Genomic DNA, 56,672 nt, shown 5'->3' with positions numbered 1-56,672 from the left:
GGGGAAGGACGAGAGCACTGTCACATACCGCGCATAACGCACGCACGCGAACATATGGAGGCGTATCTGGGCACCCTTCCGGTCATCGCCGCCATGGACGGATCCGCGGACAGCGAGCGGGCGTTGCGCTGGGCGGTGCGGGCGGCCTGGCTGTCTTACGCGTCCGGGCTCCGGTGGGGTGCGGTGCCCGCAGCGCCGGATATGGCCGGACGAGCCGCATGCGCCGGACGATCCGTACGCGACGGATGGTCCGGTGGTCCGTACGCGTCGGTTGGCCGCCCGTGGGCCGTACGTGCCGGGTCGCCGCCCGTGGGGCAGCGGGCGGTGGCCCGGTAGGTCAGTGGGCGGTGGCCCGCCGCTCCGGCCGCCGCATGAGGAACGCGGCCACCGATCCGGCGACGAAGAGGGCGAAGACGGAGAGCGCGGCGCTGACCCAGGAGGTGCCGAGCCAGTGCCCGCCGAAGTAGCCGAGGCTCACGCTGTACGCGGCCCAGACGAGCCCGGCCAGCGCCGACCAGGGGAGGAACTCGCGGACCGTGCGGTGCGCGACGCCGGCGCCCAGGCTGACCACCGAGCGCCCGGCGGGTGCGAAGCGGGCCAGTACGACGATGCCGCCGCCGCCCCGCGTGAGCGCCGCACCGAGTCGCTCCTGGGCTGCGGCCAGTCGGCGGGAGCGGCCGATGGCCCGGTCGAAGCGGTCGCCGCCGCGCCAGGCCAGCCGGTAGGCGACCATGTCGCCGAGCACCGAGGCGGTGGCCGCGCAGAGCACCAACGAGAGCATCTCGGCGAGGTGGTTCTCGCCGTGGACGGACGTGGCGACATCGGTCGCGGTGCCGGTGCCGGCGGCCGTGGTGGCCGCGGTGATCACCAGGACCCCGCTGGGCAGGATCGGGACGAAGACATCGAGGACGACCGAGAGACCGACGATCACATACACCCAGGGGGTGCCGCTGAGGGACCCCAGGCTTTCCACCAACGCATCGCTCCCGGTCCGGACCCCGCCGCGACGTCGCTTGGGGCGGCAGGGGCGGCACTACAGCCATACAGCGTACGCCCGGCCCCGGCGGCCGGGCGGCCCGGGGCGGACTGTGTCCCTCCCAGGGCCACCGGGGTGTCGGGGCCGGGCGCAGGTCGCGGACGCGGGTGCGTCAGGCGGCGCTCGGCTCGCGCTCGGCGGCGAGCGCCGGCGCCCCGTCCGGCGCGCCGAAGAAGACGCGGTCGAGCGCCCAGGCGCCGGGGCCGGTGAAGAAGATCAGCAGGAAGGCCCAGCAGAACATCGCGGCCGCTTCGCCGCCGTTCTGTATCGGCCACAGCGCGTGGCCCGCGTGCATCGTGAAGTAGGCGTAGGCCATCGAGCCGGAGCTGATGAACGCCGCCGGGCGGGTGCCCAGGCCGGCCATCACGAGGACGCCGCCGGCCAGTTGGATGACCGCGGCGTACCAGCCGGGCCAGCTGCCCGCCGGGACGGTCGAGCCGTTGCCCATCGCGCCGCCCATGATGCCGAAGAGCGAGGACGCGCCGTGGGAGGCGAAGAGCAGGCCGACGACGACGCGGAAGAGCGCGAGGGCGTGCGGGGCCGCCTTGTCGGTGAAGGAGGTGAGGGGAGCGGACATGGGGGTGACTCCTACGGTTTTGTGGGGACGAAGTAACCGCTGGAGTGGAAGGTTAGGCCCGCCTTACCGTTACTTGCAAGTTCAACATCTTCTCTTTTGGGGAACTATTGGTCTGAACCAAAGCGGCCCATGGGGGTGGCGGAGACGATCGACGAGGCGGACACGACGGGAGCGGTGGCCGGGACGGAAGGGGCCTGAGGGGGCGGAGGGGCGGGCGGCCGCGGGCGCGGCGGCCGGGCGGCCGAGGCGCGCAACGCCGCCCGGGCCACCGCATCCGTGTCCGCCAGCGTGACCGATCCCACCCCGGGGCGCGCTCCGGCGGCCGTCACCCAGTGCACGCCCTCCGTCGGCACCCCGACCGCGAACCGCCGCGGATGGCGCCGTCCGTCCGCCTCGACGAGGTGGTACGGGCTCGGCGTCACGTCCAGTCCGCCGGTCTCGTAGCCGTCCGCGGTGTGCGGCCGGCAGCCGCCGTCGGCCAGCAGCCGGGTCAGCAGCGCGTCCCCGGTGCGCCGCAGGTCCGGCTCCGGGAGCCGGGCCTCTATCAGGGTCGTCGCCGTGATCCGTGAACCCGGGACGTCGGGGGACGAGGCCGTGAACCCGGGCGCCTCCGCCCCGGTGCCGATGCGGACCTCCATACGGGGGCCGACGACCTCCAGCACCCTCGCCTCGATGAGCGCCGCCATCTCCTCTATGCGGCGGCGCGGCGGCCCGATGGACAGGAAGGCGTTCAGCGGGGTGTACCAGCGGTCCAGGTGGTCGCGGCGGGACGTGCCCGCCAGCCCGCCGTGGTCGACGATCTGCCGCAGCTCGTTGCGCAGATCCCGCAGCACGTCCAGGGCAGCCTTCACCGGGCCCGACACGTTGTCCTGCCGGGCGTGTGCCACATCCGCCCGCAGATGGTCCAGCAGCCAGCCGCGGAAGTCGGCCCGGCCGGCGAACGGGCGGTCGGCGTGCGGCCGGGACACGCGGTCCCAGTCCCAGCGTTCGGCGGGCGCGACACCGAAGTCGTCCAGGGCGGCGGCCTCTTGGGGGCTGCCGTGCGCGCTGCCCAGGAAGCGCTCCCGGAAGGCGTCCGGGGAGCTGTCCCGGGAGCCGTCCGGGGAGCGGCGCGCCAGCAGCGCCTTGTAGTAGACCGCCTCCACCTCCTTGGCCACCAGCGGCCAGACCTCGGTGAGGAAGTCCGGCAGATCCCCGGAGACGGCCCGCTTGCGGAAGGCCGCGATGACGTCCGGGGTGAGCAGCAGCGGCAGATGGCGGCCGTGCGCGCCCTTCGCGTTGTCGCCGCGCGCGTGGTACGGGATGCCCCGCCGGGAACCCGCGTACAGCAGCGGCTCGCGGCCGGACGGCAGATACCGCACGGTGCCGTCCGCGCCGTGCACGAACCGGCCGCCGCGCCCCGTCGTCAGCAGCGCCATGTGATCGAAGAAGTTCAGGCCGAGCCCGCGCAGCAGCACCGGACGGCCCGGGGGCAGCGCCGCCAACTCCTCGGTGAGGTCGGCGGGGTTGGCGGGCGGCAGATACGGCAGCCCCTGCCCGGCGGCGTAGTCGGCGAAGCGCCGCTGCTCCGCCTCCGGGACGGTTTCCAGATGGCCCTGCGCCAGCACGACCGCGCCCAGGCCCGGCAGCGTCCGGCCGTCGTCGAGGGCCAGCGACTGCGCGCCGTCGGGGGCCTCGGTCAGCCGCACCGCGCGGGCCCGGTGCACGACCACGGTCACGTTCCGGGGCGCGGTCCGCACCGTGTGCCGGAACACCCACTCCAGATAGCGACCGTAGAGTGCCCGCCCCGGATAGTCGTCCGGCCCGACGTCGCACCCCTCCCAGGCGTACAGGCTCGGACCGTTGCGGATCGGCCCCGCGCACTCGACGCTGTCGTCGGTGAACAGCGTGACCTGCGACGCGACGGTGTTCATCAGCAGCTCGGACGGCTGCCCGGTACGCCACACCTGGCCCGCACCGGGCGGTGCGGGGTCGATGACATGGACGGTCAGCCGGACGCCCGGGGCCAGTTCGGGGGCCGAGGCGCAGATCCGCTCCAGGACACTCGTCCCGCGCGGCCCCGCCCCGACGATGGCGATGGACGGGCGGGCGGGGCGGTCGGCGGGGTGGTCGGCAGCCAAGAGCGGCTCTCCCAGGGGCGGCGGACGGCGTACGCGAGGGAGCGCGCGGCCATCGGGGGGTGGACGGCAAGCGTAGGTGCGCCCCATCATCACCGCCCGAGGCGCCCGCACGGCACCCCGATAGGCAAAAGATTCCGCCGATTTCGCAGGTGGGCGGCGGTTTGGCCGACGGCCGACGGGCGGCGAACCACACGCATCAACGCGTACGCCGGCAACCCGCACACGAGCGGAGAACCGGACGATGCCGGTATCAAGAGGTCCATTGCGGCGCCCGTCGACCGGCGCCCGTCGACCGGCGTCCGTCGACCGGTGCTCCCGGCCGGTGGGCGTCCAGCGTCGACTCAGCAGCCGTTGAGGAACTTCTGCAACTCTGCTTCCTTTTCGCCGGGTCCTTGTCGGCCTTGGACCGGTACCAGGACCGCGGCCGGACCCGCGGCGGTTGTGGCGTGAGGTGACGTGACGCGACGTGAGGCGACGCGACGTGACGTGACGTGCGAAATGCTTCGACATCGGAATCCCCGCGGCTCGGAGGGGAGTTGACGTGCGCTTGGGTCCGTTGTGGTGGGGTGGGGTTGCCGTGTGGCGGGCACCGGATATCAGGGTGGAGACATGGGCGCGTCAGATCAACGAGGTTCGCCGCGCGTCAGATCACGGAGGTCCGCTGCGCGTCAGATCACGGAGGTCCGCTGCACGTCAGGTCACGGGGGTTCGCTGCACGTCGGATCAACGAGGCCCTAATGAGGCCCTAAATGGGCCCTGATGAGGTCCTGGCGAGGTTCGCGGGGAACTCCCGGGAAAACCGCCGGGCTGGCGGGACGCCATACCGGCGCCGGAACTCTGGTGCGAGTGCCCGGCCCGCCCGTCCGCCTACAGTGAGCGCGTGCTCCTGCCGGTCAACGCCACCCTCGGGGTCGTTCTCGCTGTCCTGCTGGTCGCCGCCGTGGCCGTCGCCGCGGTGGCCCGTCTCGGCCACGCCCGGGCCATCGCCCTCGCCGGCCTGCGCGCGGCGGCCCAACTCGCCGCCGTCTCCTACCTCATCGGCTGGGTCGTCGGCGCCCTCCCCTGGCTGCTGTGCTTCCTCGTCCTGATGTTCGCGGTGGCGGTCCGTACGGCCGGCCGCCGCATCACCCGGAACCACACCTGGTGGTGGGCCGCCGTACCGATCGCCGCCGGGGTCCTGCCGGTCGTCGCCCTGCTGCTGCTCACCGGCCTGGTACCGCCGCGCGGCCTCAGCCTGATCCCGGTCACCGGCATCCTTATCGGCGGGGCGCTGACCGCGACCGTCCTGGGAGGGCGCCGGGCGCTGGACGAGCTGGAACTACGGCGCGGGGAGTTCGAGGCGGGGCTGGCGCTGGGGCTGCTGGACCGGGACGCGCGCATGGAGGTGGCCCGCCCGGCCGCGTCGGACGCACTGCTTCCGGGGCTCGACCAGACCAGGACGGTGGGACTGGTCACACTTCCCGGCGCCTTCGTGGGCATGCTGCTGGGCGGCGCCTCGCCCGTACAGGCAGGCGCGGTGCAGCTGTTCGTCCTGGTCGCGCTGCTGGCTGTGCAGGCGTCGTCGTGCGCGGTGGTGCTGGAGCTGGTGGCACGCGGGCGGATCCACCGCGTACCCTTGCCGGCAGCAGAAGGGGAGTAGCTCTTCGCCGGGATTGTCGACATACTGCTCAGCTCGTCTGAGCCGGCGCCCGGAGGCGCGGTAGGTATCGCAGTGCGACGCGGTACGTATCCCTACGCGCCAGCGAGACCTTCGGCCGCAGTGTTCGACGCTGCCGTGCCGAAGCGAACCCACTTCCCGGGCCCTTTGGTGCGGCCCGACCGATCGAGGTATCCCACCCCGTGTTCAGCCTTACCGTCGCCGCCATCGTCTTCGGCGTCATCTTCCTCGCCGAACTGCCCGACAAGACCGCCCTGGCGAGCCTGATGCTCGGTACCCGCTACCGCGCCTCGTACGTCTTCGCGGGCGTCGCCGCCGCCTTCCTGGTGCATGTCGTCCTCGCCATCGCGGCGGGCAGTGTGCTGACTCTCCTCCCGCACCGCCTCGTCCAGGCCGTGGTCGGGGTGCTGTTCCTGGCGGGCGCGGCCGTGCTGCTGTTCCGCAAGGGCGACGACGAGGAGGACGTGGTCAAGCCCGCCGACCAGGGCTTCTGGAAGGTGTCGGGGGCGGGATTCATGATGATCCTGGTCGCCGAGTTCGGCGACCTGACCCAGATCATGACCGCCAACCTCGCCGCCCGCTACAACGACCCGGTCTCCGTGGGCATCGGCGCCGTCCTCGGCCTGTGGGCCGTGGCGGGGCTGGGCATCCTGGGCGGACGGACGCTGATGAAGCGGGTGCCGCTGCGGCTGATCACCAAGATCGCCGCCGCGCTGATGGCCGTGCTCGCCGGCTTCAGCCTGTACGAGGCGGCCGCGGGCTGACGGGCGGCGGTATGCGACCCGGTACCGCGACTAGTTCGTGACGTGGACGGCGATCGCGCCGTCCGGCAGGGCCTCGATACGGATCTGGGTGAGGTCGCGGACCTGGGCGGTGGGGGCGTGGACGGCGGCGCGGTCGCCGACGCCGACGACTCGCATTCCCGCGGCCCGGCCCGCTGCGATGCCCGCCTCGGAGTCCTCGAAGACCAGGCAGTCCGCGGGCGCGAAGCCCAGCTCGGCAGCGCCCTTGAGGAACCCCTCCGGGTCGGGCTTGCTGGCGCTCACGCTCTCCGCGGTGATCCGTACGGTCGGCATGGGCAGCCCCGCGGCCTGCATCCGGGCGTCGGACAGGGCGATATCGGCGGAGGTCACCAGGGCGTGCGGCAGTCCGGCGAGGGCGGCCATGAAAGCGGGCGCACCCGGCACCGGCACCACGCCTTCGGTGTCGGAGGTCTCCTGGGCCAGCATCCGGCGGTTGTCCGCCATGTTGAGCTCCATCGGGCGGTCCGGCAGCAGCGCGGCCATGGTCGCCCAGCCCTGGCGCCCGTGAACGACCTGGAGGACGTCGTCCGCCGGGAGCCCCTGTTCGGTTGCCCAGCGCCGCCAGCAGCGCTCCACGACGGCCTCGGAGTTCACGATCGTGCTGTCCATGTCCAGCAGCAGGGCGCGGGCTATGAGCGTGGTGGTGGCCGTCATCGGCGGGCTCCTGGGCGCTGTCGCTGGCGGGACGGTGAACGGTGGAGAGAACACAAGCGGTCCCGCCCGCCGGTCAGGGAATGCGGGCGGAACCACTTTGTTCCTACACGATACAAAACTACATGGGGGACCGACAAGCCACCCCGGTCCAGGACGGCCATGAAGTCCGTCACGGCACCCGGGCGAGGTGCGTCACGGCACCCGGGGCGCGGCACGGTCGCGAGGTGCATGGAGGCGTCCCGCGACCGGCCGGGAGACGTCGCGGAGCGGCGGGCGGCGCGCGCCCCGATCCGTCACGGCACCCGGGTGTGCGATTCGAGGGACGCCCGGGTCGGCGCCCCGTAGACCCCGTCCGGGTCGCCGCGTACCCCGTAGGTCTGCTGGTAGCGCGCTACGGCGTTCCGTACCGCCGTGCCGTACTGGCCGTCGGTCGGACCCGCGTAGAGCGCCAGTTGCCGCAGTCGCCCCTGGAGGTCGGCGACTTGCGGGCCGGTGGAGCCCTCGCGGAGCACGATCGGACCGGTGGGCGGGGCGCTGGGGGAGCTGTCGCCGGGACTGTCCGTCACGCTGCCGGATGCCCGGACGGGGGCTTGGGAGCTTGGTGCCGGCGCGGTCTCGTGGGGTGTCACGGTGGTCGCCGGGGCTGTGCTGCGTGGGGTGGCCGAGGCGGGGGCGGAGTGGTGGGCGTTCGGTGTGGGGGAGGCGTCGCCGTCGTCGGTCGGGAGGGACGCGGTGGGGGTGACGGCGCCGCCGTCGGGCGGGGCCGCCCGGTCCCGCCCGACGCCCGGCAGCGCGTCGGTACCGACCAGGATCGCGGTGGCGGCCACCGCGGCTCCCGTAACGGCCAGAACGGCGGGGAGCGCCCGCCGACGGCGTCCGGAGGGGGCGGCCGGGTGCGGCGCGGGCGGTTCGGGGGGCGGGGACGAGGTGAAGGTGCGGGAGGTCGGGCCGGCGCCGCGGTGCGCCAGGGAGGGCGGTGCCCCGGAATCCGGGGGGCCGGGAGGTGGCGGAAGGGGAGCGGGGGCGTCCGGTGCCACCCCGAGTAAGCCGTCCAGGTCGTCCAGGTCCAGGCCCAGGTCTTCCAGGCTGTCGCGCCCGCCGCCTCCGCAACTCTCGCCGTCCTCGTAGGCGGCGTCCGTGGCCCCGTCCTCTTCCGGGTCGCCGCCCTCGCCGTCCGGTAAGGACACATAGGGCCGGATCCGCAGCGGGTCGAAGTCCGCCGCCTCGGCTGCCGCGCACAGGCAGGTGGGACGGCCGTCGCTGCGTGCGGGGGCTAAGCAGTGCGGGCAGGCCGATGCCGTCACGGGTGGTCCCCTCTCTCTGGAGGCTCGCGCCGGCAGCCGATTATTCAGAGCCCGCAGGCGTCCGCGCAGGCGCTCCACGACATCCGCAGGGTGTACCCCAGATGTCTTCCAGGTGAACGTCGATATCCAGGGCCTCTCGGCGGGCCATATCCGTGGTAACCGCCCAGGATGGGAGAAAGGCCGGCGGGTGTTCCCGTACGGGCAAGGACGTCCGTGGACGTCGGACGCCCATGGACGTCCCGGAATCGCTCCGACGGCCGGAAGGCAGCCGAGCCCCACGGCCGTAAGAGAGCCGGAGAAGTACAGAGCCGGAGAAGTACAGAGCAGAGGAAGTACAGAGCACAGGAGGCACAGAGCAGAGGCAGAGGAAGCACGGGGCACAAGAGGCACAGGGCAGACGAGTCACACAGCAGAGGGCCCCACACCAGCCACCAGACACAGGCCACCAGACACAGGCCACCAGACACAGGCCACCAGACACAGGCCACCAACCACCAGGCACCAACCACCCGCCAAGGACCACCGGACAACGCCGAAGGCCACCAGCCGAAGACCCCAAGTCGAAGACCCCAAGTCGAAGACCCCAAGCCAGAGGCCATAGCCCACAGGCAGAAGGTCAAACGCCAGAGGTCACAGCCCAAGGGACGAAGCCCAGCGGTCAAAGCCCAGAGCCCAGAGCCCAGAGCCCAAAGGTCAAGGGACAAGAGGGAGACGCTCATGGCGCAGGACACCAGCGCTCCTGCCGTTGCCGGCGAGGGACGGTCCCGGCGTGCGGTCCTCGTCGCGATCGGCGCGCTGTTGCTCGGCTTGCTCATCGCGGCGCTCGACCAGACCATCGTCGCCACCGCGCTGCCCACGATCGTCAGCGATCTCGGTGGGCTCAACCACCTCTCCTGGGTGGTGACCGCCTATCTGCTGGCGTCGACGGCCGCGACGCCCCTGTGGGGCAAGCTCGGTGACCAGTACGGGCGCAAGAAGCTGTTCCAGACCGCCATCGTGATCTTCCTGGTCGGCTCGGTGCTGTGCGGGATCGCCCAGAACATGGGGCAGCTCATCGGCTTCCGCGCGCTCCAGGGCCTGGGCGGTGGCGGTCTGATCGTGCTGTCGATGGCGATCGTCGGGGACATCGTCCCGCCCCGCGAACGCGGCAAGTACCAGGGCCTGTTCGGCGCCGTGTTCGGCGGCAGCAGCGTCCTGGGGCCGCTGCTCGGCGGGCTGTTCGTGGACCATCTCAGCTGGCGCTGGGTGTTCTACATCAACGTTCCCATCGGGGTGATCGCGCTCGCCGTCATCGCCGCCGTGCTGCAGATACCGGTACGCCGCACACCGCACCGCATCGACTACCTCGGCACCGCCCTGATCGCCGCGGTCGCCGCCTGCCTGGTCCTGATGACCTCGCTCGGCGGCGTCACCTACCCCTGGGGCTCGTGGCGGATCGTGGGGCTCGGCGTGCTCGGTGTCGTCCTGCTGGGGGTGTTCGTCCTCGTGGAGCGGCGGGCCGCGGAACCCGTCCTGCCGCTGCGGCTGTTCCGGATGCGGACGTTCACGCTGACCGCGATCATCGGCTTCGTCATCGGCTTCGCGATGTTCGGATCGATGACGTACCTGCCGACGTTCCTCCAGGTCGTGCACCGGGTCTCCCCGACCATGTCCGGTGTGCACATGCTGCCGATGGTGCTCGGCATGCTGATCTCCTCGACCGCCTCCGGGCAGATCGTGTCCCGTACGGGTCACTACAAGGTCTTCCCGATCGCGGGCACCGCCGTGGTCACCCTCGGACTGCTCCTGCTGCACCAGCTCGACCCGTCCAGCGGCGTCGCCCTGACGAGTACCTACTTCTTCGTCTTCGGCTTCGGGCTCGGCCTGGTCATGCAGGTGCTGGTCCTCATCGTGCAGAACGCGGTCCCCTACCAGGACCTGGGGGTCGCCACTTCAGGAGCGACGTTCTTCCGCTCCATCGGCGCCTCGTTCGGCGTCTCCATCTTCGGCACGATCTTCACCAACCAGCTCGGCCCACGGATCGCCGACGCCCTCGCCGGAGCGCAACTCCCGCCCGGCATCACGGCGTCGAAGATCGCCCAGGACCCGCGGGCCGTCGCGCAGTTGCCGCCCGCCCAGGCCGCCGGCGTCCTCAACGCCTACTCCCTCTCCATCACCGACGTCTTCGTCTACGCCGTCCCGGTCGTCCTCGTCGCGTTCGCCCTGGCCTGGTCCCTCCGGGAGGAGCCGCTCCGCAGCAGCGTCACCGCACCCGACACCACCGAAGTGCTCTGCTCCAACCCCGTCGAGCGGTCGTCCCACGAGGAGGTCGCCCGCGCGCTGTCCAAACTCGGCAGCATGGAGGGCCGCAAGGACATCTACGAGAAGATCACCGCACGGGCCGGCCTGGACCTCAAACCGGCCGCCAGCTGGATGCTGTTGCGCATCTACCGCTACGGCTCGGTCGAACCGGCGCTGCTCGCGGACCGCACCAGCGTGCCGCTCGGGGTGGTGGCCGAGGGAGCACGACAGGTCGAGGAACGCGGCCTGGCGCAGCGCGAGGGGCTGACGCTGCTCCTCACCGACCGCGGCCGGGAGGTCGCGGACCGGCTCTCCGAGGCCCGTCAGCAGTCGCTGGCGGAGATGCTGGGCGACTGGTGGACCAGGGACCGGCCCACCGACCTCACCGAACTCGTCCGGGAACTGTCGGCCGAGCTGTGCGGTTCGGACGCCGAGGAACCGAGCAACGGGGACGCCCGTCAGCCGGTGTCGCGCACGGCACAGCGCACGCCCCGACCGCCGGACATGGCGAAGTGACCGGCAGATCGGGCGGCGCGCCCGAAGACACGCCGCCGAGGCAGGAACCCTCTTCCCCACCCGTCCCCCTTCTCCCCGTCACCCGGTCCCCCAACTACCCTTCCGCCAGCCTCTTCTCGAAGAAGATCTCCGCGTAGACGTCGTCGTGATACGGGTCGATCTCGACGAAACCGTGCCGCCTGTAGAGCGCGACGGCCTCCGTCAGGTCGAGCCGGGTGTCCAGCCGGAGCCGCTCGGCACCCATCCGCAGCGCGGCGGACCCGGCGGCGCGCAGCAGCCCTCCCGCGGCGCCCCGACCGCGCTGGGCGGGCCGTACGAACATCTGCTTGAGCTCGGCGGTACGCGCGTCCAGCAGCCGGGTGCCCACGCATCCGGCCACCTCATCGCCGTGCCGGGCCACCAGCAGCACGCCGTTGGGCGGCATCAGGTCGGCGCTGGGGTACTCCGCCAACCCTTTGTCGATCTCCTCGGGCGTCGAGTGGCGCCCCTCGTGGAGCGCGAAGTAGCGGTCGGCGACCTCGGTGTAGTACTCGCGCAGCAGCGCCCGCGCCACCGGCGAACCGACCGGCTCGGCGGAGACCGCCCAGGGGCGGGGGAGAGGGGCGGCGACGGCGTCGGTCATGCCGACATTGTGACGAGAGCGGCGACGCCGGACGCAAGGGATTTTGTACGGGAACGGCCGTACCCCGCGGCGGAGTGAACGCCGAGAGACGAGGCGATCGGTCGGGCTGGCAAGCAAGCCATTCCAGTGGGCTGTTGAGGAAGATTCCGGTGCGGCGCACCTGCCGTTGACTGAATGGCCGAATGGCCGAATGGCTGAAGTGGCGGCCAACCACGCACTCGAAGCTTTGACGCGACCGCCGTTCGTCAACACAACAACCGGCCGCCTGTGTTGCCAGGCGGCCGGTTGTTGTTTACGGAATGAGCGCGGCAGAGTGCGCCCCCGCTGTCAGGAGTTCTTGGGGGCGGCGTGCTGAACGACCTCGAAGGACCACAGCGTCGAATCGGTGGCGGCGGGCTTGGGCCGCTCGGCACCCTGCCCCTGGCCGCCCTGGTGAGCCGCCTTCATGGGCCCCTCCATCCACGCCTGGAAGGACTCCTCGTCACGCCACCGCGTGTACACCAGATAGTTGTCGGTGCCTTCGACCGGGCGGAGGAGTTCGAACCACTCGAAGCCGTCCGAGCTCTCCACCGCGTGTGCGCGGGAGGCGAAGCGCTTCTCAAGGGTTTCCCGCTGTTCAGCGGGGACGGTCAGCACGTTGATCTTTACCACGCTGGGCACATGACACCTCTCGCAAACCGGACGCCTGACTGGCGCCGTAATCTGGACCAAGTGCGTGCAGTCTCCTACATCAGACAGTCAAAGCGTCGTGAGGACGATTCCCAGGCCAGTCCCGAAGCCCAGCGTGAGAAGTGCGAGGCGCTGATCACGGCGAAGGGTTGGGACCTGGCGGGAAGCTTCGCGGACGTGGGCCGCTCCGGCTGGGACCCCAACGTGGAGCGCCCCGAGTTCGAGGAGATGATGACGGCTGTCCGGGCGGGGCACGTGGACGCCGTCGTGGTGTTCGCCCTCTCCCGACTCACGAGCGGAAGTCGAGCACGGAGGGCGCGGCGGCTCGGCGGAGGCGGGCGTCCAGGCGGAGGCCAGAGGGACGGCATCCGGGGGAGTTGGGGTAGGGCGATGCGGGGGCTGCACTGCTCCTGAGCAACCGCCCCCGATCGGGGCGCCGAGTGGGGTTGCAAGCGCGTGTGGTCCCCGCCGTGCCCGAACTGTCAGCGCGTTACTCCGGCCGCACCTGCTCGGCTTGCATGCCCTTCTGTCCCCGCGCGGCGACGAAGCTCACCTTTTGCCCCTCCTTCAGGGACTTGAATCCGTCCGATTCGATCGCCTTGAAGTGCACGAAGAGATCGTCACCTCCGCCGTCCGGGGCGATGAACCCGTATCCCTTGTCGTCATTGAAGAACTTCACAGTGCCGCTCTGTCGGTCAGTCATGAGCACTCCCTGAGTCACGCGCGAGCGGTGGTGTCCCGCGGCCGTCGCGCAGACGATCATGCCGCAACCAAAACGGCATGTAAATGGGACCTCACAGTGCGTAGTGATAGCTCAGGCCCTGTTCGGTCGCCGTCCGTCCGGCGCCGGTATTTCCCCGCCTCCATCGGCTCGGGGTCCGCGGAGGCGGGGAGACGCACCGGAGAAGGTTGCGCACTCAACAGTCTTACCTGGGGTGAAGCACCTGGCATCTTCGCGCACTGTTTTCGTGGACCGATTGGGTGCGGATGCGGGCGCGGCGGCTCGGCGGAGGCGGGTGTCGAGGCGGAGGCCGGTGGAGCGGTATCCGGGGGAGCTGAACTGAAGGCGGCCGAGTGTGGCGACGGACGCAGCTTGCTGCCATGGGTAGGCCCGGCGTTGTACAGGCCGCGTCCGGTGCGGCTGGGACTGCCCGCGGGCCCTCAGCCGCCGAGGCCGCCGCCGACGCTGCCCAATGCCTTCGTGATCTGGCCCAGGTCGATGTTTTTCATGAGGGCGCCGATGTCGATGCCGCCGCCCGGACTTGCGGCTTGGGCTGGTGCGGCGAGGCCGATGGTGAGCAGGGTGAGCAGGGCGGTGGCAGTGAGGGTGCGGAAGGTGCGCCGCATGGCAGGCCCTTTCAGTTCGTTCGCGGGTAGCGGCGACATGCGCACGTGACCGCGTGGTCCGTTGATCAGGGCGCCCTGGGGTATTTCAGATCTGTCTAAAGGCTTTCCCGTCCGTCATTCGGGCGAACGTCATGCCACCCGAACGTGTCACGGCCCCCAGTTGATGGGGGGGCGGCGCAGGAGCTGATGAGCCCCCTGGGCTGGGCCCCCTGTCGCCCCGGACGGAAGACCGAAGCGTGATAGCGGCTCTGCTTCTGTACGGGTTCCAAGGTCGCCTGGGCCCCGTCGGTCACAGTCAGAAACGCTGTGACCTGGGGAGATGAGGTCAAGGAGGCCGTCGGTAGACGCACGTAAGGGCCCTTTCGGGGCCTTGTTCGGCGCCGGCGAGATCCCGATGCTTGGGCTCTTGCGTATCCGTCTAACCGAGATAAGGCGCGGATCGCTGCTCCAGATGATGCTGAATCCGGAGGCGCTGAGTGTGGTGCATGGGGAGGGCGCCCAGCTCTCCCGGGGCGACGAATCGGAGTTCTGTGCTCTCGTCGGAGATTGTCAGTGTTCCGCCCACGATGCGAGTGGTGAAGCAGACGTTGAACTGGCGGCGTACCTCCCCGTCGCTGTAGGCGATGACGTGTTTGGGGTCCGTGTAGGTGCCGACGAGACCTGTGATCTCGACGTCCAGCCCGGTCTCTTCCTTGACCTCCCGTACGGCGCAGCCGGGCAGGCTGTCGCCCATGTCCATGCCTCCGCCCGGCAGGGCCCACAGGTCGTTGTCTCGTCGCCGCTGGAGCGGGACGTGTCCCGACTCGTCGGTGACGACGGCAGAGGCGGCGACGACGAGACTGTTGGGCTCGGGCGCGTGGGGTTCCGTGGGTCCGCGCGTCGATGCCGGGTACCGCGAGCAAGGGTCGGTAGTGCATCAGCGCCAGGCGACGACGGGATTCGATGCCGTGCCCGAATTTCTCTTCTTTTCCCCGCTGTTGGACGTTGTCGCTGTCGGCGTCCCCGACGGCGATGCGGACGCTGCACCCCTCCGCCGCCCGTTCCCGCAGAAGGTCGTTGAGCCTGGGGTACGCCTCGTGCAGGAACACGGTGGCGTACACAAGGATGTCGATGTGTTCCCGCGCTGCCGCGAGGAGATCCACGAAGACCGAGACGGGCAGGTCTGCGCGCTTGTCGTACAGCGCGACCAACTCAGGGCTCACCGCTCGTGCTGCCCGTGCCTGGCGCAGAGATGGCCACAGTGCATGCACGTCTTCCCCCAGGCTCTCAGCGGCTTGCAGCGCCGTGACTCGCCGTGGGGTGCGTCCGAGGTTGACCCAGCGCTCAACTGACTTGGTATCGACCCCGGTTGCTTCGGCGAGCGCGGTGTGTGTCCACCCGCCCGCAACCATGGCGGCCCGTTGCGGGTCCTGCCGGTCCTGTGGGGTCAGCGGAGGGGTGGTGGGATTCGTACCGGGGCCGGTGGGGTGGCGCGGTGGCGGGTGCGGTGGGCGAGGGGCAGGGCGGTCGCCGCGGTCAGGAGGAGCAGCACTCCGCCGACCGTGGGGATCCAGAGGGGGATGCCGCCGACCTTCAGGAGGGAGTAGGCGTAGGTCACCCGCTGGTACGGCGTGTCCGCGGTGGTGCGGCGGAACTCGTGGTCGCCGCTGATGCGTTGGGGCTGCGGGAAGCTCTGGTCGAGGGCGGTCAGGAAGGCCGGGCCGGTGCCGCTGAAGTCGCGTACGGCGCCGCGTGGCTGGATCCGTCCTGCGTACAAGACCTGGGGTGCGGCTCCTCCGATGGTGCTGAGTGGCTGCATCCGGTGTGGCGCGAGTAGGTAGAGGCTCAGGGACTGGGGTGTCCGGGCGAGGCGGGAGAGCCGCATGGGGTAGACGAGGCGCTCGCTGGGGAAGGAGAGCCGCAGTGGATCGAGGGTGCCGGTGAGGTAGGCGTGCCGTTCGGCGGGGGCCAGCCGGATCGCCACGTACTCCCAGCGTTGGGTCACGTACGGACGGAGTTCCGTGGCGAGCGGCGGGGGAAGCCGAAAGCCGTTGGTTTTGAGCCAGTTGCGCAGGGCGTCGGGGTCGCTGGCGGTCAGCCGGGCGACGTCGAAGGGGCCCAGGCGCTCACGGCCGACGACACCGACGCCCGGGGCCCTGGCGCCGGGGGCCGGGGCCGTGGCGCCGCCGAAGCCCGACGCGAAGGGCCAGTCGCCGCTGCGCGGCCAGAAGTAGCTGCGGTGTTCGGTGACCGGTTCGGTGAGCCGGCCGAGTTCGGTGAGGAGTGCGGGATCGCCGAGCCGCACGGTGGCGCGGTGCGGTACGGGCATGATCCAGGCGGCGTCCGGGGCGGTGCCGTCGACGGTCAGACTCATCGTGATCTGCTCGGTCGTGCCGTCCCAGCGGACCGCGGACGTCTCGTGGTGCACGGCCATGGTGGCGTTCGGGCCGTGCACCATCGCCCCGCAACCGCAGGCGTACGCGGGCCGGGCGAGCCAGCCGAGTTGCACGGCCAGCAGGATCAGCACGATGCAGAGCGCGCGCCGCCGGCCGCCGGAGGCGCGCTCCGTGCCCCCGGCGCGCATTCCGGCACCTGCCCCCGCGCCGGTTGTGGCGCCTGCCGCCACGCCCATGGTGGCCCCCCGTTCCCCGTGTGCCGATCCTCGCGATCGGCAGGGTCACAGACGGGCGGTGCGGTGTCCTCGGTTCCCCCCAGGGGCAGGGGCAGGGGCAGGGGCCATGGCTGGGGTGTCGTCGGCGGGGGTCGACAGCCCGGCGGGGGCCGCCGGGCTGTCGGGTGGCTCAGTGGCCCGTCGTGGCCCCTGCGAGTTCGCGTGCTTCCTGTTCCGTCTCCACGGCCGGTGGGGAGCCCGGGAGGGGCTTGCCGGCGCTCTCGGACATCAGGAGGACGGCGATGCCGCCGATGACGGCCGCGGCCATCATGTAGTAGGCGGGCATCATCTTGTTGCCGGTTGCGCCGATCAGGGCGGTGACCACCAGCGGCGTCGTGCCGCCGAAGAGCGACACCGAGATGTTGAAGCCGATCGACAGGGAGCCGTAGCGCACCTTGGTCGGGAAGAGCGCGGGCAGCGCGGACGGCATCGACGAGGTGAAGCACACGAGGAGCAGGCCCAGCGCGGCCATGCCCAGTGCGATGGCGACCAGCGAACCCTGGCGGATCAGCAGCAGTGCCGGAATGGACAGCACCAGGAAGCCCAGGCAGCCGGCCGCGATGACCGGGCGGCGGCCGAAGCGGTCGGACAGCTTGCCCGCGAACGGCTGGACGACCATCATCACGACCATCACGCCGAGCACGACCAGCAGCCCGTGCGTCTCGTCGTACTTCAGCTCCGAGGTCAGGTAGCTCGGCATGTACGACAGCAGCATGTAGTCGGTGACGTTGAAGACCAGGACCAGGCCGACGCACAGCAGCATCGCCCGCCACTGGCCGAAGACCATCTCGCGGATGCCGATCCGCTTCTCGGCCGCGCGGCGCTCCTTCTCCTTGGCGTGCGCCTCCTTCTCCAACTGGGCGAAGGCCGGGGTCTCTTCGAGCCGCATCCGCAGGTACAGGCCGATGATGCCCATCGGGCCCGCGATCAGGAACGGGATGCGCCAGCCCCAGGAGTTGAGGTCCTCGGTGGACAGCAGCGCGGTCATCAGCGTGACCAGGCCGGCGCCACCCACGTAACCGGCGAGGGTGCCGAACTCCAGCCAGCTGCCGAGGAAGCCGCGCTTCTTGTCGGGTGCGTACTCGGCGATGAAGGTGGAGGCGCCGCCGTACTCACCGCCGGTGGAGAAGCCCTGCACCAGGCGGGCGACGAGCAGCAGGATGGGCGCGCCGACGCCGATCGTGGCGTACGACGGGATCAGGCCGATGGCGAAGGTGCCGACGGCCATCATGATCATGGTGATCGCGAGGACCTTCTGGCGGCCGATGCGGTCGCCGAGCGGCCCGAAGACCATGCCGCCGATGGGGCGCACCAGGAATGCCGCCGCGAACGCCCCGAACGTCGACAGCAACTGTGCGGTCGGGTTCCCGGACGGGAAGAAGACGTGCCCGAGGGTGACCGCGATGTAGCTGTAGACGCCGAAGTCGAACCACTCCATCGCGTTACCGAGCGCTGCCGCGGACACCGCGCGCTTGACCATCGCGGGGTCGACGACGGTGACCTCGCCCGGTGCCGGCCGCTGTGTGGACGCCGAGCGCGGCTCGGCGGCGTTCAGTGGGCCGCCGGCCTTCGTATCGGACCCGGGTGCGATGGGGTACTGCGTCGGCACGTGTTCGCTCGCCTGCGCTCTCTTGGACGACTACATGGCACTGCCCGCCATGGCGTGACGGGCAAAGGTCGACCATAGGGGCAGAACGGGTTATCACGGACAGTAGGCGGATGACCGCACAGTCGCTCGTCTACCCGCTCCTTGCAGGGCAAACGTGGTTCCGACGATCTTTTTCGGGGACTTTCGGCTGTGATCCATCTCGCGGGGATCAACCGCAACCGATGGCGGATTGTGGCTTGCGTCATAGGCCGGAGGGGCGGTTCGGCGGGCGGTCCCTCCGTCCGGCGGGCGGCCCTCACTGCTTCCGGCCCCTGCGATGCGGGCGCACGGAAACGGCGCGGCGGTGCCGGGCACCACCGCGCCGAAGGATCGTCGCGTCCCTCAAGGATCCGCCATGCGGCGGCGCCCCGCCACTCGGCCGGCCCCGCCGCGGGTCCCGGGCGGTTCGGCGGGGCCGGCCGGTGTCACTGCGTCCACGCCGCGCACCGCCTCGGCGTCCACGCCGCGCACGGTCACGGCATCCACGCCTCGTACGACATCACCTCACCTGCCGTGATCCGGAAGTTCGGCAGGTCCTTGGTGAAGGTGATCTCCGTGCCCAGGAGTTGGCCGGTGCGTGGGTCGAGGATCACCATCTGGCGGGTGGCGTTCATGCCGCCGTCCGGGCCGTCGTGGACATACGCCTGGCCGCGCCGGCCCAGCCGGTCGGTCACCGCGCCGGCCGGCCGCAGACCCCCGGCGTCGGCCAGCATTCGGTCGATCGCCGCCGTCTCGCGCGGTCCCGGTGTCCACTCCTGGCGGAACGAGGAGAGGGCGAGGAGGAGTTGGGGGGTGGTGTCGGGGGTGCCCTCGGGGGTGCCCTCGGAGTCGCCGCCTCCTCCGTAGAGGGACGCCAGCTGTGTGCGCAGTGCCGCGGGGTCGGTGGGCGGCCTCGTCCGGGCGGCGAGGCCGCGCGGCCGGTCGCCGGAGCCGGGCGGATACGTCGTGCGGTGCAGGACCCTGCCGTCGCCGACGGTCGTCCAGCGGCCGTTGTCGTCGTGGATCACCGGGCGTCCGGGGTACCGCGGGTCGGTGGCCACGACCAGCTCCGAACCGCTGCCGTCGGCGTTCCAGCGGGTGATGCGCTCCTCGGGCACCGTGACCGGGGGCGCGGCGTCCGGGCCGGTCCGCATGCTCAGGTACCAGCTCTGGAGATGGCTGCCGCGCCGCGGCCCGTCCGCGGGGCCGGCCGTCCGGGCCCTGGCCTCCGCTCTGCGGGCCAGTTCGGCCAGCGGGACGGGTGCGGCACCGGCGTGCGGGACGAGGGCGGCGGGGGCCGCGGCGGCCGGGCTGCTACCGGCGTCGGAGAGGGTGAAGGCGAGGACGCCGACCAGGGCGAGCACGGCGGCCTCGGCGCGCAGGACGAGGCGGCGCCGGGCGCGCCGGGTGCGGGTGCTGTGCAGCAGGCGGTTGAGGCCGCGCTCGGCGGTGGCGTCCAACGGGCGGTCCCGCCAGCGGCCTTCGCCGACCGGCACCGGATTGGCCGCGCGCAGCAGCTCCAGTTCGTCACTCATGAGCGTCGTCTCCTGCTCGTACGGACACGGTCGTCCGCGTACGGTCGATCTCCGTGCGAAGGCGGCGCCGGGCCCGGTGCAGCCGCATGGCGGCGGCGCTCCGGCCGCAGCCGAGGGCGACCGCCAGCTCCTCGACGGTCAGCTCCTCCCAGGTGGTCAGCCGGAGCACCTCCTGGTCCGCGGTGGAGAGGCGGGCCAGCGCCTCATGGACCCAGGAGCCGGGCCGCTCGGTGTCCGGGCTGTCCACGGTCTGCCGGCCGTGCGCCGCCTCGTGGTTGCCCAGCCGGTGCAGCAGCCGCCGGTAGCGGCCGAGCCCGCGCACCGTGTTGGCCAGGCAGTTGCGGGCCACCCCGTACAGCCAGGGCAGCGGTGCGTCGGGGAGTTCGGTGCGTCTTCGCCACGCTATGGAGAAGACCTCCGCCACCACCTCCTCGACCTCGTGTGCCGGGGCGTCCAGCCGCCGCGCCACGAAGCGGCTGACCGCCCAGTAGTGCGCGCGGTATGCCTCGGCGAAGGCGTCGTCCGTGCTCATGAACCCTTGGTGTCCGGCATACCGCCGATCGTCACACCCTCCCCGGGTGAGACTTCACACCCCGCGGAACGGCGGCGCGCGGTGACGGTTCCGGGGGCCGCGGACACGTACGGGGCATGACGTCTCCAGTGAAGCCGCCGCCCGTGGAGCCCCGCGCCGCGCGGCCGCGCCCGGCCGGGCCGCTCCCCGTGAAGTGGCTGACCACCACCGACCACAAGACCATCGGCACGCTCTACCTGGTCACCGCCTTCGCCTTCTTCTGCGTCGGCGGGCTGCTGGCGCTGGTGATGCGCGCCGAACTGGCCCGGCCCGGGCACCAGATCCTGTCGAACGAGCAGTTCGACCAGGCGTTCACGATGCACGGCACGATCATGCTGTTGATGTTCGCGACGCCGCTGTTCGCCGGGTTCGCGAACTGGATCATGCCGCTGCAGATCGGCGCGCCCGACGTGGCGTTCCCGCGGCTCAACATGCTCGCCTACTGGCTCTACCTCTTCGGCTCGCTCATCGCGGTGGGGGGATTCCTCACCCCGCAAGGGGCGGCGGATTTCGGCTGGTTCGCCTATGCGCCGCTCTCCGACGCGGTCCATTCCCCCGGTGTGGGCGGCGATCTGTGGATCATGGGTCTGGCCTTGTCCGGCTTGGGCACGATCCTGGGTTCGGTCAACTTCATCACCACCGTGATCTGCCTACGCGCCCCGGGCATGACGATGTTCCGGATGCCGATCTTCACCTGGAACGTGCTGCTGACCGGTGTGCTGGTCCTGCTGGCCTTCCCGGTGCTGGCCGCCGCGCTGTTCGCCCTGGAGGCGGACCGTGAATTCGGTGCCCATGTATTCGACGCGGCGAACGGTGGAGCACTGCTCTGGCAGCATCTGTTCTGGTTCTTCGGTCATCCGGAGGTCTACATCATCGCGCTGCCGTTCTTCGGCATCATTTCCGAGGTCATTCCGGTCTTCTCCCGGAAGCCGATGTTCGGTTACGTCGGTCTGGTCGCCGCGACGATTTCCATCGCCGGTCTCTCGGTCACGGTGTGGGCGCACCACATGTATGTGACGGGCGGCGTACTGCTGCCGTTCTTCTCCTTCATGACGTTCCTCATCGCGGTCCCGACCGGTGTGAAGTTCTTCAACTGGCTCGGCACGATGTGGCAGGGCTCGCTGTCCTTCGAGACGCCGATGCTCTGGGCGGTCGGCTTTCTCGTCACCTTTGTCTTCGGTGGTCTGACCGGGGTCATCCTGGCCTCGCCGCCGATGGACTTCCACATCTCCGACACGTACTTCGTCGTGGCGCACTTCCACTACGTCGTCTTCGGCACGGTCGTCTTCGCGATGTTCGCCGGATTCCACTTCTGGTGGCCGAAGTTCACCGGCAAGATGCTCGACGAGCGGCTCGGCAAGATCACGTTCTGGACGCTGTTCGTCGGCTTCCACGGCACGTTCCTCGTCCAGCACTGGCTGGGCGCGAACGGCATGCTGCGCCGTATCCCGGACTATCTGGCGGCCGACGGCTTCACCACCCTCAACACCGTCTCCACCATTTTCTCCTTCGTTCTCGGGCTCTCTCTGCTGCCGTTCCTCTACAACGTCTGGAAGACCGCGAAATACGGGGCGCGGGTGGTCGGTGACGATCCCTGGGGCTACGGCCGTTCGCTGGAATGGGCGACGTCCTGTCCGCCGCCACGGCACAACTTCCTTGCCCTTCCGCGTATTCGATCCGAATCCCCGGCGTTCGATGTGCATCATCCCGAGGTAGCGGGTGCGATCGATGGGTGACGGGACCGGGAAGGACGGGGTGATACGGATGGACGAGGCGATCAACGAGATCGAGGGGTATCTGCTCTGGGCGGCGGAGAAGGACCGGGCGCGTACCCGGGCGGACGCCTTCTGCGCGGGGCTGCCCTGGCTCACCGAATCCCAGCGGCAGGAGGTGGTACGGCACTACTGCCGGGACCAGCGCGAGATCTCCCGGGTCTATCTGGAACGTATCGCGGTCCGCAGCGCCGGGCTGCGGACCGAATACGAGAGCGTCTACCTGGCGTTGCGGAAGCGGCTGGTCGCCGCGTTCCTGGGCGCGTCGGCGGCGGCCGTGGTGCTGCTGACCGTGGCGATCGGCCTCCCGCGGCCGTGAGGTCCGCGCCCTGCCTCGGGATTCGGGACGCCGGATTCGGGATGTCGGATCCGGGATGTCGTAGGCGTGCGGATGCGTGCTTCCGGCGAGGTGGGCCGGGGCGTCAGCCGTAGCGGACCTGGAGTTCCTTGACGCCGTTGAGCCAGGCGGAGCGGAGCCGGCGCGGATCGCCGGCCAGGGAGATATCGGGCATGGCATCGGCGATGGCGTGGAAGATCAGGTTGATTTCCAGTACGGCGAGGGACTTGCCGAGGCAGAAGTGCGGGCCGCCACCGCCGAATCCCAGATGGGGATTGGGGTCGCGGGTGATGTCGAAGACCTCGGGGTGCGCGAAGACCTCGGGGTCGTGGTTGGCGGAGGAGTAGAAGATCCCGACGCGCTGGCCCTTCCCGATCCGCACACCGCCCAGTTCGGTGTCCTGGGTGGCGGTGCGCTGGAAGGAGACCACCGGCGTCGCCCAGCGCACGATCTCCTCCGCGGCGGTCGCCGGGCGCTCGCGTTTGTAGAGCTCCCACTGGTCGGGGTGGGTGAGGAAGGCGTGCATGCCGTGGGTGATGGCGTTGCGCGTCGTCTCGTTGCCGGCCACCGCCAGCAGCAGCACGAAGAACCCGAACTCGTCGGAGCCGAGGTTCCCCTCGTGCTCCGCCGCCACCAGTCGGCTGACGATGTCCTCGGCCGGGCACTTCTTGCGGGCCGCGGCGAGGTTCATCGCGTACGAGATCAGCTCCATGGCCGCGTTGGCGCCGACCTCTTCGGTGATGGCCAGCTCCGGGTCGTCGTAGCCGATCATCCTGTTCGACCAGTCGAAGATGCGGGCCCGGTCGTCCTGGGGGATGCCGATGAGTTCGGCGATGGCCTGGAGGGGGAGTTCGCAGGCGATCTCGGTGACGAAGTCGCCGGCGCCCCGCCGCCGCGCCTCGGCGACGATCCGCTCCGCGCGGTGGCGCAGCGCCTCCTCCAGGGCGCGGATGGAGCGCGGGGTGAAGCCGCGCTGCACGATCTGGCGGACCCGGGTGTGCTCGGGCGGGTCCATGTTGAGCATGATCAGTTTCTGGACGTCGATCTGGTCGCGGGAGATGCCCGGGTTGAAGCGGATGATCGAGGTGTTGAGGTGGGCGGAGAAGACCTCGGGGTTGGTGGAGACCTCCTTGACGTCCTGGTGGCGGGTGACGACCCAGTAGCCGTCGTCGTCGAAGCCGGCGATGCCGTGCGGCTGGGCGTTCCACCACACGGGCGCGGTCTGCCGCAGCCGCGCGAACTCCGGGAGCGGGACGCGGGACTGGTAGACGTCGGGGTCGGTGAAGTCGAACCCTTCGGGGAACGCGGGGCAGTGCATCGGCGACTCCTGGGCCGGCTGACGTCGGACGCGGCGAGGGCGTCTCCTGACGGGTCATCAGGTCTGGTCGCGGTGAAGGTAGTGACGCGTCCCGCAAGTGGCAAGGGTCGTGGCGATACCCGTTGCGCACAAGGGGGTTGCAGCCCTCTTGCGCCACGGGGTGCGGCTCACGAGACTGTTCGCAGAACTAGAACGCGTACTAGTTCTTCCCTCTGTGGGCGCCGGGACGCCCGCGGACGCGAGGAGAGGACGAGTCAGTCATGGCCGCGGAACCCGTCATCGTCGAAGCCGTACGCACCCCGATCGGCAAGCGCGGAGGTGCGCTTGCCAACCTCCACCCCGCCTACCTCCTGGGCGAGACGTACCGCGAACTCCTCGCCCGCACGGGCATCCAGCCCGACTGCGTCGAACAGATCGTCGGCGGCACCGTCACCCACGCCGGCGAGCAGTCCATGAACCCGGCCCGCAACGCCTGGCTCGCCATGGGCCTCCCGTACGAGACGGCGGCCACCACCGTCGACTGCCAGTGCGGCTCCTCCCAGCAGGCCAACCACATGGTGGCGAACATGATCGCGGCCGGCGTCATCGACATCGGGATCGGCTGCGGCGTCGAGGCGATGTCCCGGGTCCCCCTCGGCAGCGGCTCCAAGCACGGCCCGGGGAAGCCCTGGCCCGACGAGTGGAACGTCGACCTGCCCAACCAGTTCGAGGCCGCCGAGCGCATCGCCCGCCACCGCGGCCTGACCCGCGAGAACGTCGACTCCCTCGGCCTCATCTCCCAGGAGCGCGCGTCCACCGCCTGGGCCGAGGAGCGCTTCAAACGGGAGACCTTCGCCGTCCAGGTCCCCACCACGGAGGACGAACAGGCCGCGGGACAGGGGATGTGGCGGCTGGTCGACCGCGACGAGGGGCTGCGGGACACCAGCATGGCGGCGCTGGGCGGCCTCAAGCCGGTCATGCCCACCGCCGTCCACACCGCGGGCAACTCCTCGCAGATCTCCGACGGCGCCTGCGCGGTGATGTGGGCCTCCAAGAGGATGGCGCGCGCCCTCAAACTCAGGCCGCGGGCCCGCATCGTGGCCCAGGCCCTGGTCGGCTCCGACCCGCACTTCCACCTGGACGGGCCGATCGACGCGACCCGGGCGGTACTGGGCAAGGCCGGGATGTCGCTGAAGGACATCGACCTCGTCGAGATCAACGAGGCGTTCGCCTCCGTCGTCCTGTCCTGGGCGCAGGTCTTCGAGCAGGATCTGACGAAGGTCAACGTGAACGGCGGCGCCATCGCCCTCGGCCACCCGGTCGGTGCCACCGGCGCCCGGCTGATCACCACCGCCCTGCACGAACTGGAGCGCCGGGACAAGGAGTTCGCGCTGATCACGATGTGCGCCGGCGGCGGGCTGGCGACCGGGACGATCATTCAGCGGCTGTAGCGGCCCGCCCGGCCGGCTCGGTCGCCCCGGCCGCCGGCGGCGTACCCGGGGCGAAGGAGACCGGCGCCTCGAAGGCGGCCCGGCGGGTGGCGCGGCGCAGCGCCTTGAGGACCGGGCCGCCGAGCGTGGCGGTCAGCACGACGGTGACCAGGGCGCGCGGCAGGTCCCAGCCGAGCGAGGTGGCCAGGCAGTACGCGAGGTAGCGGGCCAGGTTGTCGTGCAGCGGGTCGCCGGGGACGAAGGAGACGCCGGAGGCCAGACCGGCGATGTACGGCCAGCCCTGGAGGTTCATCACCAGCCCGTAGAGGACCGCGGCGAGCGCCCCGTACGCGGCGAGCAGCGCCAGTTCGCGGCGCCCGCGCAGCAGGTCCGGCCCCGGCAGCAGTCCCGCGCCCATCGACACCCACCCCATCGAGAGCATCTGGAACGGCAGCCACGGGCCGACCCCGCCGGTCAGCAGTGCCGACGCGAACATGGCCACCGACCCCAGGACGAAGCCGAACCCCGGACCGAGCACCCGCCCCGCCAGCACCATCAGGAAGAACATCGGCTCGATCCCGGCGGTGCCCGCCCCCAGCGGGCGCAGCGCCGCCCCGGCGGCAGCCAGCACGCCGAGCATCGCGATGGCCTTGGCGTCCAGGCTGGGGGTCCCCCCAGCGTCAGCTGGGGGCTTGTCCGCGACCGTCGCCACCGCGACGGCGAGCAGCAGCGGCAGCAGCGCCGCGAACAGCCAGGGCGCGTCCTGGGAATGGGCGAGCCCGGACGCGGAGTCGGCGAGCAGCGGCCAGCCGAACGCCATCACGCCGACGGCCGAGACCAGGACCAGGGCGGCGACGGAGCGGGGGCCGAGGCGTACCGCACGGGCTGGGCGGGGCGGCGCGGTCATGCCGTCGCCTCCAGGGTGCGCGCGACCTGGGAGACGGTCAGCCAGGGCAGCGGGGAGAGGATCTTGGCGACCTGCGGGGCGAACGACGGCGAGGAGACCACCACGTCGCCGGTGGGGCCGTCGGCGACCACCTCGCCGTCCGCCAGGATGACGACGCGGTGCGCCAGTTCGGCGGCCAGCTCCACGTCGTGGGTGGCCAGCACGATGGCATGGCCCTCGTCGGCCAGGGCGCGCAGCAGCTCGACCAGCCGGGCCTTGGCCGCGTAGTCCAGGCCGCGGGTGGGCTCGTCGAGCAGCAGCAGCGGAGGCCGGGCGGCCAGCACCACGGCCAGCGCGAGGGCCAGGCGCTGGCCCTCGGACAGATCGCGCGGATGCGCGGAGTCCGCGACGCCGGGCAGCAGTTGGGCGACCAGCTCCCGGCAGCGGCCGGCCGGCGCGCCGGCGTCCTGGTCGGCGGCGGCGCACTCGGCGGCCACGGTGTCCGCGCAGAGCAGGTCCCGGGGATCCTGGGGCACCAGCCCGACCCGGCGCAGCAGAGCGCGGGGCCGGGTGCGGTGCGGTACGGCGCCGCCCACGCGGACCGTGCCGGAGGCCGGCTCGTGCATCCCGACCAGGGTCGTCAACAGGGTGGACTTGCCCGCGCCGTTGCGGCCCATCAGGGCGACCGTCTCACCGGGGCGGACGGTGAGGTCGACGCCGTGCAGGGCCTCGCTCCGGCCGCGGCGGACGCTGAGGCCGTGGACCGCGGCGACCGGGTCCCCGCCGGGCACAGGGGCCGCGCCCGCGCCGGCCGCCGGCGCGGTGGCCGCCGGCGCGGTGGCCGCCGGCGCGGTGGCCCCGGCCAGCCGGTCGCGGAGCGGGGCGGCCCTGCGGCGCGCGTCGCGCACGGAGAGCGGGAGGGGCGACCAGCCGGCGAGCCGCCCCAGGGAGACGACCGGCGGATGGACCGGCGAGACGGCCATCACCTCGGCCGGGTCGCCCATCACGGGCGCGGCGCCGGGACCCGGCAGCAGGATCACCTGGTCCGCGTACTGGACCACCCGCTCCAGCCGGTGCTCGGCCAGCAGCACCGTCGTCCCCAGGTCGTGGACCAGCCGCTGGAGCACCGCCAGCACCTCCTCGGCGGCGGCCGGGTCCAGTGCCGAGGTCGGCTCGTCCAGGACCAGCACCTTGGGATGGGTGGTGAGCACCGACCCGATCGCCACCCGCTGCATCTGACCGCCCGACAGCGTGCCGATGGCCCGGTCGCGCAGCTCCGCCAGACCCAGCAGGTCCAGGGTCTCCTCGACGCGGCGGCGCATCACGTCCGGGGCCAGGCCCAGCGACTCCATCCCGTAGGCGAGTTCGTCCTCGACGGTGTCGGTGACGAAGTGCGCCAGCGGGTCCTGGCCCACGGTGCCCACGACATCGGCCAGTTCGCGCGGCGGGTGGTGGCGGGTGTCCCGGCCGTCGACGGTCACCCGGCCGTGCAGGGTGCCGCCGGTGAAGTGCGGGACGAGCCCGCACACGGCGTTCAGGAGGGTGGACTTGCCCACGCCGGACGGACCGACGAGGAGGCACAACTCGCCCTCGGGCACGGTCAGGTCGACGCCCCGTACGGCGGGCGCGGCGGCGTCCCCGTAGGTGACCGAGACCTGCTCGAAGCGGATCACTGGGCGGGCTCCTTCGTGGACGGATCGGAAGTGGCCGTACGGGCGGGGGCGTTGGCGCGGTCCGGCCGGCGCGCCCCGCCGTCCCCGCCCGCGGGCACCGGCACGGGTACCGGCGCAACCACCGCGGGCGCCAGCCCCACCAGCAGCGACAGTGCCGGCCACAGCGGCAGCACCGGTGCGGTCAGCGGCACCGCGGGCGGGTGCAGGGCCGCCGGGGCGTAGCCGTTGGCGGCGATCATGAGGGCGGCGACGGCGATGCCCGAACCGGCCACCAGCCAGGCGCGCACGCCCCACCGCTCGGGCCGGTAGCGGGTGCGCATCGACCGCCGGCCGCCCAGCCACAGCCCGGCCAGCGCGGCGGCGAGCCCGGCCAGCAGCAGCGGCAGCCCGTAGCCGCCGCCGGTGTCGCCCAGCAGTCCGTACGTGCCCGCGCAGACGCCCAGCAGCCCGCCGAGGGTCAGCGCGGAGGTCGTGTGCCGCACGGCGCGCGGCACTTGGGCGGTACGGCCGTAGCCGCGCGCGTCCATCGCCGCGGCCAGCGCCACCGAGCGCTCCAGCGCGCCCTCCAGCACCGGCAGCCCGACCTGGAGGAGCGCCCGGGCGCCCCGGTCCGGGCGGCCCCGCAGCCGCCGGGCGGCCCGCAGCCGCTGGACGTCCGCGATCAGGTTCGGCGCGAACGTCATCGCGACGACGACTGCCACCCCCGCCTCGTAGAGCGCGCTCGGCAGCGACTTCAGCAGCCGGGCCGGGTTGGCGAGCGCGTTGGCGGCGCCCACGCAGATCAGCAGCGTGGCCAGCTTCAGGCCGTCGTACGCCGCGAAGGCCATGCCCTCCGCGGTGACCCGGCCGCCGACCCGGACGCCCTTCGCCCAATCGGGGAGCGGCAATTCGGGGAGCGCGACCAGGACGTGCGTACCGGGAACCGGCGAACCGAGCACGAACGCGAACACCAGCCGGATGCCGATCACCAGCAGCCCGAGCTTGACGAACGCCCCGTACGAGCGGGCCCACGGCGCGGTCGTCCGGCGGGCCGCCACGACATAGCCGGCCACGCCGATCAGCAGTCCCAGCAGCAGCGGATTGGTGGTCCGCGACGCCGCGGTCGCCAGGCCGAGCGCCCACAGCCACCAGGCGCCCGCGTGCAGCGCGGTGGTACGGGTCGCCTGCGGGGCGCTCATCCGCGCCGGCGGCGGGCCTGCCACACGCCGGCCGCGCCCAGTACGACGACGGCCGCGATGCCGCCCAGCAGACCGGCGGAGGGGCCGCCGGAGGCGCCCGATGCGCCGGGGCTTTCCTTCGCTCCGTCCTTCGACCCGTCCTTCGATCCGCCGGCGACCTGTTCCGCGCAGCCGGACCGCGGGTAGCCCGCGATGGCGCACAGCAGCGCGTTGGCGTCATAGCGCAGCGGTTTCGCGACCGCCGCCAGCGCATCGCCCGCCGAGGCGTCCTCGGGCACCTGGGCACACGCCGTCCGGGCGGGCGGCGGCTGCTCGCCGGCGGGGGCGTCCGCCGCGGTGCCGAAGTCCAGGGCGACACCGATGCGCTTGCTGCCCGGCTTCACCGGGGTGGTACGGCAGATCGCCGCGAAGTCGGGGGCGGTGCGCGGCGTACCGGCCTTGGCGGAGTCGGTGCTGACGGTGAAGCGGAAACCCGCGACGGCGCCGTCGGCCGGCCGCAGCGTGGCCGGCCCTGCGGTGGCGTACGTCCACGAGCCGCCGCTGCCGCCCTTCGCCTCCCAGAACGACCAGTAGCGGTACTCCTGCGCCTGCGCGGGCGCGGCGGACAGCCCGGCGACCGCCCCGGCTAGGAGCAGGGCCGCGGCGCCCCGCCCGCATCGGCTGCCCCGCATCACAGGGCGTTCTTGTTCTTGCGGCCGCTGAGCAGGAAGCCGATGCCGGCGCCGAAGGCCAGCCCGACGCCGACCACCCACCACACGTTGATGCCGCCGCCGGTGTCGTGGGTGTTCTTGGCGTTCTTGTCCTGGGTGGTGGGTGCGCTGCCCTCCGGAGCCGGGCCGGTCGCGTTGAGCGCGGCCACCAGGTCGGTGCCGCCGAAGGAGCGCGGGTCGGTGCCGGTGGCGTGCGCGGCCAGCACCAGCTGGGCGTACGCGGCCGGGCCGCTCTGCTTCGCCCAGCCCGCGGCGTTCTTCTCCAGCCACTGCAGGGGCTTCTGCGCGTCGGCGCCGTGCGAACCGGCCGCCAGCGCCACCACGGTGTCGGCGGTGTTGCCCACGTCGGGCTGCTGCTCGGCGCCCGGCATCGCGGAGCGCAGGTGCTGGCCGTTGGCGTCCAGCTGGGCCACCAGATACGCGCTGCCGGCGTCCGCGGCGCGCGCCCGCTGGTCCGCCCCGTCGACCCCGTCGGCGCCGTTGGTGGCCTTGGCGCTGTCCCTGCCCTGGTCCTCCCCGCAGGTCAGTGCCTTGACCGGTGCGGTGGCGTCCTTGCCGGCCGGGTCGACGACGAAGCCCTTCCCCAGCGCGCCGGTGACGGCAGCCGCGGTCGCGTCGGCGTTCGGCGCCGCGCTCTTGAGCTGGAAGGCGAACGCGCCGCGCGCGTCGTCCTTCGTGTCCTTCGCGTCGCAGCCCAACTGGAATCCCAGCAGCGCGTCGTACGGGTTCTTGCCGTCCTTCTTCGACGTCACGGACTCGGGCCGCTCGCCCGCCGCGGTGAGCGCGCCGATGACGACGGCGGTGGAGTTGGCGTCGCTGTCCGAACCGGCCATCGAGCCCCAGCCGCCGTCGTCGTGCTGGACGGACTTCAGCCAGCCGACGGCCTTCTGCACGGCGCTGCCGTGCTCGCCGAGCGCGGCCAGCGCCTGGACCGCGGCGGCCGTCTGGTTGGTGTCCCGCATCGTCTTGGCGTCGCACGCGGCGCCGGCGTCGGGACGGAACGCGGCGAACGAGCCGTCGGCGCACTGCTGCCCGGCGAGCCAGTCGACGGCCGACGCCGCGGGCCGCACCCCGACCGTGTGCTGCGCGAGCAGCGCCAGCGACTGGCGCCAGACGCCGTCGTACCGGGGGTCCTTGGTGCCGTAGAGGCCGCGCGGGAGCTTGGCGGGCGTGGCCGGGTCGGCGGCGGTGTGCGTGGCGGGGGCGGCGTATGCGGTGGGGGTGGCGTACGAGGTGAGGACCGTGCCCACGACGGCCGTGGCGGCCAGCGCCGCGGCGGCGCGGGCGCGGGGGGCCCGGGCGGCGACGGGGTGCGTCTGCGGCGACGGGGTCTGGGGAGCCAGGGGGGCCATGGGGGCCGTGGTGGCCATCGGGTCGGTGCCTCTCGGGTCGGTTCGCGGCGGTGTACGCAGCCGCGGCTCGGCCGTGCCGCGCGCCCTGGTGGGCGGTTCGCGGTGGCACCGGGCTCAGCTCCGTATACCTCGACGGTGCCGCGCACCGGCCGTCCGCTCGGGCGGCGGGTCGGTGGCGGGAGCCTTGGTCGTGCCCTACGGGTGCTCCGGCTGGTACGGCGGTGCATACGGGGGTGCGCGGTATGCGGCCGTGCTCACGGTTGCGGGTCAGCGCCGGATTTACACCGGCTTTCCCCGATCGGGTACGGATGAAGTTGTCCCGCACACCTTAACGCTCCGCTGGGGGGGCGCCGATGTCGTGGTGGGGACCGTTCTTGGCTGCCGTCCGGTGGGGGCTGGCGTGGCCTCGGCTGCTGTCCGGTGGGTGGGGGCCGGAGGGCTGCACCGGAGTTCGTCCTCGGCGCGGGCGCATCTGGTCAGTCAGATGACGAATGCCCCGGCGTTCGCTCCAGGTCCTGCGGGCGCACTCCGGTACATCCCTCCGGCCCTGCGCCGTTGCCGACTGGCGGCCGGTGGCTCCGACCGGTGGTGGTGTCGGTGTGCCTTCTGCCGGTGGAGCCGTTGCTGCGATGGGTCACACCGCCTGGTACCGCTGGGGGGCGTTGCCCGGGAGGAGTTCGGCGTGGCCGAGTTTTACCAGGCGGCGGAGGTGGGCCTCGGCTTCGGAGACGGCGATGTTGCGGGAGGCGTAGGGGATCTGGTCCCAGGGGCGGTTCCACTGCATGGCGGTGGCGAGTTGCCAGGGGGTGCGGGGTTCGCGGAGCAGTGTTCTCAGGTCGGAGAGGCGCTCTTCGTGGTGAGCGATGAGCTGCCCTATGCGGGCGTCGGCGTTGGTGAAGGCGTGCTGGTGGGCGGGGAGGACCTCGGCGGGGGCGAGGCGGGCGATGCGTTCGAGGGAGTCGAGGTAGTCGCCGAGGGGGTCGGTGGGGGTGGTGTCGTCGGGGTCCTCGTAGAGGCCGATGTGCGGGGTGATGCCGGGGAGGAGGTGGTCGCCGGAGAAGAGGCGGCCGGAGCCGGGGGTGCGGGCGGGGTGTTCCTCTTCAAGGTGCAGGCAGACGTGGCCGGGGGTGTGGCCCGGGGTCCAGATGGCGCGGAGGCGGCGGCCGGGGAGGTCGAGAAGTTCGCCGGGGGCGATCGCGCGGTCGGGGAGGGCGGCCCGGCGGCCGGGGAGTCGCTGGCCGCGGCCGGCGGCGCGGGCCTCGCGCAGGGGTGCCAGATGGTCGTCGGGGGCGCCGGCCGCGGTGAGTTTGGCGAGGAGGTAGTCGAGCCACTGGCCCGGTTCGGCCTCGCGGGTGCGCCGGACGAACGCGGCGTCCGCGGCGTGCATCGCGATCCAGGCGCCGGAGGTCTCCCGGACCTTGGCGGAGAGGCCGTGGTGGTCGGGGTGGTGGTGGGTGATCAGTACGCCGTGGATGTCGGCGAGGGCGAAGCCGCAGGCGGTGACGCCGGCGGTGAGGGTGTCCCAGGAGTCGGGGTCGTCCCAGCCGGTGTCGATGAGGACCGGGCCGCGGTCGGTTTCCAGGAGGTGGACGAGGGTGTGGCCGAGGGGGTTGTCGGGGATGGGGACGGCGATGCTCCATACGCCGCCCCTGTGGTCGATCACCTGCGGTGTCATGTCCCGTCCCCTCGTCGCCTGCTGTCACTATAACTAGAACGGGTTTCAGGTGAGGTGAAGTGTGCTTGAGGGGTGGGTAGTTGGGGCGGTTGTCGTGGACTCGGGGAAGGGGAACTGGTATCAGTTCTGATGGAGCGTCAGAAACCTTCGGGAGGCGGCAGAGATGAGCGACCTCGTCGAGCACGGCAAGCTCTACATAGGCGGTGAGTGGGTCGACCCGGCCGGTACGGACACGATCGAGGTCGTCTCACCGCACACCGAACAGGTCATCGGCCGGGTTCCGCACGCGTCGCGGGCCGATGTCGACCGGGCGGTGGCCGCGGCCCGCCGGTCGTTTGCGGCGGGGGAGTGGGCCAACGCGCCGTTGGCGGACCGGATCGCGGTGGTGAGCCGGATCAAGGACGCCTTCGCGGTGCGCGGCGAGGAGTTCGCCCGGGTCATCGGCGCGCAGAACGGGACGCCGGTGACCTCGGGCGTCATGGTGCAGTCGCTGGCCGCGATGATGGTGTGGGACGCGGCGATCACGGTGGCCGGGGGGTTCGCGTTCGAGGAGCGGCGGGCGGGGGTGCTGGGGCCGCTGCTGGTCCGCCGGGAGCCGGTGGGGGTGGTCGCGGCCGTGGTGCCGTGGAACGTCCCGCAGTTCACCGCCGCCGCCAAGCTCGCGCCGGCGCTGCTGGCCGGGTGCTCGGTGGTGCTGAAGGTGTCGCCGGAGACCCCGCTGGACGCGTATCTGCTCGCGGAGATCGCGTCGGAGGCGGGGGTGCCGGAGGGGGTGCTGTCGATCCTGCCGGCCGACCGGGAGGTGAGCGAGTACCTGGTCGGGCATCCGGGCGTGGACAAGGTGTCGTTCACCGGGTCGGTGGCGGCCGGCAAGCGGGTCATGGAGGTCGCGGCCCGCCATCTCAGCCGGGTGACGCTGGAGTTGGGCGGCAAGTCGGCGGCGGTGATCCTGCCGGACGCGGATCTGGACGCGGCGGTGGCCGGGATCGCGCCGTTCGCCTGGATGATCAACGGGCAGGCGTGCGTGGCGCAGACCCGGATCCTCGCGCCGCGCGCCCGCTACGACGAGATCGCGGAGCGGTTCGCCGCGGCGGCGGGTGCGCTGCGGGTCGGCGATCCACTGGATCCGGCCACCGAGGTCGGGCCGTTGGTGGCCCGCCGTCAGCAGCGGCGGTCGCTGGACTACATCGCGCTGGGGCAGCAGGAGGGCGCCAAGGTGCTGGCGGGCGGCGGGCGTCCGAAGGACCTGCCGACGGGCTGGTATGTCGAGCCGACACTGTTCGGCGAGGTCGACAACGCGATGCGGATCGCGCGCGAGGAGATCTTCGGGCCGGTGATCTGCCTGCTGCCGTACGAGGACGAGGCGGAGGCGGTGCGGATCGCCGACGACTCGGAGTACGGGCTGTCCGGGTCGGTGTGGACGGCCGACGTGGAGCGGGGGATCGAGGTCGCGCGGCAGGTGCGGACGGGGACGTACTCGGTGAACACGTTCAGCATCGACATGCTCGGTCCCTTCGGCGGCTACAAGAACTCAGGGATCGGGCGGGAGTTCGGGCCGGAGGGCTTCGCCGAGTACCTGGAGCACAAGATGATCCACCTGCCGGCGGGTGCCTGATGGCGGAGCGCTGGCGGGTGGCGGTGGACCGGCGGGTCTGCATCGGGTCCGGGCTGTGCGTCGGGGCCGCGCCGGACGGGTTCCGCCTGGACACGGCGCGCCAGTCGCACCCCGTGGCGGCGGAGACGGACGCCGGGGAGGGCGTACTGGCCGCGGCCGAGGGGTGCCCGGTCGAGGCGATCACGATCACCTCGGTGGCGAGCGGGGAGGCGGTCTTCCCTCCCGAGGAGTGAGGGGTGCGCGGGGCGGAGGGTTCTCAGCCCTTCGCCCCGGTGCCGGGAGTTGTGAGGTCGATCAGCCGGCAGACCGTCTCGATGTCGATCTTCACCTGGGCGATCGACGCCCGCCCGGAGAGCCAGGTGATCAGCGCCGAGTGCCAGGTGTGCTCGATGACCCGGACCGCGGAGAGCTGTTCGGGAGTGGGCGGGCCCGCCAGGCCCATGGCGTCCAGGATGATCGCGGTGGTCAGCCGGGAGACGGTGTCGACCTCGGGGCTGACGGACCGGTCGGCGAAGGTCAGGGCGCGCACCATCGCGTCGGCGAGGTGCGGTTCGCGCTGGAGCGCGCGGAAGGCCCGCATCAGGGTCTGGGCGACCCGGGCGCCGGGGTCCTCCTCCGACGGGGGGCGCTTGCGCAACGTCTCGTGCATGTGCTGGAGCTGGTCCTGCATGGTGGCGACGAGCAGGTGCACCTTGGACGGGAAGTAGCGGTAGAGGGTGCCGAGCGCGACCCCGGAGGACTCGGCGACCTCACGCATCTGGACGGCGTCGAAGCCGCCGCGGCTGGCCAGTTTGGCGCTGGCGTGCAGGATGCGGCGGCGCCGGGCCTCCTGACGCTCGGTCAGGGGAGGACTCGCGGGAAGCGCCGGCCGGGCCGCCTTGGATTCCGTAGTCATATGTCCCATTCCGTGGCTTTCCATCCGCGGTGCGGTGAGTGTCGGTGGTGCGATCGGCACAGCATGGCAGGGGGGTGTGTGGTGGCGCGAATCACCTGGTGCGGCTCTTCTCGCTCCGTTCCCGGCCGGTAGATTCGAACCTCGCCGAACTGATCAGTAGCTATACGGTTCTGCAACTTGTTCTAGATTATCGCCAGCGGCTACGCTCCGGCGAAAGTCCAGTGAGAAGGGGGCCGAGCGTGACCGCAGAGGCCGTCCAGGCAGCCGCGCCCCGCCCGGCAGAGGCCCCTTCGGCCTCCGCCCCGAACGACCCCGGGCGTCCCCTGCGCATCGCGATGCTCACGTACAAGGGGAACCCGTTCTGCGGCGGACAGGGCGTCTACGTACGCCACCTCTCGCGCGAACTGGCCCGCCTCGGCCACACCGTCGAGGTGATCGGCGCCCAGCCCTATCCCGTCCTCGACGACGGGGTGACGCTGACCGAGCTGCCGAGCCTCGACCTCTACCGCCAGCCCGACCCGTTCCGCACGCCCCGGCGCGGCGAGTACCGCGACTGGATCGACGCCCTTGAGGTCGGCACGATGTGGACCGGCGGCTTCCCCGAGCCGCTGACGTTCTCGCTGCGCGCCCGGCGCCATCTCGCCGCCCACCGCGGCCGGTTCGACGTCGTGCACGACAACCAGACGCTCGGGTACGGCCTGCTCGGCGGCCCCGGCGTGCTCGGCGCCCCCCTGGTCACCACCATCCACCACCCCATCACCGTCGACCGGCGGCTGGACCTGGCCGCCGCGCACGACTGGAAGCGCCGCGCCTCGGTCCGCCGCTGGTACGGCTTCACCCGCATGCAGAAGCGGGTCGCCCGCCGGCTGCCGTCGGTGCTGACCGTCTCCGGCTCCTCCCGCCAGGAGATCGTCGAGGACCTCGGCGTACGGACCGACCGGATCCATGTCGTGCACATCGGCGCCGACACCGACCTCTTCTCGCCGGACGCCGCCGTCCCGGAGGTGCCGGGCCGGATCGTCACCACCTCCAGCGCCGATGTGCCCCTCAAGGGCCTGATCCACCTCGTCGAGGCGCTGGCGAAGGTGCGGACCGAGAACCCGGACGCGCATCTGGTGGTCGTCGGCAGGCGCGCCGACGACGGGCCGGTCGCCGCCGCCATCGAGCGGCTCGGCCTCTCCGGCGCCATCGAGTTCGTCAAGGGCATCAGCGACGCCGAACTCGTCGACCTGGTCCGCGGTGCGCAGATCGCCTGTGTCCCGTCCCTCTACGAGGGCTTCTCGCTGCCCGCCGCCGAGGCGATGGCCACCGGGACGCCGCTGCTGGCCACCACCGGCGGCGCCATCCCCGAGGTCGCCGGCCCGGACGGCGAGACCTGCCTCGCGGTGCCGCCGGGCGACGCCGGCGCGCTGGCCGCCGGACTGCTCCGCCTGCTGGGCGACGACGCGCTGCGCCGCCGCCTCGGCGCGGCCGGCCGGGAGCGGGTGCTGTCCCGCTTCACCTGGCGGCAGGCCGCCATCGGCACCGCCGAGCGCTACCGCGAGGCGATCGCCCTCCAGGGCGGCCGGGCCGCCGCCCGCACCCTTCCCCGCTAGCCGTTCACCCCGTACCGCAGCCCTCACCGCCACCCACCGCCGGACGAAAGCAGAACGCTGTGCTGACCGTCGACTTTTCCCGTTTCCCGCTCGCTCCGGGCGACCGCGTACTCGATCTGGGGTGTGGCGCCGGCCGGCATGCCTTCGAGTGCTACCGGCGCGGCGCGCAGGTCGTCGCCCTCGACCAGAACGGCGAGGAGATCCGCGAGGTCGCCAAGTGGTTCGCCGCGATGAAGGAGGCCGGGGAGGCCCCGGCGGGCGCCTCCGCCGTCGCCATGGAGGGCGACGCGCTGGCGCTGCCGTTCCCGGACGACAGCTTCGACGTCGTGATTATCTCCGAGGTCATGGAGCACATCCCGGACGACAAGGGCGTGCTCGCCGAGATGGTCCGGGTGCTGCGGCCGGGCGGCCGGATCGCGGTCACCGTGCCCCGGTACGGTCCGGAGAAGATCTGCTGGGCGCTCAGCGACGCCTACCACGAGGTCGAGGGCGGCCATATCCGCATCTACCGCGGGGACGAACTCCTCGGCAAAATGCGGGAAGCCGGCCTGGAGCCGTACGGCACCCACCACGCGCACGGACTGCACAGCCCGTACTGGTGGCTGAAGTGCGCCTTCGGCGTGGACAACGAGCAGGCGCTGCCGGTGAAGGCGTACCACAAGCTGCTGGTCTGGGACATCATGAAGAAGCCGCTGGCCACCCGGCTCGCCGAGCAGGCGCTCAACCCGCTCATCGGCAAGAGCTTCGTCGCCTACGCCACGAAGCCGCGACTGCCGGAGGCGGAGGTACGAGCAGAGCCGGAGGCGGCGGCCGAGGCGCCTGCCGGGAAGCCCGCCAAGCGCGCGGCCAAGGCCACGAAGACGGCCAGGTCCACCACCGCGTCCGCTTCCGGGGCCGCCAAGTGACGAGTCCCGGACGTACCGAACGGCTGGTCCTGCCGGGGGTGCTCACCGCCGGTCAAGCGGCCCGCACGGTCGCCGGCATCCTGGCGACCCAGCGCGCGGACGGGGCGATCCCCTGGTTCCGCGGCCATCACCTCGACCCGTGGGACCACACCGAGGCAGCCATGGCGCTGGACGCGGCCGGGGAGCACGAGCACGCCGCGGCGGCGTACGACTGGCTGGTCCGGCATCAGAACCCGGACGGCTCCTGGTACGCGGCCTACGCCGACGGCGACGCGGCGGCGGCCACCGACCGCGGCCGGGAGAGCAACTTCTGCGCGTACATCGCGGTCGGCGTCTGGCACCACTACCTGTCCACCGGGGACGAGACCTTCCTCGACCGGATGTGGCCCGCGGTCCACGCGGCGATCGAGTACGTGCTGGAACTCCAGCAGCCCGGCGGCGAGATCGGCTGGAAGCGCGAGGACGACGGCACCCCCGTCAACGATGCGCTGCTGACCGGCTCGTCCTCCGTCTACCAGGCGCTGCGCTGCGCGCTGGCGCTCGCCGAGCAGCGCGAGGAGCCGCAGCCGGACTGGGAACTGGCGGTCGGCCGCCTGGGGCACGCGATACGCCACCACCCGGAGCGGTTCCTCGACAAGTCCCGCTACTCCATGGACTGGTACTACCCGGTCCTGGGCGGCGCGGTGCGCGGCGCGGCGGCCCGGGAGCGGATCGACGCGGACTGGGAGCGCTTCGTGGTACCCGGCCTGGGGGTGCGCTGCGTGCTGCCCAACCCCTGGGTCACCGGCGGCGAGAGCGCCGAACTGGCGCTGGCGCTCTGGGCGATGGGGGAGTCCGAGCGGGCGGTGCAGATCCTGAAGTGGATCCAGCACCTGCGCGCCGAGGACGGGATGTACTGGACCGGCTACGTCTTCGACGACGACGCGATCTGGCCGCGGGAGCTGACTTCCTGGACGGCCGGTTCACTGCTGCTGGCGGTGGCCGCCCTGGGCGGCGACGAAGCCACCACGGCGGTCTTCGGCGGTGAGCGGCTGCCGTCCGGGCTCGCCCCGGACTGCTGCCGGTAGCCCTCCCCCGTACGGGCGCGGGCCGCCACCGGACACCCCCATACGGCCGGTTCCCGGTGGCGGCCCTCCGGTGGGAGGGTCAGGCTGCGGACGAATGCTCCCCAGCCGACCCCAGCCCGCCGGAGGCGCGCCGTGACCGTCCAGTCGTCCCCCACCCGCAACCACGCGGCCCTCCGCCGGGCCGTCGTCGCGCTGCTGCTGGCGTGCAGCCTGACCGTGGGCGCCGTGGCCTGCAGCAAGAACAAGGGCGGCACCTCCGCTTCGCCCGGCGCCAGCGCCAGCCCGAGCCCCAGCCCCACCAGCTCGTTCGAGAAGCAGAAGTTCGCCAAGACCCGCTTCGTCGCCAACGCCGGGCTGGCGGCCGGCGCCACCTACCAGTGGATCGTCAAGCCGTACAAGGCGGGCACCTTCAAGAAGGGCGCCCAGGGCCGCAAGACCGCCCTGGTCAAGGCGGGCCTGGCCGGGGTCTTCACCTACAACCGGCTCAAGGCCGCGGTGCGCAACGCCCAGGGCGACCCCGCGCTCTCCAAGGCGCTGGCCCCGCTCAGCAGCGGCATCGAGTCGCTGAAGGACCTGGGCACCAAGCTGCGCAAGGGCGAGGCCGGCACCGGCGACGTCGACCAGTTCCAGAACGTCATCAACAACGTCAAGGACGCGGGCAAGAAGAACGGTGCCGAGGTGAAGGACCAGGTGCCGAGCGCCTCGCAATTGGGAGGCTGAGCCACCGGGGCGCGCAGTACCGTGCGGCCCATGACTCTCCAGGAACCGCACCAGCCCCCGCCCGTCCGCCTCCAGGGCTCCCTCGACCACGAACGCTACTGCGCGGAACTCCTCGCCGAGACGGGGGAGTTCCGCGCGGTGCTGCGCGGCGCCGACCTCTCCGCCACGGTGCCGACCTGCCCCGACTGGACCCTGGCCGACCTCGCCCGACACCTCGGTGGCGCGCACCGCTGGGCCGGGCAGTTGGTCGCCACCCGCGCCACCGCCGGGATCGACCCGGCCACCGTCCCCGGCGCCGGCGGTCCGGTGGACGATACTCCCGAGGCGCTCGACGCCTGGCTGGCGGAGGGCGCCGAGCGCACCGTGGCGGCGCTGCGCGAGGCCGGCCCCGACACCGCCGTCTGGTCCTGGGCGTCGGACCACCGGGCCGGGTTCTGGGCCCGCCGGATGACTCACGAGACGGTGGTCCACCGCGCCGACGCCGCGCTCACCACCGGCGCCGGCTACGAGGTCGCGACGGAGATCGCCGCCGACTGCATCGACGAGTGGCTCCAGGTGTGCGCCCTGCCGGCGGCGGCCGAGCGCTGGACGGAGCGCGCCGAGGGCCTGTTCGGCCCCGGCCGGACGCTGCACCTGCACGCCACCGACGTCCCGCCCGCTCTCAACGCCGAGTGGTTCCTCGACCTCACCGGCGACCGGCTCGTCCACCGCCGCGCCCACGAGAAGGCCGCGGTCGCGCTCCGCGGCCCGCTCACCGACCTGCTGGCCGTCATCTACCGCAGGCTGCCCGCCGACAGCGACCGGGTCGAGGTGCTGGGCGACCGTCCGCTGCTCGACCGCTGGCTGTCCTACGCGTCCTTCGACTGAGGTACCGACCCACCTACAGCAGCCCCCACCTACCGAAATTCCCCCCATTCACGGGAGGTGACGGGCCGGAGGGGCAGGGTGTCCGGGCGTAAAGCGAAGCAGTCCGGACACCCTGCCCCGGAGGACCGTCACCGCACCCGACAGCCCCGCGCAGCGGTTCCGCGCCGCAGGCGCAACGGTGAACAACCCCTACGGCGGGAAAGCCAACAAACGTAGCGCGACGCACAGCGCAGCGGAGCCGCAACGGTGAACAACCTCCACGGCGGGAAGGCCGAACACGTGGGAGGTCAGCCAAGCGCAGCGTTCAGCTCCGCCAACACCCGCAACGTGCGCAGGTCCGGGGCGGTCACCAGGAGGTCGGTGACCGGACCCTTGCGCCACAACTCCAGCCGTTCCGCGATGCGTTCGCGTGGCCCGACCAGTGAGATCTCGTCCGCGAAGGCGTCCGGTACGGCGCGTACGGCCTCCTCCTTGCGGCCCTGGAGGAACAGCTCCTGGATCCGGCGGGCCTCCTCCTCGTACCCCATCCGCGCCATCAGGTCGGCGTGGAAGTTCCTGGCCGCGTGGCCCATGCCGCCGATGTAGAAGCCGAGCATCGCCTTGACGGGGAGCAGCCCCTCGGCGAGGTCGTCGCAGACCGCGGCGCGCGCCATGGGGGCGATCAGGAAGCCGTCCGGAGCGTTCGCCAGTGACTCCCGGTAGACCTCGGTGCGGGTCGGCGACCAGTACAGCGGCAGCCAGCCGTCCGCGATCCGGGTGGTCTGGGCGATGTTCCGGGGGCCTTCGGCGCCCAGGAGGACGGGGAGCGTGGCGCGCAGCGGATGGGTGATGGGCTTGAGGGGCTTGCCGAGGCCGGTGCCGTCCGGGCCGCGGTACGGGTGCGCGTGGAAGCGCCCGGCCAGCTCCACCGGGCCCTGCCGGCGCAGGACTTGGCGGATCACGTCCACGTATTCGCGGGTGGCGGTCAGCGGGCTCTTGGGGAACGGCCGTCCGTACCAGCCCTCGACGACCTGCGGGCCCGACAGCCCCAGGCCGAGCAGCATCCGCCCGCCGGAGAGGTGGTCGAGGGTGAGGGCGTGCATCGCGGTGGCGGTGGGGGTGCGGGCGGCCATCTGGGCGATGCCGGTGCCCAGTTTGATGCGGGAGGTGTGCGCGGCGATCCAGGTGAGCGCGGTGAACGCGTCCGAGCCCCAGGCTTCCGCGGTCCACACCGAGTCGTAGCCCAGGCGCTCGGCCTCGCGGGCGAGTTCGAGATGCCGGGGGTCGGGGCCGCGCCCCCAGTAGCCGAGTGCCAGACCGAGTCGCATGGTGCCCGCCCTCCGACGGTGAGTCATCTGATGTCGTGTCAGGTACCCCGTGGGTCCGGCGAACTGTACGGCCGTGCCGCGGACATGGCAACGGCCCCCCGCCCTGGAGGGCGAGGGGCCGCCCGGCCGGGAGGCCGGAAAGGACCGCGGTGCGGGTGCCCGGCGTCAGCCGCGCTGGATGCCGGTGGTGTCCTGGAGGACGCCGCGCCGGCCGTCCTGGGTCTGCGCGATCAGCGCCGGCCCGCGCTGTTCCACCGCCAGGTACCAGGTGCCGGGCGCCAGTTCGGCGATCGGCGACGGGCTGCCCTCCTCGCTGTACAGCGGGCGGGCGACCGGTACCGCGAACCAGAACGGCGCGAAGTCGGGCGGGCTGCCGGCGGCCTGGGTGGCGCCGGCACCGCCGCCTGCCGTGGCGTCCGCGGCCGGGGCCTGCTGGCCGTAGGTCTGGCCGGCCTGCTGCTGGGCGGACGGGTAGCCGTAGCCGCCCTGCTGCTGGGCGCCCGGGTAGCCGTATCCCTGGGTGGCGCCCGCCGCGCCGCCGTACGGGGCGGCCTGCGGCCGGGGGGCGCTCACCAGCGCGGCCTGGAGCTGCGGGACGAGCGGGGTGGCCACGGCGGCGCCCGCCAGGACCAGGTTGCCGAGCAGGCCGAGGATCAGGCCGGCGCCCGGTCCCGTGCTGTCGATGAGCGCCCAGAACGCGGTCCAGGCGGCGAAGACGGCCAGCGCCGTACCGAACTGGCCGAGGTCCAGCCCGGCGACCTTGCGCGACTGCGGCAGCGACCGGGCCACCACGATCAGCGCGGCGGCGATGACACCCGCGAGGAAGATGCTCATCAGCAGGTGCAGCGATTGCCAGGCGTTCATGACGCCGGACGAGTCGAGGCCGAGGAACGAGGCGATGAACAGCAGCACCGCTGCTCCGATCACCACGCCATCGCCTCGACTGAGGGAGCGGATGTTCACGTAAAGGTCCTTTGTCGGTTTCGTGTTCTGGTCGACGTCGCGTTTCCGGTCGACGCTGTCGCTGGCGCGCGGCGCGAGGCACGGCGGTGGCACCCCATGGTAAAGGGGAACCTAGCCCCGAATCCTGTGGATCGTCCCGCCGGTATCGGCGCGGCAATCACGATGGCGGAGCGGGCGGTGCGCCGGTACGGGACGTGTCGAGAAGTCCGGTCAGCGCGTCAGGAAGTCCGTAATGCCCTCCGTGATCCCGCGGGCCGCCTTTTGCCGCCACTGGGCGTCGGTCAATTCCGCGGCGTCCTTGGGGTCGCGCATATTGCCGCACTCGATGAAGACCTTCGGCACCGTCGACAGGTTGAGACCGCCGAGGTCGGAGCGTGTGTCGAGGCCCGTCCCGTGGCCGACGTAATTGGACGGGGCGCTTCCGGTCGCCGCCACGAACCGCCCGGCCAGCCGCTCGCCCAGGTCCCGCGAGGGGCCGGTGATCGCGGAGGTGTCGGCCGCGCCGGCCTGCACCCGGGCCGGGAGGATGACGTGGAAGCCGCGGTCGCCCACGGCCGAGCCGTCGGCGTGGATGGAGACCGCGGCGTCGGCGTGCGCGGCGTTGCCGATGGCGGCGCGCTCGTCCACGCACGGGCCGTAGGGCCGGTCGCCGTCCTGGGTGAAGACGACCTTGGCGCCCTCCGCCCGGAGGAGCGTCCGGGCGCGCCGGGCGACGTCGAGGCTGAAGGACGCCTCGGCGTAGCCGTCGTCGGTGGAGGTGCCGGTGGTGTCGCACTCCTTGCGGTCGTTGCCGATGTCCACGAGGCGGGCGATCTGCGTGGTGTGGTCGTGGTTGGTCGGGTTGTGGCCGGGGTCGAGCAGCACCGTCCTGCCCTTGAGGCTGCCGTGCGGGTTGCCCGGGTGTGCGGAGGGGCCGGCCGCCGGGCCTGCCGTGCCGCCCTTGGGGTCGGGCGCCGGGGAGCCGGCGGCGGACGTCCCGGTGTGCGGCCGTGCGCCGCCCGGTGACCGCCAGACCAGCCAGCCCGCGGCGCCGACGGCCACCACGGCGGCCAGCGCGATCAGCAGGGTGCCGCGCAGGCGGCGGGGCGGGGGGAAGCTGCTGCCGTTCGACACGTTCGCGATGGTAGCCCGCTCAGATTCCGGGGCCGGTGCGGCGCAGGACGTGCAGCGAGCGGTGCACCGCGACCTCGGTGAACGCGCCGGACGCCAGGGCCCTGCGGTAGATCCGGTACGGGGCCTGGCCGCCGTCCGCCGGGTCCGCGAAGACGTCGTGGATGACCAGCAGGCCCTCGGGCGCGACGTGCGGGGCCCAGCCCTCGTAGTCGGCGGTGGCGTGCTCGTCGGTGTGCCCGCCGTCGATGAAGACCAGGCCCACCGGCGCCTGCCAGAGGGCCGCGGCCCGCGGCGACCGGCCCACCAGGGCGATCACGTGGTCCTCCAGGCCCGCGGCGTGCAGGGTGCGGCGGAAGGTGGGCAGGGTGTCCATCCGCCCGACCACCGGGTCGACGACCGTGGGGTCGTGGTACTCCCAGCCCGGCTGCTGCTCCTCGCTGCCCCGGTGGTGGTCCACGGTGACGGCCGTCACGCCGGCCGCGCGGGCGGCGTCGGCGAGCAGGATCGTGGAGCGCCCGCAGTAGGTGCCGACCTCCACGAGCGGCAGCCCGAGCGCCGCCGCCTCGGTGGCCGCCGCGTACAGCGCGAGCCCTTCGTCCGCCGGCATGAAGCCCTTCGCCGCCTCGAACGCGGCGAGAATCTCCGGCCGGGGTGCTGTCGGGGCCGTCGGAGCGGTCATGCGCTTCCTCCTGGTGTGCGGCGGCGGTCAGTGGCTCATCGTGCCGTATGCCGGGAGCGATATCGGAACGGGGGTTCCCATTTCGCCGGCCGGACGTTTTGCCGATGGGTGTTTCCGGCGTGCGCGGCGGGGCCCGGGAATGCCGCGAATTCGCCTGCCGGGCGCCGCGGAGCCGGTGGGCGAACGGAATAGCGGAACGGTCCGTACGGGAATTCACCGGACCGTTTCCGGTGCGCATCCGTGCCGTTCCGTTCCGGTCCGAACCGTTCCCGTCCGGTCCGGACCGCTTTCGCCGGCCGCCCCGGCGCCCGCGCGGCGTCCCTCCCTTCCGTCGCCTGACCTTCCATCAGATTGAAACGTGTTCTACTCTGCCCGCCATGGGCATCGGAATCACGCGCGACCACCGTGACCTGGCCGAGGCGGCCCGTGGCTGGGCCGCCCGCACCGTGCCACCCGGCGAGGTGCGCAAACTCCTCGACACCGCGCCCGCGCGACCCGGCCGGCCCGCGTACTGGGACGGGCTCGCCGCCCAGGGCCTGCTCGCCCCGCACCTCCCGGAGGCCGACGGCGGAGGCGGCGGCACCCTGCTCGATCTCGCCGTCGTCCTGGAGGAGTTCGGGCGTGCCGCGCTCCCCGGGCCCTATCTGCCCACCGTCCTCGCCGCCGAACTGCTGCACCGCGGCGGCGCGCCCCGGGACCTCGTACGAGCCCTGGCCGCCGGCGAACGCACCGCCGCCGTCGCCCTCGACACCGGCTCGCTCACCGCCGTGGCGGCCGCCGACGGCCATGTCCTCGACGGCACCGCGCCACCGGTCCTGGCCGGCGCCGACGCCGATCTGCTCGTGCTGGCCGCGGAAAGCGCAGAAAGCACAGAAAGCGCCGAAAGCGCCGAAAGCCCAGCCGGCGAGGTCTGGCTCGCCGTAGACGCCCACCTCCTCGCCGTCCGCGCCCACGACAGCGCCGACCCCACGCGGCCGGTCGCCGAGGTGCGCGCGGACGGCGTGGCGGTCCCCGGCGGCCGGCGGTTGGCGCTCGACGGCGCCCTGGTCCGCGACCTGGCCGGCGTGCTGAGTGCCGCGGAGGGCTGCGGCACCGCCGCCTGGGCGGTGCGCACCGCCGCCGAACACGCCGCGGTGCGCGAGCAGTTCGGCCGCCCGATCGGCCAGTTCCAGGGCGTCAAGCACCTCTGCGCCGACATGCTCGTACGCTGCGAGCAGGCCCGTGCGCTGGTCTGGGACGCGGCCCGCGCGCTGGACGAACCGCCGGAGGCGCGCGGGCTGGTCGCCGCGCTGGCCACCGCGACCGCACTGGACGCCGCGGTCGGCTGCGTCAAGGACTGCATCCAGATCCTCGGCGGCATCGGCTTCACCTGGGAACACGACGCCCACCTCCATCTGCGCCGCGCGGTCACCGCCCGCCAGCTCCTCGGTGGCGGCGACGGCCACCGGCTGCGGGCCGCCCGCCACGCCGCCGCCGGTGCCCGCCGTGCGCTCCGGCTCGAACTCCCCGCCGCGGCCGACGCGTTCCGGGAGCAGGCCCGGGGCGTCGTCGACGGCGTCCGGGGCCTGGACCCGGCCGCCGTGCGCCGTGCCCTGGCCCCCACCGGCTATGCCGCACCCCACCTCCCCGAGCCCTACGGACTGGGCGCGGGCCCCGTCCAGCAGCTGGCCATCCAGCAGGAACTGGCCGCCGCCGGCGTCCGGATCGGCGATCTCGGCATCGCCACCTGGGTGGTCCCCTCGCTCCTCGCCCACGGAACCGCCGCCCAGCAGCGGCGCTATCTGCCGCCGACGCTGCGCGGCGACCTCCTGTGGTGCCAGCTCTTCTCCGAGCCGGAGGCCGGCTCGGACCTGGCGTCGCTGCGCACCCGCGCGACGCCGGCCGAGGGCGGCGGCTGGCGGATCAACGGCCAGAAGGTCTGGACCTCGGCCGCCCAGTGGGCCGACCACGGCATCCTGCTCGCCCGCACCGACCCGGACGCGCCCCGGCACCGCGGCCTGACGTTCTTCCTCGTCGACATGACGACACCCGGGATCGACGTCCGCCCCCTCAGGGAGATCACCGGCGACGCCCTCTTCAACGAGGTCTACTTCGACGACGTGCTGCTGCCGGCCGACGCGGTGGTCGGCGGGACCGGCGACGGCTGGCGGGTCGCCCGCACCACCCTGGACAACGAACGCGTCCACATGGCCGACCAGTTGACCTTCGACACCGGGCTCGAAGAACTCCTCGCCCGCTCCGCCGGACTGGACGCGGCGGTGCGGGCGCGCGTCGGTGCGCTGGCCGCCGAGGCGCATGCGCTGGCCTGCATCGGGTTGCGCACCACGCTCCAGCAGGTGTCGGGCCTGGAGCCGGGCCCCGGCGCCAGCATCCGCAAGCTGGTGCAGACCGCCCACCAGCAGAAGGTCGCCGAACTGGCGCTGGAACTCCTCGGCCCGGCCGGCGCGGTTCGCGAGGGCGCCGGCGAACGGGCCCTGCACGGCTTCCTGATGTCCCGCTGCCTGACCATCGCCGGCGGGACGACCCAGGTGCAGCGCAACGTCGTCGCGGAACGGCTGCTGGGCCTGCCGCGGGATCCGGAGCCCCGCCCCCTCATCTGACCCCAGGAGGATTCGCATGGCTGGCAAGGCGTACATCGTCGGCGTCGGGATGACCCGGTTCGAGAAGCCCGAGACCCGCGACTGGCAGTACTGGGACATGGTGAAGGAGGCGGGCGGCGCGGCCCTCGCGGACGCCGGGATCGGCTACGAGGCGGTCGAGCAGGTGCCGGTCGGCTACTGCTACCAGCCCTCGACGGCCGGCCAGCGCGCCGCCTACGAACTCGGGCTGACCGGCGTCCCCGTCTACAACGTCAACAACAACTGCGCGACCGGCTCCACCGCACTGATGATGGCCCGTCAGTTCGTCGCCGCCGGCCTCAACGACTGCGTGCTGGCCCTCGGCTTCGAGAAGATGAAACGGGGCGCACTCGGCGCCGGTGCGGACGGCGGAAGCTTCGCGACCTCTCCGGTGGCCCGCCACTACGGGGTGATGGCCGCCGCCCACGGCTTCGAGGCGACCCCGCCCACCGCCCAGATCTTCGGCAACGCGGCTCGCGAGCACATGGAGCGGTACGGCACCACGGCCGAACAGCTCGCCGCGGTCGGCGCGAAGAACCACCGGCACTCCGCGCACAACCCCTACGCGCAGTTCCAGGACGTCCACACAGTCGAGGAGGTGCTCGCCGCCCGGACCATCCACCGCCCGCTGACCAAGCTCCAGTGCTCGCCGACGTCCGACGGCGCCGCGGCGGCGGTGCTCGCCTCCGAGCGCTTCGTACGCGAACACGGCCTGGCGGACCGGGCGGTGGAGATCGCCGCCCAGGCCATGACGACGGACACCGAGGCCAGCTTCGCCTCCGGTTCCTGCATCGACGTCGTCGGCAAGCCGATGTCCCGGGCCGCGGCCCGGCAGGTATACGCGGCCGGCGGCCTCGGCATCGAGGACGTCGACGTCATCGAGTTGCACGACTGCTTCTCCATCAACGAGCTGCTGACGTACGAGGCGCTGGGCATGTGCGCGGACGGCGACGCGGGGAAGCTGGTCGCCGACGGCGCCACGACCTACGGCGGGCGCTGGGTGGTCAACCCGTCCGGCGGTCTGATCTCCAAGGGCCACCCCCTGGGCGCGACCGGCCTGGCCCAGACCGCCGAACTGGTATGGCAGCTGCGCGGAACGGCGGGCGAGCGCCAGGTGCCCGGCGCCCGGGTCGGGCTGGCCCACAACATCGGGCTGGGCGGCGCGGCGGTGGTGACGCTGCTGCGGAAATGAGGAAACGGATGGAAGGGATGGAAGGGGCGGAGGGGAGGGGCAGGGGAGGGAAGGGGAAGCAGGGAGGTGCGTCCTACGCCTCCGGGACTAGGCCGTGCGACAGATGTCCGATGCACCGATATCCCGATGCGCCGGGCGCGCGGTGAGTGCGAGCATGGTCCGCATGCCCCCGATAGCCACCCCTTCCACGCTGTCCGCCGCCGCACGCCGGGCGGCGGCGCCGTCCTGGCTGGTGATGCTGCTGGTCTGCGCCGGGCAGTTCCTGGTCGTCCTGGACGTCTCCGTCGTGAACGTGGCCCTGCCCGCCATGCGTTCCGGCCTGGGACTGTCCGAGCTGGGCCTCCAGTGGATCGTCAACGCCTACGTGATCACCTTCGCGGGCTTCATGCTGCTCGGCGGCCGGGCCGCCGACCTCTTCGGCCGCAAGCGGATCTTCGTCCTCGGATTGGCGCTCTTCACCGTCGCGAGCCTGGCCGGCGGACTCGCCCAGCAGCCCTGGCAGTTGATCGCGGCCCGCACCGTCCAGGGCGTCGGCGCGGCGGTGCTCTCCCCGGCGACGCTGACCATCCTCACCACGTCGTTCCCGGCCGGCCCGGCCCGTACCCGCGCCATCGCCACCTGGACCGCGGTGGGCGCGGGCGGCGGCGCGGTGGGCGGCCTGGTCGGCGGGGTGCTCACCCAGTACCTGTCGTGGCGCTGGGTGCTGCTGATCAACGTGCCGGTGGGGGCGCTGGTCCTGGCCGGGGCGGTGACCTGGCTCAGCGAGAGCCGGCAGGGTGCCGCGCGCCGGCTGGACGTGCCGGGCGCGCTGCTGGTGACCTGCGGGCTCGGGCTGGTGGCCTACGGGATCGTGCAGACCGAGACGCACGGCTGGGGGTCGGCCGCCGCACTGCTGCCGCTGGCCGCCGGGCTCCTGGTGGTCGCGGCCTTCGTCGCCGTCGAGGCGCGCACCAGGGCCCCGTTGATGCCGCTGGGGCTCTTCCGGCTGCGCTCGGTCTCGTCGGCGAACGCGGCGATGGTGCTGGCCGGCGCCGCGATGTTCTCCATGTGGTACTTCCTGTCGCTCTACGTCCAGAACGTCCTCTCCTACACGCCACTTGAGGCCGGGCTCTCCTTCATCCCGCACTCGCTGAGCATCGTGCTGGGCTCGAAGCTCGCGCCGCGGCTGATGAACCGGGTCGGGGCCAAGACGCTGGCCGTCACCGGTGCGGCGATCTCGCTCTCCGGCATGCTGTGGCAGAGCACGATGACCGCCCATGGGACGTACCTCGGCACGATCCTCGGCCCCGGCGTCCTGATGGCGCTGGGCGCCGGACTGACCGCGACACCGACCGCCGCCATCGCCACCTCCGGCGCGGACCCGGCCGACCAGGGCCTGGTCTCCGGCCTGATCAACACCTCCCGCCAAATGGGCGGCCCGCTGGGCCTGTCGGTCCTCTCCACGATCGCCGCCGCCCGGATCGCCGAGGGGCACGGCCGGACGGCGCTGGCGAGCGGTTACGGGCTCGCCTTCGGCTCCGGCGCGATCGTGCTGGCGGCCTCCATCGTGCTGATGCTGCTCGCCCTGCCGCGCCGCCGGGCGGGGGCCGCCCAGGGGTGACCCCGGTGGGCGGCCAACGTGCCCGCACCCGGCGCCCGGTACCGCCCGCCGCTACAGCCAGCCGTTGCGGCGGGCCGCCCGTACGGCCTCCATGCGGTTGCGGGTGCCGGTCTTGCCGATGGCCGCCGAGAGGTAGTTGCGGACGGTGGCCTGGGAGAGGTGCAGCCGGCCGGCGATGTCGGCGACCGTCGCCCCGTCCACGGCCGCGGTGAGCACATCGCGTTCGCGCTGGGTCAGCGGATTGGGGCCGGCGCTCAGCGCCGCCGCGGCCAGCCCGGGGTCGATGACCTGCTCACCGGCGAGGACCCGGCGGATCGCCGCCGCCAGATCCTCCACCGGCCCGTCCTTCACCAGGAAGCCGGACGCCCCGGCCTCCATGGCGCGGCGCAGATAGCCGGGCCGACCGAACGTCGTCACGATCAGCACCTTGCACGACGGCAGCTGCGCGCGCAGGTCGGCGGCGGCGTCCAGCCCGCTGCGGCCCGGGAGTTCGATGTCCAGCAGCGCCACGTCGGGCCGGGCGGCCAGCGCCGCATCGACGATCTGGTCGCCCGCCGGGACCTGGGCGACGACCTCCATGTCCTCTTCCAGGTCGAGCAGCAGCGCCAGCGCGCCCCGCATCATTCCCTGGTCCTCCGCCAACAGGACCCTGATCACCTGGTCAACTCCTCCGCATCCGCCATGTCACCCGCGCCCACCGGTAGTTCGGCGGTCACCCGGAAACCGCGCCGGCCGTCGGGACCGCTGCGCAGCGTGCCGCCCGCCGCGGCCAGCCGCTCGGCCAGCCCCTTCAGGCCCGTACCGCCCACCGGGCCGCGGCCGTTGCCGCCGGCCGGGTCAGCGGGGTCAGCCGGGTCAGCCGAGCGGCCCCGCGTACCGGCGGCACCGTCGGGCCCTCCGGCACCGGAGCCTACGGGACCGCGGCCGTCGTCCGTGATCGTCAGCCGGGCCCGGTCGTCGTCGGCGTGCAGCGCGATCTCGCAGCGGGTGGCGCCGCTGTGCCGCACGGTGTTGGTCACGCTCTCACGGACCACCCAGCCCAGCAGCGCCTCGGCCTGCGCGGGCAGCGGCGGCCCGGACAGCCGTACCACGGGGTCGATACCGGCCGCCTCCAGCGCCGAACGGGCCCGGTCCAGCTCGGTGCTGAGGCTGCCCTCGCGGTAGCCGGTGACCGCCTCGCGGATCTCGGTCAGCGCCTGCCGGCCGACCGCCTCGATGTCGCTGGCCTGGGCCAGCGCCGCATCGAGGTTGCGCGGCGCCAGCCGGCGGACCGCCTCGGCCTTGACCACCACCACGGACAGGGTGTGGCCCAGCAGGTCGTGCAGATCGCGGGAGAACCGCAGCCGCTCCCGCTCCACGGCGCTGCGCGCCAGTTCCTGACGGGTGGTCCGCAGCTCCTGGATCGTGTCGAAGAGGCTGAGGACCGTCGCCGTCACCATGCCGGACAGGAACGTGGCGTAGCCGATGCCGAACGAGCCCGACGGGCTGTGGTCGACCGAGCCGGACAGAAAGCCGGCCGTGCCGCTGAGCGCGATCAGCCAGACGCCGAGGGGCCGGCCGCGCAGCGGGCGCACCGTACCGGAGGCCAGCGACAGCAGCGGGAAGAACAGGAACCATTCGCCCTGGAAGCCGAGCGCGATGGCGAAGGTGACGGCGGTCAGCGCGGCCAGGGCGTAGAGCGGATAGCGGGTGTCGCGCCGGCGGGGGTTGAAGGAGGAGAAGACGACGCTGACGTAGAGGGAGTTGAAGGCCAGGATTCCGGCGCCGGCCAGCACCGGATGGTCGGTCTTGCCGTGGATGATGTTGGAGAACGCCCCCAGCCCCATCAGCAGCCAGGGCAGGAAGGTGTACCGGTTGGGCCCCTTCATCTTCCGCTCGGCCCACTTCGGCACCGTCGCGCACGACCCCTGCCCATCGTCGCCGCTACCGCCGCCGTTGCCGCCGCAGCCGCCGTCGTTGCCGCCCCCGGGCTTCGCGCCCCATGTCCGCTGCTGTGCCATCTGCCTCACGCCGTCCCTCACACCGAGCGGGCCGCCCGGCGGTACGCGTACACCGCGTAACCGCCGAAGAGTGCCAGCCAGGCGGCCAGCACCGCCACCGTCGTCAGCCCCGGCGCGCCGCCGCGGGTGATGCTCAGCCCCAGATCGGCGAAGCGGTTGGCGGGCGTCCAGGAGGAGAGCGCGCGCAGCCAGCCGGGGAACGCGTCGGCCGGGAACCACAGGCCGCCGACGAGCGAAAGCAGCAGCAGACAGCCGGTGTTGACCAGTCCGGTGGTCTGCGAGGAGAGGCGGTAGCCGTTGCCGAGGCCGAGCAGGGTGAAGGGCGCGGTCCCCAGCCAGAGCAGCACGACCAGCGCGGCCCACTGCCAGGCCGCCAGCCGTACGCCGTTGACCAGCGCGCCCGCCAGCAGCACCGCCACGATGGCCGGCAGCACCGTCACCGTCCCGGTCAGCCCGCGGGCCACCACCACCTGGACCGGGCCCAGCGGGGTGATCCGCAGCTGCCGCAGCCAGCCCAGGCTCCGGTCCTCGGCGAGTCCGTTGCCCACCCCGATCGCCGCGCCCAGCCCGCCGTACGCGGCCAGGCCGACCATCGAGGAGACCTTCCACGCCATCGGCACGCCGCCGGGGCCCGCGCCGATCCTGGTGAACAGCAGGTACATCAGCACCGGCATCCCGATGCCGAAGATCACAAAGCTCTTGTCGCGCAGCGTGCGGCGCACTTCCAGGCGGAGGTAGTCGAGCATCACACCGTCTCCTTCGGGGACAGCGCGCCGTGGGCGGCGGGCGTACGGGCGCCCTCGGCACCGTGGTCCGTGGCACCGTGGACCGTGACACCGCGGTCCGGGGCGCCGCCGGTGTCGTCGTCGGCGCCCGGTGCGCCGGTCAGCAGGAGGAAGGCGTCCTCCAGGCTGGCGGGGGAGACCTGGAGGCCGCGGATGAGGTCCAGGCCGGCCAGCGCCCGCACCGTCGCGTCGGAGTCCGACGTCCGCAGCAGGGCGCGGTCGCCGCGGATCTCCAGGGCGGTCACGCCGGGCAGCCCGGACAGTGCGCCGGTGCCCGCGCCCGCGAGGTCGAAGGAGACCAGCGAGCCGCCGGCCCGCCGCTTGACCGCCTCGCCGCTGCCGTCCGCGACCACCCGGCCGCGGTCGATCACCACGATGCGGTCGGCGTTGTCGTCCGCCTCCTCCAGATAGTGGGTGGAGAACAGGATGGTGTTGCCGCGCCGCGCATAGCCGCGCATGGCGTGCCAGAACGCCCGGCGCGCCTCCACGTCCAGCGCCGCCGTGGGCTCGTCGAGCACCAGCAGCTCGGGGTTGCCGGCCAGCGCCACCGCGAACCGGACCCGCTGTGCCTGGCCGCCCGAGAGCCGGTCGATCCGGCGCCCGCCGAAGTCGGCGAGGCCGGCCAGCTCCAGGGCTTCGGAGACCTCCATCGGGTTCGGGTACGTGGCGGCGACGAAGCCGACCAGCTCGCGGACGGTGACCCGGGGGATGGGCTTGCCGTCCTGGAGCATCGCCCCCACCCGGCCCGCCCGTACCGCCGTCTCCGGCTCCTCGCCGAACAGCCGCACCGTGCCTGAGCTGGGCGGCAGCAGGCCCAGCAGCATGCTGATGGTGGTGGACTTGCCCGCGCCGTTGCGCCCGAGCAGTGCCACCGTCTCGCCCTGGTCGATCTCCAGGTCCAGCCCGGCCACGGCACGCACCGCGCCGTAGTTCCGGGTCACCCCGGAGAATCCCACCGCCGTGCCTCTCGGCACCGCCGTCCTCGTCATGGCCGCCCTCCCCGTTGTGCCGGCGCGCTCGCCGCGCCCGCCGTGCTCGTCCTCGGACGACGCCCCACCGGCGTCGTGCCCATGACGCTACGGACGTCCGCCGGCGGGCGGCAGAGGCGAATGTGCGCGATCCGCGCTGACAAATGTCACGGTCCGCCGGGCGGCACCGCACCGCGGCACGTCCGCGCCGTCGCCCGCCCTCCCCGAATCTGACAATCCGTCAGAGGTCTTCCGGGTGCGGCGCGCATCGGCTATACATGAGGGCCATCGGCTAGAACGCGTTCTAGAAGCGCGCCGGTGCGCCCACCGGACGCGGTCCGCCGACCCGATACGACCCCGGCACGGTCGACGGTGCGGACGGCCGGGCCGGGGTCTCACACCGTGGTGAAGGAGCAGCACCCCCGATGCCCATCGACGCCGCCAAGGCCACCTCCGCCGAGCCGCGGACCACCGAACTCGCCTGGGACCACAAGGACGTCCAGCTCTACCACCTCGGTATCGGCGCCGGCGCGGCCACCCCCGAGAAGCCGCACCCCGCCACCGACCCGGACGAGCTCCGCTACACCCTGGAGAGCGCGCTGCACGTCCTGCCCAGCTTCGCCACCGTCGCCGGCGGCGGCATGGCGCTCGCCGGCGGGCTCTCCGCTCCCGGCATCGACGTCGACCTGGCCGCCGTCCTGCACGGCGGGCAGACCGTCACCGTGCACCGCGCCCTGCCCGTCACCGGCCGGGCCACCCAGACCTCGACCGTGCCCGCCGTCTACGACAAGGGCAAGGCCGCCGTCATCGTGCTGCGCTCCGAAGTGGCCGACGGCGACGGCCCGCTGTGGACCTGCGACACCCAGATCTTCGTCCGCGGCGAGGGCGGCTTCGGCGGCGAACGCGGGCCCTCCGCCCGCCTCGAACCGCCCGAGCGGGCACCCGACCTGACCACCGAGCGGCTCATCCGCGAGGACCAGGCGCTGCTCTACCGCCTGTCCGGCGACTGGAACCCGCTGCACGCCGACCCGGAGTTCGCCAAGCTCGCCGGGTTCGACCGGCCGATCCTGCACGGGCTGTGCTCGTACGGGGTCACGCTGAAGGCGGTCGTCGACACGGTGCTGGGCGGCGACGTCGGGCGGGTCCGCTCGTATACCACCCGCTTCGCCGGGGTGGTCTTCCCGGGGGAGACGCTGCGCGTCCGCGTCTGGCGGGACGCCCCCGAGCCGGGCCGCCTCCAGGTGTCGGTCACCGCGGCCGACCGCGACGACGCCCCGGTGCTGGCGGACACCGTGATCGCGTACCGCTAGGGCCTGCCCGATGGGTCAGGGTCGGGACATCTTGTTGCCGTGAAGCCGCGAGAGGAGCCGTGAGTGCGCATGCGCGCAGCCGTACTGCACGAGACGGGACAGGACAGGCTCGACGTGCTCGACGACGTCGAGGCGATGGGGTTCGGTCCGGGGAAGGTCCGGATACGCATCCGGGCCACCGGGCTGTGCCACTCCGATCTCTCCGCGATGAACGGGGTGTTGCCGCAGCCCGCGCCGTTCGTCCCCGGGCACGAGGGCGCCGGCGAGATCCTCGACGTCGGCGACAGGGTCGGCGGACTGCGGCAGGGCGACCGGGTCCTGATGTGCTGGCTGCCCGCCTGCGGCGGCTGCCCGTCCTGCAAGCGGGGCCAGACGCATCTGTGCCTGGCCGGGTTCATGAACGCCGGCACGCCCAACTTCCGGCGTCCCGGCGGGGAGGTCTTCGGTTTCGCCGGGACCGGGACCTTCGCCGAGGAGGTCGTGGTGGCCGCCGACTGCGCGGTCCCCATCCCGGACGACGTCCCGTACGAGATTGCCGCGCTGATCGGCTGCGGGGTCACCACCGGGCTCGGCGCCGCCCTCAACACCGCGAAGGTGGAGGCCGCGTCGTCGGTCGCGGTGATCGGCTGCGGCGGCGTCGGCATCTCCGTCATCCAGGGCGCGCGGGCCTGCGGTGCCGCGCAGATCATCGCCGTCGACCCGGTGGCCGCCCGCCGCGAGGCCGCCCTCCGCTTCGGCGCCACCGAGGCCGTAGCGCCGGACGAACTCGCCGACGCCAAGGCCCGGATCACCGGGGGAGAGGGCTTCGACTACGTCTTCGAGGTCGTCGGCAAGTCCGCCACCACTCGCACCGCGTACGAGACGACCCGGCGCGGCGGCACCCTGTGCGTGGTCGGCGCGGGTGCGCTGGACGACACCTTCCAGGTCAACATGTTCGAGCTGTTCTTCGACGAGAAGCGGATCCTGCCGTCGCTGTACGGGGGCGGCGACGTGCTGCGGTCCTACGAGCGGGCCATCGCGCTGTGGCGGGCCGGCCGGATCGACCTCGAAGGGCTGATCACCCACCGCGTCCGGCTCGCCGAGATCAACGACGCCCTCGACCAGATGCGTTCGGGAACCTCGCTCCGCACCTGCATCGAGATCTGACGCCGCACCGCCGTGCGGGACGAGTGGACCGGACCGGACAGGACAGGACGGGACAGGACCGGACAGGAGAGGACACGCATGGCACAGCCACTGGAGGGACTGACCGCGATCGTCACCGGCGCCGGACGCGGTCTGGGCCGGGCCGAGGCCCTGGAACTCGCCCGCCTCGGCGCCCGCGTCGTCGTCAACGACTTCGGTCAGCCCGGCCGGGACGGCTCGGGCACCGCCTCGGCCGCCCCCGCCGAGGAGGCCGCCGCCGCGATCCGCGCGGCGGGCGGGCAGGCGGTCGCCCACCTCGGCGACGTCGCCGACCACCAACAGGCCGAAGAACTCGTGCGGTTGGCGATCGACACCTACGGCCGGCTGGACATCCTGGTCAACAACGCGGGGATCCTCCGGGACCGGATGGTGTTCTCGATGACCGAGGACGAATGGGACTCGGTGATCCGCGTCCACCTCAAGGGGCACTTCAACACCACCCACTTCGCCGCCGCACACTGGCGCGCCCGCTCCAAGGAGGCCGGCGGCCCGGTCTTCGGGCGGATCGTCAACACCTCGTCCGAGGCGTTCCTCGCCGGCTCGGCGGGCCAGCCCAACTACGCGGCGGCCAAGGGCGGCATCGTCGGCCTCACCACCTCCACGGCGCTGGCGCTGGCCAAGTACGGCGTGACCGCGAACGCGATCTGCCCGCGCGCCCGCACCCGGATGACCGAGGACGTCTTCGCCGGATTCCAGGTCCCGGACGACGGCGGCCTCGACCCGCTGGCACCCGAGCACGTCGCGCCGCTGGTCGGCTATCTGGCCTCGCCGGCCGCCGCCCGGGTCAACGGCCAGCTGCTGGTCGTCCACGGCGGGATGGTCGCGATCGCCGAACGACCGCGGATCGCCGCCAAGTTCGACACCGCCAAGGAGGTCTTCAGCTACGAGGAGCTGGACGGCCTGCTGACGCCGTACTACGCCGAGCGCCCGGCGCACGAGACCTTCGCGGCGGCCGAGGTGCTGGGCCTCAAGCACGGCTGACGGCCGGCCCGTCCGGGTACGGACCGGTG

49 protein-coding genes and 2 pseudogenes are annotated in these 56,672 nt (G+C 72.6%); 20 read left to right on the top strand and 31 right to left on the bottom strand.

Translation table 11 applies throughout. The annotated features are described in order from the left end of the window. Positions 1-337: 337 nt before the first annotated feature. The 3 genes from ACO1BR_RS08020 to ACO1BR_RS08010 form a co-directional block, all read right to left on the bottom strand. Positions 338-976: a DedA family protein gene (locus tag ACO1BR_RS08020; protein WP_426794328.1), complete on the bottom strand. Its 639-nt coding sequence runs from the start codon at positions 974-976 to the stop codon at positions 338-340. Positions 977-1,148: 172 nt separating this feature from the next. Continuing rightward, positions 1,149-1,613 (bottom strand): DoxX family protein, encoded by a 465-nt coding sequence (locus tag ACO1BR_RS08015; protein ID WP_426794327.1) that lies wholly within the window; start codon positions 1,611-1,613, stop codon positions 1,149-1,151. Positions 1,614-1,717: 104 nt separating this feature from the next. Next, the gene (locus ACO1BR_RS08010; protein ID WP_426794326.1) at positions 1,718-3,733 is read right to left on the bottom strand and encodes an FAD/NAD(P)-binding protein; all 2,016 of its coding nucleotides are present in this window, start codon (positions 3,731-3,733) and stop codon (positions 1,718-1,720) included. Between the two features lie 880 nt (positions 3,734-4,613). Between ACO1BR_RS08010 and ACO1BR_RS08005 the strand changes: the two genes are divergently transcribed. Both ACO1BR_RS08005 and ACO1BR_RS08000 read left to right on the top strand, forming a co-directional pair. Further along, positions 4,614-5,372 (top strand): ABC transporter permease, encoded by a 759-nt coding sequence (locus ACO1BR_RS08005; RefSeq protein WP_426794325.1) that lies wholly within the window; start codon positions 4,614-4,616, stop codon positions 5,370-5,372. A gap of 200 nt (positions 5,373-5,572) precedes the next feature. Then, complete coding sequence (locus ACO1BR_RS08000; RefSeq protein ID WP_426794324.1) at positions 5,573-6,154, top strand: TMEM165/GDT1 family protein; 582 nt, start codon at positions 5,573-5,575, stop codon at positions 6,152-6,154. A 30-nt stretch (positions 6,155-6,184) separates the two neighbouring features. On the opposite strand, the gene ACO1BR_RS07995 is transcribed toward ACO1BR_RS08000, so the two are convergent. Next, complete coding sequence (locus tag ACO1BR_RS07995; RefSeq protein ID WP_426794323.1) at positions 6,185-6,847, bottom strand: HAD-IA family hydrolase; 663 nt, start codon at positions 6,845-6,847, stop codon at positions 6,185-6,187. A gap of 293 nt (positions 6,848-7,140) precedes the next feature. Then, positions 7,141-8,151, bottom strand: coding sequence for a peptidoglycan-binding protein (locus ACO1BR_RS07990; RefSeq protein ID WP_426794322.1), 1,011 nt, complete (start codon positions 8,149-8,151; stop codon positions 7,141-7,143). A 717-nt stretch (positions 8,152-8,868) separates the two neighbouring features. Between ACO1BR_RS07990 and ACO1BR_RS07985 the strand changes: the two genes are divergently transcribed. Continuing rightward, complete coding sequence (locus ACO1BR_RS07985; protein ID WP_426794321.1) at positions 8,869-10,947, top strand: DHA2 family efflux MFS transporter permease subunit; 2,079 nt, start codon at positions 8,869-8,871, stop codon at positions 10,945-10,947. Positions 10,948-11,041: 94 nt separating this feature from the next. Here ACO1BR_RS07985 and ACO1BR_RS07980 read toward each other — a convergent pair whose 3' ends face one another. Then, positions 11,042-11,569: a GNAT family N-acetyltransferase gene (locus ACO1BR_RS07980; RefSeq protein WP_426794320.1), complete on the bottom strand. Its 528-nt coding sequence runs from the start codon at positions 11,567-11,569 to the stop codon at positions 11,042-11,044. Positions 11,570-11,896: 327 nt separating this feature from the next. After that, a complete protein-coding gene (locus ACO1BR_RS07975; protein ID WP_426794319.1) occupies positions 11,897-12,229 on the bottom strand; it encodes an antibiotic biosynthesis monooxygenase family protein in 333 nt (110 codons plus the stop codon). On the opposite strand from ACO1BR_RS07975, the gene ACO1BR_RS07970 reads away from it, so the two are divergent. After that, positions 12,230-12,652, top strand: coding sequence for a recombinase family protein (locus ACO1BR_RS07970; RefSeq protein WP_426794318.1), 423 nt, complete (start codon positions 12,230-12,232; stop codon positions 12,650-12,652). A 76-nt stretch (positions 12,653-12,728) separates the two neighbouring features. Here the strand turns inward: ACO1BR_RS07970 and ACO1BR_RS07965 are convergent, their stop codons facing one another. The 8 genes and pseudogenes from ACO1BR_RS07965 to ACO1BR_RS07930 form a co-directional block, all read right to left on the bottom strand. Next, positions 12,729-12,941 (bottom strand): cold-shock protein, encoded by a 213-nt coding sequence (locus ACO1BR_RS07965; protein WP_426794317.1) that lies wholly within the window; start codon positions 12,939-12,941, stop codon positions 12,729-12,731. Between the two features lie 458 nt (positions 12,942-13,399). Next, the gene (locus tag ACO1BR_RS07960) at positions 13,400-13,585 is read right to left on the bottom strand and encodes a hypothetical protein (protein ID WP_426794316.1); all 186 of its coding nucleotides are present in this window, start codon (positions 13,583-13,585) and stop codon (positions 13,400-13,402) included. A gap of 418 nt (positions 13,586-14,003) precedes the next feature. Beyond that, positions 14,004-14,447, bottom strand: a pseudogene (locus ACO1BR_RS07955) (NUDIX domain-containing protein); the annotation flags it as partial. Next, positions 14,446-14,976: pseudogene (locus tag ACO1BR_RS07950) on the bottom strand (XRE family transcriptional regulator); the annotation flags it as partial. The pseudogenes ACO1BR_RS07950 and ACO1BR_RS07955, both read right to left, overlap by 2 nt. Positions 14,977-15,011: 35 nt before the next feature. Beyond that, positions 15,012-16,148 carry a DUF2330 domain-containing protein gene (locus ACO1BR_RS07945; RefSeq protein ID WP_426794315.1) on the bottom strand — a complete coding sequence of 379 codons (1,137 nt, stop codon included), beginning with the start codon at positions 16,146-16,148 and terminating at the stop codon, positions 15,012-15,014. A gap of 217 nt (positions 16,149-16,365) precedes the next feature. Then, positions 16,366-17,790, bottom strand: a complete 1,425-nt coding sequence (proP, locus tag ACO1BR_RS07940) for a glycine betaine/L-proline transporter ProP (protein WP_426794501.1) — start codon at positions 17,788-17,790, stop codon at positions 16,366-16,368. 566 nt (positions 17,791-18,356) lie between these two features. Then, complete coding sequence (locus ACO1BR_RS07935) at positions 18,357-19,397, bottom strand: CU044_5270 family protein (protein WP_426794314.1); 1,041 nt, start codon at positions 19,395-19,397, stop codon at positions 18,357-18,359. After that, on the bottom strand, positions 19,390-19,929 hold the full coding sequence (locus tag ACO1BR_RS07930) for an RNA polymerase sigma factor (protein WP_426794313.1): 540 nt from the start codon (positions 19,927-19,929) through the stop codon (positions 19,390-19,392). The genes ACO1BR_RS07935 and ACO1BR_RS07930 overlap by 8 nt, the downstream gene beginning before the upstream one ends. Positions 19,930-20,045: 116 nt before the next feature. On the opposite strand from ACO1BR_RS07930, the gene ctaD reads away from it, so the two are divergent. Next, positions 20,046-21,704: a cytochrome c oxidase subunit I gene (ctaD, locus tag ACO1BR_RS07925; RefSeq protein WP_426794312.1), complete on the top strand. Its 1,659-nt coding sequence runs from the start codon at positions 20,046-20,048 to the stop codon at positions 21,702-21,704. Continuing rightward, positions 21,697-22,059: a hypothetical protein gene (locus tag ACO1BR_RS07920; RefSeq protein WP_426794311.1), complete on the top strand. Its 363-nt coding sequence runs from the start codon at positions 21,697-21,699 to the stop codon at positions 22,057-22,059. The genes ctaD and ACO1BR_RS07920 overlap by 8 nt, the downstream gene beginning before the upstream one ends. A gap of 103 nt (positions 22,060-22,162) precedes the next feature. On the opposite strand, the gene ACO1BR_RS07915 is transcribed toward ACO1BR_RS07920, so the two are convergent. Then, positions 22,163-23,395, bottom strand: coding sequence for a cytochrome P450 (locus ACO1BR_RS07915; RefSeq protein WP_426794310.1), 1,233 nt, complete (start codon positions 23,393-23,395; stop codon positions 22,163-22,165). A 260-nt stretch (positions 23,396-23,655) separates the two neighbouring features. Between ACO1BR_RS07915 and ACO1BR_RS07910 the strand changes: the two genes are divergently transcribed. Further along, complete coding sequence (locus tag ACO1BR_RS07910; RefSeq protein ID WP_426794309.1) at positions 23,656-24,825, top strand: steroid 3-ketoacyl-CoA thiolase; 1,170 nt, start codon at positions 23,656-23,658, stop codon at positions 24,823-24,825. Here the strand turns inward: ACO1BR_RS07910 and ACO1BR_RS07905 are convergent. The 6 genes from ACO1BR_RS07905 to ACO1BR_RS07880 all read right to left on the bottom strand — a co-directional run bounded on the left by ACO1BR_RS07905 (position 24,809) and on the right by ACO1BR_RS07880 (position 32,278). Then, entirely contained in the window at positions 24,809-25,711 is a 903-nt protein-coding gene (locus ACO1BR_RS07905; RefSeq protein WP_426794308.1) for an ECF transporter S component, read from the bottom strand. The genes ACO1BR_RS07910 and ACO1BR_RS07905 overlap by 17 nt on opposite strands. After that, a complete protein-coding gene (locus tag ACO1BR_RS07900) occupies positions 25,708-27,363 on the bottom strand; it encodes an ABC transporter ATP-binding protein (protein ID WP_426794307.1) in 1,656 nt (551 codons plus the stop codon). The genes ACO1BR_RS07905 and ACO1BR_RS07900 overlap by 4 nt, the downstream gene beginning before the upstream one ends. After that, complete coding sequence (locus ACO1BR_RS07895; RefSeq protein ID WP_426794306.1) at positions 27,360-28,541, bottom strand: energy-coupling factor transporter transmembrane component T; 1,182 nt, start codon at positions 28,539-28,541, stop codon at positions 27,360-27,362. The genes ACO1BR_RS07900 and ACO1BR_RS07895 overlap by 4 nt, the downstream gene beginning before the upstream one ends. Further along, positions 28,538-29,212 (bottom strand): SCO2322 family protein, encoded by a 675-nt coding sequence (locus ACO1BR_RS07890; RefSeq protein ID WP_426794305.1) that lies wholly within the window; start codon positions 29,210-29,212, stop codon positions 28,538-28,540. Before ACO1BR_RS07890 ends, ACO1BR_RS07895 begins: the two co-directional genes overlap by 4 nt. Next, positions 29,212-30,603, bottom strand: coding sequence for a prenyltransferase/squalene oxidase repeat-containing protein (locus tag ACO1BR_RS07885; RefSeq protein ID WP_426794304.1), 1,392 nt, complete (start codon positions 30,601-30,603; stop codon positions 29,212-29,214). Before ACO1BR_RS07885 ends, ACO1BR_RS07890 begins: the two co-directional genes overlap by 1 nt. A 634-nt stretch (positions 30,604-31,237) precedes the next feature. Beyond that, entirely contained in the window at positions 31,238-32,278 is a 1,041-nt protein-coding gene (locus ACO1BR_RS07880; protein ID WP_426794303.1) for an MBL fold metallo-hydrolase, read from the bottom strand. Positions 32,279-32,441: 163 nt separating this feature from the next. Between ACO1BR_RS07880 and ACO1BR_RS07875 the strand changes: the two genes are divergently transcribed. Both ACO1BR_RS07875 and ACO1BR_RS07870 read left to right on the top strand, forming a co-directional pair. Continuing rightward, positions 32,442-33,893, top strand: coding sequence for an aldehyde dehydrogenase (locus tag ACO1BR_RS07875; RefSeq protein ID WP_426794302.1), 1,452 nt, complete (start codon positions 32,442-32,444; stop codon positions 33,891-33,893). After that, positions 33,893-34,126 carry a ferredoxin gene (locus ACO1BR_RS07870; protein ID WP_426794301.1) on the top strand — a complete coding sequence of 78 codons (234 nt, stop codon included), beginning with the start codon at positions 33,893-33,895 and terminating at the stop codon, positions 34,124-34,126. Before ACO1BR_RS07875 ends, ACO1BR_RS07870 begins: the two co-directional genes overlap by 1 nt. 23 nt (positions 34,127-34,149) lie before the next feature. Here the strand turns inward: ACO1BR_RS07870 and ACO1BR_RS07865 are convergent, their stop codons facing one another. Continuing rightward, complete coding sequence (locus ACO1BR_RS07865; protein WP_426794300.1) at positions 34,150-34,788, bottom strand: TetR family transcriptional regulator; 639 nt, start codon at positions 34,786-34,788, stop codon at positions 34,150-34,152. Positions 34,789-35,027: 239 nt separating this feature from the next. On the opposite strand from ACO1BR_RS07865, the gene ACO1BR_RS07860 reads away from it, so the two are divergent. The 5 genes from ACO1BR_RS07860 to ACO1BR_RS07840 all read left to right on the top strand — a co-directional run bounded on the left by ACO1BR_RS07860 (position 35,028) and on the right by ACO1BR_RS07840 (position 39,942). Continuing rightward, positions 35,028-36,383 (top strand): glycosyltransferase family 4 protein, encoded by a 1,356-nt coding sequence (locus ACO1BR_RS07860; protein WP_426794299.1) that lies wholly within the window; start codon positions 35,028-35,030, stop codon positions 36,381-36,383. A 59-nt stretch (positions 36,384-36,442) separates the two neighbouring features. Next, positions 36,443-37,288: a class I SAM-dependent methyltransferase gene (locus ACO1BR_RS07855; protein ID WP_426794298.1), complete on the top strand. Its 846-nt coding sequence runs from the start codon at positions 36,443-36,445 to the stop codon at positions 37,286-37,288. Further along, positions 37,285-38,355 carry a prenyltransferase gene (locus ACO1BR_RS07850; protein WP_426794297.1) on the top strand — a complete coding sequence of 357 codons (1,071 nt, stop codon included), beginning with the start codon at positions 37,285-37,287 and terminating at the stop codon, positions 38,353-38,355. The genes ACO1BR_RS07855 and ACO1BR_RS07850 overlap by 4 nt, the downstream gene beginning before the upstream one ends. A gap of 132 nt (positions 38,356-38,487) precedes the next feature. Further along, positions 38,488-39,075: a hypothetical protein gene (locus ACO1BR_RS07845; RefSeq protein ID WP_426794296.1), complete on the top strand. Its 588-nt coding sequence runs from the start codon at positions 38,488-38,490 to the stop codon at positions 39,073-39,075. A gap of 30 nt (positions 39,076-39,105) precedes the next feature. After that, the gene (locus ACO1BR_RS07840) at positions 39,106-39,942 is read left to right on the top strand and encodes a maleylpyruvate isomerase N-terminal domain-containing protein (protein ID WP_426794295.1); all 837 of its coding nucleotides are present in this window, start codon (positions 39,106-39,108) and stop codon (positions 39,940-39,942) included. A 287-nt stretch (positions 39,943-40,229) separates the two neighbouring features. On the opposite strand, the gene ACO1BR_RS07835 is transcribed toward ACO1BR_RS07840, so the two are convergent. The 4 genes from ACO1BR_RS07835 to ACO1BR_RS07820 form a co-directional block, all read right to left on the bottom strand. Further along, positions 40,230-41,249: an LLM class F420-dependent oxidoreductase gene (locus ACO1BR_RS07835; RefSeq protein ID WP_426794294.1), complete on the bottom strand. Its 1,020-nt coding sequence runs from the start codon at positions 41,247-41,249 to the stop codon at positions 40,230-40,232. Between the two features lie 165 nt (positions 41,250-41,414). Then, on the bottom strand, positions 41,415-42,212 hold the full coding sequence (locus ACO1BR_RS07830; RefSeq protein WP_426794293.1) for a hypothetical protein: 798 nt from the start codon (positions 42,210-42,212) through the stop codon (positions 41,415-41,417). A 210-nt stretch (positions 42,213-42,422) separates the two neighbouring features. Continuing rightward, positions 42,423-43,325 (bottom strand): N-acetylmuramoyl-L-alanine amidase, encoded by a 903-nt coding sequence (locus tag ACO1BR_RS07825; RefSeq protein WP_426794292.1) that lies wholly within the window; start codon positions 43,323-43,325, stop codon positions 42,423-42,425. 19 nt (positions 43,326-43,344) lie between these two features. Beyond that, positions 43,345-44,004, bottom strand: a complete 660-nt coding sequence (locus ACO1BR_RS07820; RefSeq protein ID WP_426794291.1) for a class I SAM-dependent methyltransferase — start codon at positions 44,002-44,004, stop codon at positions 43,345-43,347. A gap of 377 nt (positions 44,005-44,381) precedes the next feature. Here ACO1BR_RS07820 and ACO1BR_RS07815 point away from each other — a divergent pair, with 377 nt between their 5' ends. The 3 genes from ACO1BR_RS07815 to ACO1BR_RS07805 all read left to right on the top strand — a co-directional run bounded on the left by ACO1BR_RS07815 (position 44,382) and on the right by ACO1BR_RS07805 (position 49,414). Continuing rightward, positions 44,382-46,604 carry an acyl-CoA dehydrogenase gene (locus tag ACO1BR_RS07815; protein WP_426794290.1) on the top strand — a complete coding sequence of 741 codons (2,223 nt, stop codon included), beginning with the start codon at positions 44,382-44,384 and terminating at the stop codon, positions 46,602-46,604. A 16-nt stretch (positions 46,605-46,620) separates the two neighbouring features. Continuing rightward, complete coding sequence (locus ACO1BR_RS07810) at positions 46,621-47,814, top strand: lipid-transfer protein (protein ID WP_426794289.1); 1,194 nt, start codon at positions 46,621-46,623, stop codon at positions 47,812-47,814. 154 nt (positions 47,815-47,968) lie between these two features. Beyond that, positions 47,969-49,414 (top strand): MFS transporter, encoded by a 1,446-nt coding sequence (locus ACO1BR_RS07805; protein WP_426794288.1) that lies wholly within the window; start codon positions 47,969-47,971, stop codon positions 49,412-49,414. A gap of 51 nt (positions 49,415-49,465) precedes the next feature. Here ACO1BR_RS07805 and ACO1BR_RS07800 read toward each other — a convergent pair whose 3' ends face one another. Genes ACO1BR_RS07800 through ACO1BR_RS07785 form a run of 4 tightly spaced genes read right to left on the bottom strand, consistent with a single transcriptional unit; the run spans position 49,466 to position 53,188 of the window. After that, a complete protein-coding gene (locus tag ACO1BR_RS07800) occupies positions 49,466-50,071 on the bottom strand; it encodes a response regulator transcription factor (RefSeq protein WP_159504026.1) in 606 nt (201 codons plus the stop codon). Next, entirely contained in the window at positions 50,068-51,414 is a 1,347-nt protein-coding gene (locus tag ACO1BR_RS07795) for a histidine kinase (RefSeq protein WP_426794287.1), read from the bottom strand. Before ACO1BR_RS07795 ends, ACO1BR_RS07800 begins: the two co-directional genes overlap by 4 nt. Positions 51,415-51,431: 17 nt before the next feature. Continuing rightward, the gene (locus ACO1BR_RS07790) at positions 51,432-52,160 is read right to left on the bottom strand and encodes an ABC transporter permease (protein WP_426794286.1); all 729 of its coding nucleotides are present in this window, start codon (positions 52,158-52,160) and stop codon (positions 51,432-51,434) included. Continuing rightward, entirely contained in the window at positions 52,160-53,188 is a 1,029-nt protein-coding gene (locus ACO1BR_RS07785) for an ABC transporter ATP-binding protein (RefSeq protein WP_426794285.1), read from the bottom strand. Before ACO1BR_RS07785 ends, ACO1BR_RS07790 begins: the two co-directional genes overlap by 1 nt. A gap of 404 nt (positions 53,189-53,592) precedes the next feature. On the opposite strand from ACO1BR_RS07785, the gene ACO1BR_RS07780 reads away from it, so the two are divergent. The 3 genes from ACO1BR_RS07780 (at position 53,593) to ACO1BR_RS07770 (ending at position 56,643) form a co-directional block, all read left to right on the top strand. Next, a complete protein-coding gene (locus tag ACO1BR_RS07780; RefSeq protein ID WP_426794284.1) occupies positions 53,593-54,477 on the top strand; it encodes a MaoC/PaaZ C-terminal domain-containing protein in 885 nt (294 codons plus the stop codon). A gap of 69 nt (positions 54,478-54,546) precedes the next feature. Further along, positions 54,547-55,623: a Zn-dependent alcohol dehydrogenase gene (locus ACO1BR_RS07775; protein ID WP_426794283.1), complete on the top strand. Its 1,077-nt coding sequence runs from the start codon at positions 54,547-54,549 to the stop codon at positions 55,621-55,623. A gap of 78 nt (positions 55,624-55,701) precedes the next feature. Further along, positions 55,702-56,643 carry a 3-oxoacyl-ACP reductase gene (locus tag ACO1BR_RS07770; RefSeq protein ID WP_159504032.1) on the top strand — a complete coding sequence of 314 codons (942 nt, stop codon included), beginning with the start codon at positions 55,702-55,704 and terminating at the stop codon, positions 56,641-56,643. Positions 56,644-56,672: the final 29 nt, after the last annotated feature.

The organism is Streptomyces sp. YGL11-2, from assembly GCF_050054615.1.
Classification (GTDB): Bacteria; Actinomycetota; Actinomycetes; order Streptomycetales; family Streptomycetaceae; genus Streptomyces.
The sequence above is the reverse complement of the archived record's forward strand: the minus strand, read 5'-3'. Positions and strand labels throughout refer to the sequence as shown.

Coding starts and splice junctions, on each gene's coding strand:
- ACO1BR_RS08015 (WP_426794327.1), bottom strand. CDS start 1,613: ATGTCCGCTCCCCTCACCTCCTTCACCGACAAGGCGGCCCCGCACGCC.
- ACO1BR_RS07995 (WP_426794323.1), bottom strand. CDS start 6,847: ATGACGGCCACCACCACGCTCATAGCCCGCGCCCTGCTGCTGGACATG.
- ACO1BR_RS07985 (WP_426794321.1), top strand. CDS start 8,869: ATGGCGCAGGACACCAGCGCTCCTGCCGTTGCCGGCGAGGGACGGTCC.
- ACO1BR_RS07980 (WP_426794320.1), bottom strand. CDS start 11,569: ATGACCGACGCCGTCGCCGCCCCTCTCCCCCGCCCCTGGGCGGTCTCC.
- ACO1BR_RS07970 (WP_426794318.1), top strand. CDS start 12,230: ATGACACCTCTCGCAAACCGGACGCCTGACTGGCGCCGTAATCTGGAC.
- ACO1BR_RS07965 (WP_426794317.1), bottom strand. CDS start 12,941: ATGACTGACCGACAGAGCGGCACTGTGAAGTTCTTCAATGACGACAAG.
- ACO1BR_RS07960 (WP_426794316.1), bottom strand. CDS start 13,585: ATGCGGCGCACCTTCCGCACCCTCACTGCCACCGCCCTGCTCACCCTG.
- ACO1BR_RS07945 (WP_426794315.1), bottom strand. CDS start 16,148: ATGCGCGCCGGGGGCACGGAGCGCGCCTCCGGCGGCCGGCGGCGCGCG.
- ACO1BR_RS07935 (WP_426794314.1), bottom strand. CDS start 19,397: ATGAGTGACGAACTGGAGCTGCTGCGCGCGGCCAATCCGGTGCCGGTC.
- ACO1BR_RS07930 (WP_426794313.1), bottom strand. CDS start 19,929: ATGAGCACGGACGACGCCTTCGCCGAGGCATACCGCGCGCACTACTGG.
- ctaD (WP_426794312.1), top strand. CDS start 20,046: ATGACGTCTCCAGTGAAGCCGCCGCCCGTGGAGCCCCGCGCCGCGCGG.
- ACO1BR_RS07920 (WP_426794311.1), top strand. CDS start 21,697: ATGGGTGACGGGACCGGGAAGGACGGGGTGATACGGATGGACGAGGCG.
- ACO1BR_RS07915 (WP_426794310.1), bottom strand. CDS start 23,395: ATGCACTGCCCCGCGTTCCCCGAAGGGTTCGACTTCACCGACCCCGAC.
- ACO1BR_RS07910 (WP_426794309.1), top strand. CDS start 23,656: ATGGCCGCGGAACCCGTCATCGTCGAAGCCGTACGCACCCCGATCGGC.
- ACO1BR_RS07905 (WP_426794308.1), bottom strand. CDS start 25,711: ATGACCGCGCCGCCCCGCCCAGCCCGTGCGGTACGCCTCGGCCCCCGC.
- ACO1BR_RS07895 (WP_426794306.1), bottom strand. CDS start 28,541: ATGAGCGCCCCGCAGGCGACCCGTACCACCGCGCTGCACGCGGGCGCC.
- ACO1BR_RS07890 (WP_426794305.1), bottom strand. CDS start 29,212: ATGCGGGGCAGCCGATGCGGGCGGGGCGCCGCGGCCCTGCTCCTAGCC.
- ACO1BR_RS07885 (WP_426794304.1), bottom strand. CDS start 30,603: ATGGCCCCCCTGGCTCCCCAGACCCCGTCGCCGCAGACGCACCCCGTC.
- ACO1BR_RS07880 (WP_426794303.1), bottom strand. CDS start 32,278: ATGACACCGCAGGTGATCGACCACAGGGGCGGCGTATGGAGCATCGCC.
- ACO1BR_RS07875 (WP_426794302.1), top strand. CDS start 32,442: ATGAGCGACCTCGTCGAGCACGGCAAGCTCTACATAGGCGGTGAGTGG.
- ACO1BR_RS07870 (WP_426794301.1), top strand. CDS start 33,893: ATGGCGGAGCGCTGGCGGGTGGCGGTGGACCGGCGGGTCTGCATCGGG.
- ACO1BR_RS07865 (WP_426794300.1), bottom strand. CDS start 34,788: ATGACTACGGAATCCAAGGCGGCCCGGCCGGCGCTTCCCGCGAGTCCT.
- ACO1BR_RS07840 (WP_426794295.1), top strand. CDS start 39,106: ATGACTCTCCAGGAACCGCACCAGCCCCCGCCCGTCCGCCTCCAGGGC.
- ACO1BR_RS07835 (WP_426794294.1), bottom strand. CDS start 41,249: ATGCGACTCGGTCTGGCACTCGGCTACTGGGGGCGCGGCCCCGACCCC.
- ACO1BR_RS07820 (WP_426794291.1), bottom strand. CDS start 44,004: ATGACCGCTCCGACGGCCCCGACAGCACCCCGGCCGGAGATTCTCGCC.
- ACO1BR_RS07815 (WP_426794290.1), top strand. CDS start 44,382: ATGGGCATCGGAATCACGCGCGACCACCGTGACCTGGCCGAGGCGGCC.
- ACO1BR_RS07810 (WP_426794289.1), top strand. CDS start 46,621: ATGGCTGGCAAGGCGTACATCGTCGGCGTCGGGATGACCCGGTTCGAG.
- ACO1BR_RS07805 (WP_426794288.1), top strand. CDS start 47,969: ATGGTCCGCATGCCCCCGATAGCCACCCCTTCCACGCTGTCCGCCGCC.
- ACO1BR_RS07795 (WP_426794287.1), bottom strand. CDS start 51,414: ATGGCACAGCAGCGGACATGGGGCGCGAAGCCCGGGGGCGGCAACGAC.
- ACO1BR_RS07790 (WP_426794286.1), bottom strand. CDS start 52,160: ATGCTCGACTACCTCCGCCTGGAAGTGCGCCGCACGCTGCGCGACAAG.
- ACO1BR_RS07785 (WP_426794285.1), bottom strand. CDS start 53,188: ATGACGAGGACGGCGGTGCCGAGAGGCACGGCGGTGGGATTCTCCGGG.
- ACO1BR_RS07780 (WP_426794284.1), top strand. CDS start 53,593: ATGCCCATCGACGCCGCCAAGGCCACCTCCGCCGAGCCGCGGACCACC.
- ACO1BR_RS07775 (WP_426794283.1), top strand. CDS start 54,547: ATGCGCGCAGCCGTACTGCACGAGACGGGACAGGACAGGCTCGACGTG.
- ACO1BR_RS07770 (WP_159504032.1), top strand. CDS start 55,702: ATGGCACAGCCACTGGAGGGACTGACCGCGATCGTCACCGGCGCCGGA.